The organism is Actinomadura physcomitrii (assembly GCF_008923205.2).
Classification (GTDB): Bacteria; Actinomycetota; Actinomycetes; order Streptosporangiales; family Streptosporangiaceae; genus Spirillospora; species Spirillospora physcomitrii.
Genome location: NZ_WBMS02000044.1, coordinates 22,259 through 79,929 on the forward strand (window position 1 = coordinate 22,259; position 57,671 = coordinate 79,929).

Annotated in this window: 45 protein-coding genes and 1 pseudogene (1 of these 46 cut by a window edge); 23 read left to right on the forward strand and 23 right to left on the reverse strand. The window is 73.8% G+C overall.

The window, feature by feature from the left end; translation table 11 throughout:
- Nucleotides 1–77 precede the first annotated feature (77 nt).
- Both F8568_RS37645 and F8568_RS37650 read right to left on the reverse strand, forming a co-directional pair.
- Complete coding sequence (locus tag F8568_RS37645) at nucleotides 78–2,183, reverse strand: acetate--CoA ligase family protein (RefSeq protein ID WP_151598403.1); 2,106 nt, start codon at nucleotides 2,181–2,183, stop codon at nucleotides 78–80.
- Between the two features lies 1 nt (nucleotide 2,184).
- A complete protein-coding gene (locus F8568_RS37650; RefSeq protein WP_151598404.1) occupies nucleotides 2,185–3,354 on the reverse strand; it encodes an acyl-CoA dehydrogenase family protein in 1,170 nt (389 codons plus the stop codon).
- Between the two features lie 152 nt (nucleotides 3,355–3,506).
- Between F8568_RS37650 and F8568_RS37655 the strand changes: the two genes are divergently transcribed.
- The 3 genes from F8568_RS37655 to F8568_RS37665 all read left to right on the forward strand — a co-directional run bounded on the left by F8568_RS37655 (nucleotide 3,507) and on the right by F8568_RS37665 (nucleotide 5,207).
- Nucleotides 3,507–4,124 carry a TetR/AcrR family transcriptional regulator gene (locus F8568_RS37655; RefSeq protein ID WP_151598405.1) on the forward strand — a complete coding sequence of 206 codons (618 nt, stop codon included), beginning with the start codon at nucleotides 3,507–3,509 and terminating at the stop codon, nucleotides 4,122–4,124.
- A gap of 116 nt (nucleotides 4,125–4,240) precedes the next feature.
- Nucleotides 4,241–4,747 (forward strand): hypothetical protein, encoded by a 507-nt coding sequence (locus tag F8568_RS37660; protein ID WP_151598406.1) that lies wholly within the window; start codon nucleotides 4,241–4,243, stop codon nucleotides 4,745–4,747.
- A gap of 76 nt (nucleotides 4,748–4,823) precedes the next feature.
- Complete coding sequence (locus F8568_RS37665) at nucleotides 4,824–5,207, forward strand: alcohol dehydrogenase catalytic domain-containing protein (RefSeq protein ID WP_151598407.1); 384 nt, start codon at nucleotides 4,824–4,826, stop codon at nucleotides 5,205–5,207.
- A 41-nt stretch (nucleotides 5,208–5,248) separates the two neighbouring features.
- Here the strand turns inward: F8568_RS37665 and F8568_RS37670 are convergent, their stop codons facing one another.
- Nucleotides 5,249–6,496, reverse strand: coding sequence for an extracellular catalytic domain type 1 short-chain-length polyhydroxyalkanoate depolymerase (locus F8568_RS37670; protein ID WP_151598408.1), 1,248 nt, complete (start codon nucleotides 6,494–6,496; stop codon nucleotides 5,249–5,251).
- Between the two features lie 176 nt (nucleotides 6,497–6,672).
- On the opposite strand from F8568_RS37670, the gene F8568_RS37675 reads away from it, so the two are divergent.
- The gene (locus F8568_RS37675) at nucleotides 6,673–7,347 is read left to right on the forward strand and encodes a phosphatase PAP2 family protein (protein WP_160573907.1); all 675 of its coding nucleotides are present in this window, start codon (nucleotides 6,673–6,675) and stop codon (nucleotides 7,345–7,347) included.
- Here F8568_RS37675 and F8568_RS37680 read toward each other — a convergent pair.
- Nucleotides 7,332–7,949, reverse strand: a complete 618-nt coding sequence (locus tag F8568_RS37680) for a TetR/AcrR family transcriptional regulator (RefSeq protein WP_151598410.1) — start codon at nucleotides 7,947–7,949, stop codon at nucleotides 7,332–7,334. The genes F8568_RS37675 and F8568_RS37680 overlap by 16 nt on opposite strands.
- 84 nt (nucleotides 7,950–8,033) lie before the next feature.
- On the opposite strand from F8568_RS37680, the gene F8568_RS37685 reads away from it, so the two are divergent.
- Entirely contained in the window at nucleotides 8,034–8,939 is a 906-nt protein-coding gene (locus F8568_RS37685; RefSeq protein WP_151598411.1) for an oxygenase MpaB family protein, read from the forward strand.
- A 670-nt stretch (nucleotides 8,940–9,609) separates the two neighbouring features.
- On the opposite strand, the pseudogene F8568_RS49005 reads toward F8568_RS37685, so the two are convergent.
- Both F8568_RS49005 and F8568_RS37695 read right to left on the reverse strand, forming a co-directional pair.
- Nucleotides 9,610–10,068, reverse strand: a pseudogene (locus tag F8568_RS49005) (glycosyltransferase); the annotation flags it as partial.
- A 252-nt stretch (nucleotides 10,069–10,320) separates the two neighbouring features.
- A complete protein-coding gene (locus tag F8568_RS37695) occupies nucleotides 10,321–11,754 on the reverse strand; it encodes an LCP family protein (RefSeq protein ID WP_151598412.1) in 1,434 nt (477 codons plus the stop codon).
- Between the two features lie 376 nt (nucleotides 11,755–12,130).
- On the opposite strand from F8568_RS37695, the gene F8568_RS37700 reads away from it, so the two are divergent.
- The 5 genes from F8568_RS37700 to F8568_RS37720 all read left to right on the forward strand — a co-directional run bounded on the left by F8568_RS37700 (nucleotide 12,131) and on the right by F8568_RS37720 (nucleotide 18,443).
- Nucleotides 12,131–14,164, forward strand: coding sequence for a zinc ribbon domain-containing protein (locus F8568_RS37700; RefSeq protein WP_160573908.1), 2,034 nt, complete (start codon nucleotides 12,131–12,133; stop codon nucleotides 14,162–14,164).
- A gap of 12 nt (nucleotides 14,165–14,176) precedes the next feature.
- Complete coding sequence (locus F8568_RS37705) at nucleotides 14,177–15,118, forward strand: DUF6177 family protein (protein WP_236009886.1); 942 nt, start codon at nucleotides 14,177–14,179, stop codon at nucleotides 15,116–15,118.
- 115 nt (nucleotides 15,119–15,233) lie between these two features.
- Nucleotides 15,234–15,956: a VC0807 family protein gene (locus tag F8568_RS37710; protein ID WP_202125798.1), complete on the forward strand. Its 723-nt coding sequence runs from the start codon at nucleotides 15,234–15,236 to the stop codon at nucleotides 15,954–15,956.
- Between the two features lie 27 nt (nucleotides 15,957–15,983).
- On the forward strand, nucleotides 15,984–16,982 hold the full coding sequence (locus F8568_RS37715; protein WP_151598413.1) for a hypothetical protein: 999 nt from the start codon (nucleotides 15,984–15,986) through the stop codon (nucleotides 16,980–16,982).
- 33 nt (nucleotides 16,983–17,015) lie between these two features.
- A complete protein-coding gene (locus F8568_RS37720) occupies nucleotides 17,016–18,443 on the forward strand; it encodes a DUF1266 domain-containing protein (RefSeq protein WP_151598414.1) in 1,428 nt (475 codons plus the stop codon).
- A gap of 76 nt (nucleotides 18,444–18,519) precedes the next feature.
- Here F8568_RS37720 and F8568_RS37725 read toward each other — a convergent pair whose 3' ends face one another.
- On the reverse strand, nucleotides 18,520–18,999 hold the full coding sequence (locus tag F8568_RS37725; RefSeq protein WP_202125799.1) for a hypothetical protein: 480 nt from the start codon (nucleotides 18,997–18,999) through the stop codon (nucleotides 18,520–18,522).
- On the reverse strand, nucleotides 18,996–20,750 hold the full coding sequence (locus F8568_RS37730) for an AAA family ATPase (RefSeq protein WP_151598415.1): 1,755 nt from the start codon (nucleotides 20,748–20,750) through the stop codon (nucleotides 18,996–18,998). Before F8568_RS37730 ends, F8568_RS37725 begins: the two co-directional genes overlap by 4 nt.
- Nucleotides 20,751–20,977: 227 nt before the next feature.
- Between F8568_RS37730 and F8568_RS37735 the strand changes: the two genes are divergently transcribed.
- Complete coding sequence (locus tag F8568_RS37735) at nucleotides 20,978–21,799, forward strand: hypothetical protein (protein WP_160573909.1); 822 nt, start codon at nucleotides 20,978–20,980, stop codon at nucleotides 21,797–21,799.
- A 77-nt stretch (nucleotides 21,800–21,876) separates the two neighbouring features.
- On the opposite strand, the gene F8568_RS47250 is transcribed toward F8568_RS37735, so the two are convergent.
- Nucleotides 21,877–22,152: a hypothetical protein gene (locus F8568_RS47250; protein WP_151598417.1), complete on the reverse strand. Its 276-nt coding sequence runs from the start codon at nucleotides 22,150–22,152 to the stop codon at nucleotides 21,877–21,879.
- A gap of 234 nt (nucleotides 22,153–22,386) precedes the next feature.
- Between F8568_RS47250 and F8568_RS37740 the strand changes: the two genes are divergently transcribed.
- The 8 genes from F8568_RS37740 (at nucleotide 22,387) to F8568_RS37775 (ending at nucleotide 38,578) form a co-directional block, all read left to right on the forward strand.
- On the forward strand, nucleotides 22,387–22,794 hold the full coding sequence (locus tag F8568_RS37740; protein ID WP_151598418.1) for a YbaB/EbfC family nucleoid-associated protein: 408 nt from the start codon (nucleotides 22,387–22,389) through the stop codon (nucleotides 22,792–22,794).
- Nucleotides 22,791–23,093 carry a WXG100 family type VII secretion target gene (locus F8568_RS37745; RefSeq protein ID WP_151547173.1) on the forward strand — a complete coding sequence of 101 codons (303 nt, stop codon included), beginning with the start codon at nucleotides 22,791–22,793 and terminating at the stop codon, nucleotides 23,091–23,093. The genes F8568_RS37740 and F8568_RS37745 overlap by 4 nt, the downstream gene beginning before the upstream one ends.
- A 9-nt stretch (nucleotides 23,094–23,102) precedes the next feature.
- Entirely contained in the window at nucleotides 23,103–33,524 is a 10,422-nt protein-coding gene (locus F8568_RS37750) for a WXG100-like domain-containing protein (protein ID WP_151598419.1), read from the forward strand.
- 63 nt (nucleotides 33,525–33,587) lie between these two features.
- A complete protein-coding gene (locus F8568_RS37755) occupies nucleotides 33,588–34,502 on the forward strand; it encodes a hypothetical protein (protein ID WP_151598420.1) in 915 nt (304 codons plus the stop codon).
- Between the two features lie 80 nt (nucleotides 34,503–34,582).
- Nucleotides 34,583–35,383: a hypothetical protein gene (locus F8568_RS37760; RefSeq protein ID WP_151598421.1), complete on the forward strand. Its 801-nt coding sequence runs from the start codon at nucleotides 34,583–34,585 to the stop codon at nucleotides 35,381–35,383.
- A complete protein-coding gene (locus tag F8568_RS37765) occupies nucleotides 35,380–36,282 on the forward strand; it encodes a glycohydrolase toxin TNT-related protein (protein ID WP_151598422.1) in 903 nt (300 codons plus the stop codon). The genes F8568_RS37760 and F8568_RS37765 overlap by 4 nt, the downstream gene beginning before the upstream one ends.
- Nucleotides 36,279–37,679: a glycohydrolase toxin TNT-related protein gene (locus F8568_RS37770; protein ID WP_151598423.1), complete on the forward strand. Its 1,401-nt coding sequence runs from the start codon at nucleotides 36,279–36,281 to the stop codon at nucleotides 37,677–37,679. Before F8568_RS37765 ends, F8568_RS37770 begins: the two co-directional genes overlap by 4 nt.
- Nucleotides 37,676–38,578 (forward strand): hypothetical protein, encoded by a 903-nt coding sequence (locus tag F8568_RS37775; RefSeq protein ID WP_151598424.1) that lies wholly within the window; start codon nucleotides 37,676–37,678, stop codon nucleotides 38,576–38,578. Before F8568_RS37770 ends, F8568_RS37775 begins: the two co-directional genes overlap by 4 nt.
- Nucleotides 38,579–38,584: 6 nt before the next feature.
- Here the strand turns inward: F8568_RS37775 and F8568_RS37780 are convergent, their stop codons facing one another.
- Complete coding sequence (locus tag F8568_RS37780; RefSeq protein ID WP_160573910.1) at nucleotides 38,585–39,355, reverse strand: DUF2510 domain-containing protein; 771 nt, start codon at nucleotides 39,353–39,355, stop codon at nucleotides 38,585–38,587.
- 479 nt (nucleotides 39,356–39,834) lie between these two features.
- Here F8568_RS37780 and F8568_RS37785 point away from each other — a divergent pair, with 479 nt between their 5' ends.
- Nucleotides 39,835–40,503, forward strand: a complete 669-nt coding sequence (locus F8568_RS37785) for a hypothetical protein (RefSeq protein WP_151598426.1) — start codon at nucleotides 39,835–39,837, stop codon at nucleotides 40,501–40,503.
- 37 nt (nucleotides 40,504–40,540) lie between these two features.
- On the opposite strand, the gene F8568_RS37790 is transcribed toward F8568_RS37785, so the two are convergent.
- From F8568_RS37790 to eccD, 7 genes are all read right to left on the reverse strand, one after another.
- The gene (locus F8568_RS37790) at nucleotides 40,541–41,965 is read right to left on the reverse strand and encodes a S8 family serine peptidase (protein WP_151598427.1); all 1,425 of its coding nucleotides are present in this window, start codon (nucleotides 41,963–41,965) and stop codon (nucleotides 40,541–40,543) included.
- An 83-nt stretch (nucleotides 41,966–42,048) separates the two neighbouring features.
- Nucleotides 42,049–43,227 (reverse strand): hypothetical protein, encoded by a 1,179-nt coding sequence (locus tag F8568_RS37795; RefSeq protein ID WP_160573911.1) that lies wholly within the window; start codon nucleotides 43,225–43,227, stop codon nucleotides 42,049–42,051.
- 26 nt (nucleotides 43,228–43,253) lie between these two features.
- Nucleotides 43,254–43,835, reverse strand: a complete 582-nt coding sequence (locus F8568_RS37800) for a WXG100 family type VII secretion target (protein ID WP_151598428.1) — start codon at nucleotides 43,833–43,835, stop codon at nucleotides 43,254–43,256.
- Between the two features lie 97 nt (nucleotides 43,836–43,932).
- The gene (locus tag F8568_RS37805; protein ID WP_151598429.1) at nucleotides 43,933–44,226 is read right to left on the reverse strand and encodes a WXG100 family type VII secretion target; all 294 of its coding nucleotides are present in this window, start codon (nucleotides 44,224–44,226) and stop codon (nucleotides 43,933–43,935) included.
- A 46-nt stretch (nucleotides 44,227–44,272) separates the two neighbouring features.
- Complete coding sequence (locus F8568_RS37810) at nucleotides 44,273–44,674, reverse strand: WXG100 family type VII secretion target (protein WP_328601200.1); 402 nt, start codon at nucleotides 44,672–44,674, stop codon at nucleotides 44,273–44,275.
- Nucleotides 44,675–44,810: 136 nt separating this feature from the next.
- On the reverse strand, nucleotides 44,811–46,256 hold the full coding sequence (gene eccB, locus F8568_RS37815; RefSeq protein WP_151598431.1) for a type VII secretion protein EccB: 1,446 nt from the start codon (nucleotides 46,254–46,256) through the stop codon (nucleotides 44,811–44,813).
- A gap of 7 nt (nucleotides 46,257–46,263) precedes the next feature.
- Nucleotides 46,264–47,664 (reverse strand): type VII secretion integral membrane protein EccD, encoded by a 1,401-nt coding sequence (gene eccD / locus F8568_RS37820; RefSeq protein WP_151598432.1) that lies wholly within the window; start codon nucleotides 47,662–47,664, stop codon nucleotides 46,264–46,266.
- 177 nt (nucleotides 47,665–47,841) lie between these two features.
- Here eccD and eccCa point away from each other — a divergent pair, with 177 nt between their 5' ends.
- A complete protein-coding gene (gene eccCa, locus F8568_RS37825; protein WP_151598433.1) occupies nucleotides 47,842–51,822 on the forward strand; it encodes a type VII secretion protein EccCa in 3,981 nt (1,326 codons plus the stop codon).
- A gap of 87 nt (nucleotides 51,823–51,909) precedes the next feature.
- Here eccCa and F8568_RS37830 read toward each other — a convergent pair whose 3' ends face one another.
- The 5 genes from F8568_RS37830 to F8568_RS37850 form a co-directional block, all read right to left on the reverse strand.
- Nucleotides 51,910–52,302 carry a hypothetical protein gene (locus F8568_RS37830; RefSeq protein WP_202125800.1) on the reverse strand — a complete coding sequence of 131 codons (393 nt, stop codon included), beginning with the start codon at nucleotides 52,300–52,302 and terminating at the stop codon, nucleotides 51,910–51,912.
- A 158-nt stretch (nucleotides 52,303–52,460) separates the two neighbouring features.
- The gene (locus F8568_RS37835) at nucleotides 52,461–53,663 is read right to left on the reverse strand and encodes an ABC transporter permease (protein ID WP_151598434.1); all 1,203 of its coding nucleotides are present in this window, start codon (nucleotides 53,661–53,663) and stop codon (nucleotides 52,461–52,463) included.
- Complete coding sequence (locus tag F8568_RS37840; protein ID WP_407924508.1) at nucleotides 53,660–54,364, reverse strand: ABC transporter ATP-binding protein; 705 nt, start codon at nucleotides 54,362–54,364, stop codon at nucleotides 53,660–53,662. Before F8568_RS37840 ends, F8568_RS37835 begins: the two co-directional genes overlap by 4 nt.
- A gap of 21 nt (nucleotides 54,365–54,385) precedes the next feature.
- Nucleotides 54,386–55,402 carry an efflux RND transporter periplasmic adaptor subunit gene (locus tag F8568_RS37845; RefSeq protein ID WP_151598435.1) on the reverse strand — a complete coding sequence of 339 codons (1,017 nt, stop codon included), beginning with the start codon at nucleotides 55,400–55,402 and terminating at the stop codon, nucleotides 54,386–54,388.
- Nucleotides 55,403–55,589: 187 nt separating this feature from the next.
- Nucleotides 55,590–55,754: a hypothetical protein gene (locus tag F8568_RS37850; RefSeq protein ID WP_160573912.1), complete on the reverse strand. Its 165-nt coding sequence runs from the start codon at nucleotides 55,752–55,754 to the stop codon at nucleotides 55,590–55,592.
- 114 nt (nucleotides 55,755–55,868) lie between these two features.
- Here F8568_RS37850 and F8568_RS37855 point away from each other — a divergent pair, with 114 nt between their 5' ends.
- Both F8568_RS37855 and F8568_RS37860 read left to right on the forward strand, forming a co-directional pair.
- Nucleotides 55,869–56,492, forward strand: coding sequence for a response regulator transcription factor (locus F8568_RS37855; protein ID WP_151598436.1), 624 nt, complete (start codon nucleotides 55,869–55,871; stop codon nucleotides 56,490–56,492).
- Nucleotides 56,493–56,503: 11 nt separating this feature from the next.
- Entirely contained in the window at nucleotides 56,504–57,301 is a 798-nt protein-coding gene (locus F8568_RS37860) for a HAMP domain-containing protein (protein ID WP_202125801.1), read from the forward strand.
- A gap of 230 nt (nucleotides 57,302–57,531) precedes the next feature.
- Here F8568_RS37860 and F8568_RS37865 read toward each other — a convergent pair whose 3' ends face one another.
- On the reverse strand, nucleotides 57,532–57,671 hold the final stretch of the coding sequence (locus F8568_RS37865) for an HNH endonuclease signature motif containing protein (RefSeq protein ID WP_151598437.1). 1,123 nt of this gene lie beyond the right edge of the window; 140 of the gene's 1,263 nt are visible here — the last part of the coding sequence; the start codon falls outside the window, past its right edge; the stop codon is at nucleotides 57,532–57,534.

Consider the following 57,671-nt stretch of genomic DNA (forward strand, 5'->3'; position numbering starts at 1 on the left):
CCCCCCCCCTGTGTTGTTGTGGGGGGTGTGGGTTTTTCGGCGGCCCCCCAACCCCCCCCCCCGCCACAAGTCGACGGTCAGGTCCAGGTGATGAGGGCGTCGAGGATTTCGACGTCGGTGCCGTCGACGCGGAGCGGGTTGATCTCCAGGGACTCGAGGCGGTCGCCGAGGGACGCGGCGAGCGCGGCGACGCGGGCGACGACGCCGGCGACCGCGTCCAGGTCGGCGGGCTTGGTGCCGCGGGCGCCGTCCAGCAGGGCGGCGCCGCGCAGCTCGCCGAGCGCCTCGCGGACGTCGCGCGCGTCCACCGGCAGCAGCCGCAGCGCCGAGTCGCGCAGCACCTCGACCCACACGCCGCCGAGGCCGACCGCGAGCGTGAGGCCCCAGGCCGGGTCGCGGACGATCCCCGCGAGCAGTTCCACGCCGCCCGACCGCTGCGGCTGGACGAGCGCGCCCGCACCCTCGCGGCCGGCGAGGGCGGCCATCACCTCGCGGTACGCGGCGCGGACGGCGTCCGGGCCGGCGAGCCCGAGGCGGACGCCGCCGATGTCGCTCTTGCGCGCGAGGCCGTCCGCCGCCGCCTTGAGGACGACCGGGTACCCGAACCGGTCCGCCGCCGCGACCGCCGCGTCCTCGCCGCGGGCCGGCTCGGACGGCACGACGGGCAGCCCGGCCCCGGCGAGCAGCGCTGCGGCGCGGTGCTCGGCCCACACGCCGGTCGCCCCGTCCACCGAGAGGGGTTCGCCGGCCGCGGGGCGCCGCGCGAGCGCGCGCTCCCGCTCGGCCGACCAGCGCACGGCCGCGCCGATCGCGTGCATACCGTGCTCGATGCCACCGACGACCTGCGGGAACCCGGTCTTCTCCTGGACGGAGCGTCCGAACTGCGACACGTCGGTGAGCGTGTTACCGACCACCACCACCGGACGCGGCGACGCGGCGATCCGCCGGGCGTGCGCCTCGAAGGTCGCCATCGGCACCGACGGATCGGGCGGCGTGAACCGGGGCAGGTCGGTCAGCAGCATCACCGCGTCGATACCGGGATCGGCGGCGACGACGTCCAGCGCGCGGCCGAGCAGCGTCCGGTCGATGAGCACGTAGCCGGTGACGTCGAGGGGGTTCTGCACGGTCGCGAACGGCGGCAGCAGCTCCGCGAGCGCCTCCGCCGTCGCGGGCGCGAACGCGGGCAGGTCGAGGCCCTCGTCCTCGGCCCGGTCCGCGATGATCTCCGACGCGCCGCCGGACGGGGTGACCACGCCGATCCGCGGCCCCGGCAGCGGCCCGGCCGAGGCCAGCAGCCCGGCGGTGACGATCAGGTCCTCCAGCGACCGGACCCGGATGACGCCGAGCCGCCGGAACGCCGCGTCCACCACGCCGTCGTCGCCGACGAGCGCGCCGGTGTGCGCCCGCGCGGTGCGCGACGCCAGCCGGCTGCGCCCGATCTTCAGCGCGACGACCGGCTTGCCCGCCTCCAGCGCCCGCCGCGCCGCCCGCGCGAACGCGTCCGGGTCCCGCACCGACTCCAGGAACAGCGCGATGACCTTCGTCGCCGGGTCGTCCACCAGGTAGTCGATCACGTCGGGGACGGTGACCAGCGACTCGTTGCCCATCGAGGTCAGCAGGCTGAGCCCGATGTTGCGGGCCTGCGAGAACGCCAGCACGGAGCTGGCCAGCGCGCCGCTCTGCAGCACCACGCCCACCGGCCCGCGCAGCAGCGGCGGCGGGATCGGCAGGCCGTAGGGGGTGATGCCGGCGGCGGCGTTGATGTAGCCGTTGCCGTTCGGGCCGAGGACGGTCAGCCCCGCCTCCCGCGCGAACGCGACGACCTCGGCCTCCAGCCGCGCGCCGTCCTCGCCCGCCTCGCCGAACCCGGCGGTCAGCACGACGTAGTTGCGGATGCCGGCCGCGGCGCCGTCCCGCAGCACCGGCAGCACGGCGGGCGTCGGCACCATCACGTACGCCAGGTCGACCGGCCCGGGCAGCTCCGCCAGACTCGGGTACGCGGGGTGCCCGTGGACGTGCCCGCCGCGCGGGTTGACGAGGTGCACCGGCCCGCCGAACCCGTGCGCCCGCAGGTTCCCGAACGTGCTCACCGACCAGCCGGACTTGTCGCTCGCCCCGACCAGCGCGATCGACTCCGGGTTGAACAGCGCGCGGACCCCGGTCCGCGGAGCGCGAGAGCCCATCTCACTCCCCGACGAGCCCGAGGCGGACGTGGCCCTTGAGCAGGTTCCGGGCGATGGTCCGCCGCTGGATCTCGTCGGTGCCCTCGAAGATCCGCAGCAGCCGCAGCTCCCGGTACCAGCGCTCGATCGGCAGCTCCTTGGTGTACCCCATGCCGCCGTGGATCTGCAGCACCCGGTCCACGACGCGGTTCGCCATCGTCGCGCCGTTCAGCTTGGCGATGGACGAGGCGTGCCGCGCGTCGAGGCCCTCCCGCACCCGCCACGCCGCGTACAGCGTCAGCCATTTGGCCGCCTCGATCTCCACCTGCGAGTCGGCGATCATCCACTGGATGGCCTGGTAGTCGGCGATCGGATGCCCCATGGACACCCGGACCTTGGCGTAGTCGACCGCCATCTGCAGCATCCGCTCCGCCGCGCCGATCGCCCGCGCCGGGATCATGTAGCGGCCCTGCCCGATCCACCGCATCGCCAGCTCGAAGCCCTTGCCGACCTCGCCGAGCACGTTCGCGCCGGGCACCCGGACGTCCTCGAACACCAGCGACGCCGGCCCCCACTCGCCCATGGTCGGGATCGGCTCGGACTTCCAGCCCATGTCCCGGTCGACGAGGAAGCAGGTGACACCGCCGTCCGCGCCGAGCTCGGGGTCGGTGACGGCGAACACCATGACGAAGTCGGCCTCGTTGCCGCCGGTGATGAAGGTCTTCTCGCCGTTGATGACCCAGTCGTCGCCGTCGCGCACGGCGCGGGTGCGGATGCTGCGGGCGTCCGACCCGGCGCCCGGCTCGGTGATGGCGAAGCAGGACCGCCGCTCGCCCTCGATCGTCGGGACGAGGTAGGCGCGCTTCTGCGCCTCGTCGCAGGCGTACAGGATGTTGTCGGCGGTGCCGCCGAAGCTGAACGGCACGAACGTGCGGCCCGTCTCCATCGCGACGATGGCGGACATGAGCGGGCCGAGCGCGGCGCCGCCGTACTCCTCGGGCGTGTTGATCCCCCAGAACCCGGACCTGCGGGCCTTATCGCGCAGTTCCCGCAGCACCCGCGGGTCGAGCCCCGGGCGCCCGGCGCGCTCGTTGCGCAGCACCTCCGGCTCCAGCGGCATGACCTCCTTCTCGACGAAGGCGCGGACGGTGTCGCGGATCTGTCGTTCCTCGGCGCTGAGCGAGAAGTCCATGGACCGGCCCTCCGATCAATCCTAGAATCCATTTCTAGGAATCGGTTCTAGGCTGCGCGCGGGGCCGTCCCGCCGTCAAGACGCCCGGACCGCTTTCTAGAATCGGTTCCACCGACGGCCGGACGGCGGCCGCCGCACCGGACGGGGGACCGATGGCCCGCAAGCCCGGCGGCAGGGGCGGATGGGAATGGAGCCGCACCGCGCAGACGCGCCGCACCATGCTCGAGGCCGCGCGCGAGGTGTTCTGCGCGCACGGGTTCGCCGACGCCGCGATCTCCGAGGTCGTCGAGCGCGCCGGCTCCAGCGTCGGCAGCCTCTACCACCACTTCGGCGGCAAGACCGAGCTGTTCCTCGCGCTCTGGGAGCAGCACGAGGGCGAGCACGAGAAGGCCGCCACCGCGGGCGTCGCCGAGGCCAAGGCCGCCGGCGTCGACGACCCGGTCGAGCTGTTCATCGCGGGCGCCCGCGCGTTTCTCGCCGGCTCCTGGGCGCGCCGCGACCTCGCCCGGCTGTTCATGGACGGCGACGGCCCGCCCGGCTTCGACCTGATGCGCCGCACCCGCCGCCGCGACTGGGTCCGGCAGAACGCCGTGCTGCTCGCGCTCGGCGGCGAGCCCATCGACCGGCTCACCGTCGCCGTCCTCACCACCGTGATCGGCGAGGCCGGCCGCGAGGTCGCGACCAGCGAGGACGAGGCCGGGGCCCAGGAGGTCATCGACGCGGCGATCGAGCTGATCCGCCGCTTCGACCGCGCCGCCGCGACCCCCTGACCGGCGCCGGCCGCAAGGAAAGCGGCGTCGAATTCACCGAGCCGCGGTGGATTCCTTTCCGTGCCTTTGCGAGCCGCGTCTCCCGCCTTTATAGTCGCCGATGTCGGTCGCTCGTCGTGGGCGGAATCGCTGCCGGGCCGGTGGGCTCGAGTGAAGATGAAGGCGGGAAATTCGTGAGGGTATTTCGTGGGGTCGCCGGGAGCCGGCGGCGCGAGGCCGGATCCGTCCTCGCCGCAGGCTCGGCCATGACCGTGATCATGGCCGCGACCATGGGTGCCGCGCTGCCGCCGGGCGCGCCGTCCGTGCCGTCGACGTCCCCGTCCGTCCCGCACGAGAATTACGGGAATGTGGGAGATATTCCGAAATGCCGCCCGGGACATGTCTGTGCGGCCGTCGCTTATGACGGCAAATACCACGTCTTCGACTTCTATCGGTACGGCACCTATCGGCTGAGCAATTGGCGCGGCCGGGGAGCGCTCGTCAACGAGCAGGCCGGCGGCGCCGCGGCGCGGATCTACGACCGGTCCGGCGCAGAGACCGCGTGCGTCGCCGCGGGCACCGCGACGGCCGGCGCGGACTGGAACCGCGCCGCGAAGATCAAGCTGACGACGGTCCGCTGCTGACCCCGTCCGCCGCTGGCCCGTCCCGTGGTCGCGGACGGCGGGTTCAGCGGGCGGGACGCGAGGCATTCTGGGGGACATGCGCGCCGTCACCTACGACTCCTATGCCTCCGACAACTCCCGCCTCACCGCCGGTGAGGCGCCCGACCCCAAGCTCGGTCCGAGCGAGGTGCTGGTCGAGGTGCGGGCGGCGGGCGTCAACCCGGTCGACTGGAAGGTGATGGCCGGCGGGCTCGACGCGATGATGGACGCGGTGTTCCCGGTGATCCCCGGCTGGGACGTCGCCGGGGTCGTCCGCGCGGTCGGGCCGGACACGCCGGAGTTCGCGCCCCTCGCCGCGATGGCCGACCGCGGTGCGCTGCGCGTCGACGTCGCCGGGACGTTCTCCCTCGACGACGTCGGCGCCGCGTTCGACGCGAGCCGGAGCGGCCACACGCGCGGGAAGCTCGTCATCACGCCGTGAACGGGCCGGGCCGCCGCGAGCGGACGGCCCGGCCCGGTTGCTCAGCAGCCGGAATCGGAGATGACGTAGTAGTTCTCGGACGTCTCCTTCAGCGTGTGCGTCACGAAGACGTTGTAGAGGCCCATGTTCTGGTTCGAGCCGTTCGCGTAGGTGTAGCCGCCGCTGGTGTGCGCCCGCCCGGCCGTCACCTGCGCGTAGTTGGTCGCGGTGAAGCACTGGGGCGTCCAGCCGCCCGGATCGCCCGGGTCGCCGGGGTCGGTGCCGGTCGAGCCGTCGAGGCCCCAGAACTTCGCCGTGTAGGACGTGGAGCAGATCGTGTCGAGGAAGTACGCGCCCGTGCTGCCGCACTGGTCGGCGCCCGATCCGGGGTCGACGGCGAGGCCGTGGCCCATTCCCGAGATCGAGTAGACCTCGACGGCGGGTCTGCCGTTCGCGTCGTTGTAGACGCTCTGCGTCGTGCCGCCCGGCAGGCTCCGCGTGCTCGACGGCGTCTGCGAGATGCCCCAGACGTTCGTCCACTGGTCGCGCAGTTCCGTGGCGTTCACCGGATAGACCGTGTAATCGGCTGTGCCCTGCCAGATGGCGACGCGCGGCCACGGACCGGTGTATCCGGGATAGGAGTTGCGGACCTTGGCGCCCCACTGCGCGGGCGTCAGGTTCTGGTCGTTCATCTGGCAGCCGGTGGCGGCGACGAGGCTGGTCGCGCACTGCGCGGGAAGGCCCGAGTCCACCGCGCCGCCGGCGAACACGTCCGGGTAGGCGGCGAGCAGGTCCGCCGTCATCCCGCCGCCGGCGGAAAGGCCGGTGACGAACACCCGGTGCGGGTCCGAACCGTGCTGCTGCTCGGCGTAGGACACCATCTGCACGATCGACGAGGCCTCCGTGCCGCCGCGCGCGTCCTTCGCGGGATCGAACCACTGGAAGCACTTCTGGATGTTGTTGGACGTGGTGGTCTGCGGGAACACCACCGCGAACTTCCACAGATCGGCGTACTGGGGCCAGCCGGAATGGGCGTGGTAGTCGTCGGCGCTCTGCGTGCAGCCGTGCAGGGCCACCACGAGCGGCGCGCCGGACGGCAGTCCCGCCGGCACGTACTCGTACATCTGCAGGTTCCCGGGATTGGACCCGAAACCGGTGACCTGCCGGTAGGTGCCCGTTTCGGCGTGCGCGGGCGCGGCGGTGACGGCCATGCCCGATACGGCGGCGACAAGGACGAAGGCGACGGACGACGCGAACCAGGTCGCGAGGCGCCGCAGGACGCGCGGGGATCGTCGATGCGTGGGATGCATGAGGGGCTCTCCCGGATCGGTGGAACGGGGGTGGAGATCGGGAAGGAGGGGCGCCCATCCGGAAGTCAAGCCGATCCGGGCCGCCCGGGACATGTGCCGGACGCCCATGCCTGCCCGTCCGGGTTATGGCTCCGTACCCCATGCGTCACGAGATGCGAGGCGGGAAGACCGTGGGTATGCGCCGACGGACGTGGGGCTGGTACGCCCTGGCCGTCGCGGTCATGGCGGGCGTCACCGCGGACGTCCTCGCCGACGGCCCGCTCCGGAGGCTCGACTGGACGATCCACGCGTTCTGCGACGCGCACGTCCGGGGCGCGCGGTTCTCGGCCGCCCATGCCCTGACCCAGTTCGGGCAGCGGGGCGTCATCGCGGGGTTCGTCCTCCTGCCGCTGGCGGTCCTCGGTGCGGTCCGCGCGCGGTCGGCGCGTCCCGTGCTGGTGCCGGTCGCGGTGGTGGCTCTGCTGTCGCTGCTGCAGGCGGGCGTGAAGTCGGTGATCCCGCGGACGTACCCGTCCGGGGGCGTCGACGTGCTCTGGAAGCACGGCGACGCCTACCCGTCGGGGCACACGCTGAACGGGTTCCTGCTCGTCTGGGTCGGGCTCGAGCTGCTGGTCGTCGTGGTCCCGGCGCTCGACCGGCGGCTGACGGCGCGCGGCCGGCGCGACTTCGCGCTCGCCACCGGGTTCCTGACCGGGGCGGCGCTGACCGTCGCCGACGAGCACTGGCTGACCGACGTGCTGTTCAGCCTGGCGCTCGGCCCGGTGCTGCTGGCCTGGCTGGTGGCGGCGGAGCCGTTCACCCGGCGGCTGTGGGCGGGCGAGCCGGTGCGGGGCCGCTACCCGCGGATATAGCGGATCACCAGTTCCGCGAGCTCGTCGATCATCCGCTCGCGGGGGATCGGCGGGCGGTCGAGCACGTACCGGATCGACAGCGTGCCGACGGTCTCGGCGAGGATCCACAGCGCCGCGTCCACGTCCAGGTCGTCGCGGAACGCGTCCCGGTTGACCAGCAGGTACACCCGGACGAGGTCGGTCAGCCGGCGCTGCAGCGCGGCGAGCTTGTCGAACGGGCCGAGCCGCGGGATCTGCTCGACGATGACGCGCAGCAGGTCGGCGTGCTCCTCGAACAGCCGCATCTGCACGTCGAGCAGCGCGCGGCCGGCCTCCTGCCACGAGTCGTCCATGGTCGACTCGATCTGCGCGCCGAGCCGGTCGGCGAGGTGGTCGGCGAACCGGTCGATGACGGTGATGACGATGGCGTCCTTGTTCGGGAAGTACTGGTAGAGCGACCCGTTGCTGATCCCGGCGGCACGGGCGATGCGGTTGGTGGACGCGCCGTCGTACCCGCGCTCGGACAGAACGCGAGTGGCGGCGTCCAGGATCCGCTCCACGGTGTGCCGCGACCGGTCCTGGCGCGGCGTCCTGCGCGGTGAAAGGGCTGGTGGGCGGGGCATCGGCGGGGCCTCCCCGAACGCGACTTGTAAGCGACCACTTATTCGCGTTTCACTGTATCCGAGACGCCATCGGGAGGCGAGACCATGACAGTGACCGAGAACGCGCCCGCCGCACGGGCCGTCGCGCGCCCCGAGCCCGTCCCGTTCGAGCCCGGCTCGATCCTGTGGGACACCATGGGGCTCTACACCTCGGCGATCGCCGGCAACAGCGTGTTCATCTTGCAGACCATGCACCCTGCGATCGGCACCGTCGTCGACCGACTGTCGAGCTTCCGCCGCGACCCGCTCGGCCGCGCCGCGCGCAGCTTCGCGTCCGTGCAGACCTGGGTGTACGGCGGGCGCACCGCGATCGAGGAGGGCCGGCGGCTCCGCGAGATGCACAAGCCGCTCAGCGCGGAGGACGAGGACGGCAACCGCCACCACGCGCTGTCGGCGGAGCCGTGGGCGTGGGTGCACCTCACCGGCTTCTACGCGGCCGTCACCGCGTCGAAGTACTTCGCACCCGAGCCGATGGGCGCGGCCGAGCAGCAGCAGGTGTTCGACGAGTTCCTCAACCTCGGCCGCATCCTCCGGGTGCCCGAGCGGATGATGCCCAGGACCATCGACGAGTACTGGGCGTACTTCGACGACATGGTGGAGAACACCCTCGTCCCGCACAAGGTCGCCTTGGAGGTCCTCGACCGGATGGACAAGCTCCCGCCGGGCGTGCCCGCGCCGCTGCGTCCGGTCGCCGCGCCCGTGATCGGGCTCACCGGGAGGCTCCAGCGGTTCATCTCCACCGGCACCCTGCCGCCGGCCGCGCGCGAGAAGCTCGGGCTGTCCTGGAGCAAGGCCGACGAGCGGCGGCTGCGCGCCGTCGGGCAGGTCATCGGCCGCGGCACGCCGCTGCTGCCCGAACGCGTCCGCTACATGCCGATCGCCTACCGCGCCCGCCAGGCCGCCCGCGCCCAGGAGAAGCTCCGCGAGGCCCTCGACACCCGCCCCCTCTGACCAACGTTGAGTTGTGGGGGGGGGGGGGGGGGGTGGGGGGGTTTAAAACAAACCGCCCCCACGCAACCGGGGCCGCAGGGCGGGGGGGGGGGGGCGGGGGGGGGGGGGGGGGCCGGCCCCGCCCCCCCCCCCCCCCCCCCCCCGACGAGGCCTCCGGGAGGGTCATCGCCGGGTCGGAGCCGGGCGCTACCGGGTCGCGGAGGGTCGTGGTGGGGTCGGGCAGGGGCAGGGCCGGCAGCTTCGCCGCCGCGTTCGCGGCGGCGGCCCGGGCCGCCTCGGCCGCCTTCGCCGCGTTGCGGCGCGCGCCGTACGGGGCGACGAACGTCCGGTAGAAGGGCCGCCGGATCGCGGTGGGGACGAGCCGGTAGCCGCCCCGGACGACGACGTTGCGGACGTACTGGCGCCGCGAGATGAAGCCCTCGGAGAGCATCTCGCGCTGCAGCCGCATCTCCGACCGGAGCAGCGCCCGGCCGCCGCGGCGGTGGTAGGCGCCGTCGCCGACGCGGTAGTAGACGAGCGGTTCGGCGACGTTCACCAGCCGGGCGCCGGCGGCGATCATCCGGACGAACAGCCAGTAGTCCTCCATCAGCGGCAGGTCGCCGTAGCCGCCGGCGGCGATGACGGCGCTGCGCCGGTAGACGACCGTCGGATGGTTGAACGGGTCGTGCAGCCGCGAGTAGCGGACGATGTCGCCGGGGTCGCTCGGCGGGATGCGGCGGCCGACGATGTCGGCGGTGTCGCGGCCGAACTCCAGCAGCCCGGCGCCGACCAGGTCGGCGCCCGACCGCACCAGCGGGACCTGCAGCTCGAAGCGGTGCGGCATCGCGATGTCGTCGGCGTCCATCCGGGCGACGATGTCGTGCCGGGCGGCCTGCAGCCCCGCGTCCAGCGCCGGGCCGAGCCCGCGGTTGACCTCCAGCGGCACGAACGTCACCTCGACCGGGCTGCCCGCCACGAGCTCCTTCAGCGCCACCGCGAGCTCCGGCGGGACCGGGCCGTCCTGGACCAGCACCACCTGGTCGGGGCGGAGCGTCTGGTCGTCGACGGCGCTGCGGAAGGCGTCCCGGACGTACTCTTCCCGGTCACCGCCGTAGACGGTCATCAGAAGGGTGAAGGGTTCGGGCTGCATCGGTCCGTTTCCGGGTGGGGCCGTGACGGCCGTCGGAGCGCGAGCCGCGGGGCAGGCGTGGCTCCTCAGGGGGTGGTCGGGCGGGTGGGGGGGCAGGGGTCGGGGGTGGAGGGCGGAGGGAGCCGCCCGTCGTTCATGTGACGCTTTGGTGTGGTTGATGGTTGCGCGCCGCCAAGATACCGGTGTGATCGGACGTCTGCGGATGGAACGTCCCCGTAGCGGCCCGGCGGCGGCCGATGTGGCGTGTTCCGGTCAGGTCTGCGCGCACACGTCGCGGTCGGCGCGGATCTCGCCGGCCACCTTCGGCACCGCCGGTCCGCCGCCGCTCAGCTTGGCGCCGTCCTTACCGATGATCAGGTAGACGTAGCCGGGCTTGGCCTTGGCCCAGGCGGCGGGCGGGTGGCCGGGGACGGCCAGCGCGGCCCGCGCGGCCTGCCGCTCGGCGCCCGCGCCGTAGAGGATCCGGGTCTTGGCCGCCGACTTGACGGTGCCGACCTTGACGACCTTGAAGCCGCGCTCGGTGAGCTGGTCGGCGGTGCGCTGGGCGAGGCCGTGCTCGCTGGTGCCGTTGAACACGCCGATCCTGACCTGGGCGGGCGGGACGGGCTGCACCTTCTGCTGCGCGGGCACCGGGGTCGGGGCGGGCTCGGGCGGGGTGTTGTCCTCGCGGATGGCCTGGAACAGCGGCTCGGCGAGCTGCTGGTTGAACTGGACCCGGTTCTTGTCCTTCGGGTACGCCATCGTCGGCACGGTGACGAACCGGACCTTCCCGGCGCTCATCCCCTTCAGGCCGCTCGCCAGCTTCTCCATCACCGACAGCGTCAGCCCGTCGTCGGCCTTGATCGACTTGGTGGTGGCGGACAGGAACGAGTAGGTGCGGCCCGGGTCGGCGAGCATCCCCTTGTCGGTGGCCTTCTTGACGACCGAGGCCATGAACGCCTGCTGCCGCTTGATCCGGTCGAGGTCGGAGCCGTCGCCGAGGACGTAGCGGGTGCGCACGTAGCCGAGCGCCTCGGCGCCGTGCACGACCTGCTTGCCGGCCTTGAGGTGCAGCTCGGCCTTCGGGTCGTTGATGGGCTTCGGGACGCAGATCTCGACGCCGCCGAGGGCGTCCACGACCTGCTTGAAGCCGGCGAAGTCCACCTCGACGAAGTGGTCGATGTGGATCTTGGTGAGCGACTCGATGGTGCGCCAGGTGCAGGAGGGGCCGGCGTTGGAGAACGCGGCGTTGATCATGCCGAACTGGGCCGGGACGGTGCCGCCGTTCGACTTCTTGCAGCTCGGCATCTGGACCATCGAGTCGCGCGGGAAGCTGATGCCGATCGCGCCGGCGCCGCCGGGCGAGATGTGCAGCAGGATCGTGGTGTCGGACCGCTCGCCCTGCTCGGTGCCGTACTGGGCGTTGGCACCCTGCCGGCTGTCGGACCCCATCAGCAGGATGTTGATGGAGTCGTTGAGCTTGGCGGGCCGGTTCGCGCCGAGCTTGTCCTTGACGTTCTCGCGGTGGATCTGGCCGTCCAGCCGCCGCCAGAACCCGTACGCGGTGAGGCTGGTGCCGACGAGGAGCACCGACATGGCGATCGACGCCCAGCCGAGCACGCGCCAAAGGCGCCCCCGCCGCACCGGCGATTCCGGCGGCGATGGGGCGCTGTAGTACACCGGCGGCGGTGAGGCGGCTCGCTGCATCCGTAACATTTCAGCACAGATTGGACACCGGCCACCCCCGTCACGGAAAACTCGCCCGAGACGGCCCGCCCGTCGCTCCGAGCACGCCCGGACCCGCCCGGTGTGACTGCGGCGTGCAGTACTCGAATGTCTCCTTGACAGCCGCTTGCACGTTCGATTCCTTTAACTTAAAGTAGCCATCATGACACGGCTCGCAATCGCTCATGGGGAACTAGCCCCCACCGTCCCGCGGTGCGGTACGAAGTTCATGAGCGGCACCACCGCGGCCTCCGCAGTGGACGCGGCCGAGGTTTCGGTTGGCGGGCGGCGGTTTCGGGGGAAGGGCAAGGGGCCGGTGTGGCGGCGCCCATCAGATGGGGCACTGACGGTGGTGCGGTTGAGGTTGACGCCGGACCCGGCGGCCCGCCACCGGTTGGAAGCGTTGTTCGAGGCGTCGTGGAAGCTGAAGAAGGCTTTGAAGCGTGATGCGCGGTCGCGTGCGCTGGCGTATCGGGCCGGGCACCGTCGCCGCCGCGATCGCGAGGCGGCCAAGCAGTGGCGGGCGCGGCTGGGTTTGTCGCGGGACGCGCTGGAGCGCACGGCGTACCGGCATCTGGACGCCTCCGGGCATCTGAAGCATCACCTGTCCAAGGCCGTGGCGATGCATCTGGCCAACGAGGTGTGGACCGGTGTGGAGCGGCACCTGTTCCCCGACGCGTCCGGGCGGCGACACGGGCCGCCGCGGGTGGGGCCGTGGTGGGAGTTCACCCGGATCCCGGGCCGTGCCCGCTCGCACACCCGGGCCCGCAAGTGGGAGACGTTCCGGTTGCACGGCACCCTGGCCGGGCACCTGACCCAGTACGCCGCGCCCGGCCTGCCGGACGAACCGGGCGAGCTCACGCCGCAGCGGGCGGCAGCGCTGTCGGCGGGCGTGAGTGTGCTGGCCCAGCCGCGCACCCTGCCCGTGCCGTCTCCGCCTCGCAGCGGGGGTCGGGGTCGAGGGAGTTGGTGGGAGTACGACGGGCCGCTCACGCTGGTCTATGCCGGTGGTCCGGACGGGCGCCGTGGGGAGTTGGTGGTGCCGGTGCGGCTGCCGCAGGGCGCGGGGCAGTGGCCGCATCTGCTGCACACCCTGGCCGACCCGCAGGCGTGGCACAAGGTGGACCTGGTCCGCCGCCGCGACCCCGCCGAGCCCGGCGGATGGGCCTACGAAGCGCACCTGATGGTCCTCGCCCCCGCCTACGTCCCCGCCTCCACCGCCGCACGCCGGGCCGCCGCACCCTCCATGCGCCGGGGCGGGGTGGACGGCAACGTCTCCAACCTCGCGGTGGTGTCGGTCCCGGCCGAACCGGACGCCGCAGCGGCGTCACGTGAGGCAGCGGTCGTGTCGTCCAAGGTGAGCATGTCGCAGGACGAGCGGGCGCGTCTGGCCCGGCGGGAGCGCAAGCGGCGGGGGCGGCAGCGGGCGCTGGAACGCTCACGCCGCGCCTCCAACGCCGCCCAGTACGAGCTCAGCAGGCGCCAGCGCGAACGCCATCAGCGCCGCCAGGCCGCCGGGCTCACGGCCCGGCAGGTTCCGGTACCGGGCGGGCCGCGGGTGGCGCGCGCGGACGGCCGCCCGCGCCGCTCGCACCGCCGCGACACCCTTTCCACCAGTTATCTGCGGTTGCGGGCCCGGCAGACGGCCGCCGACCAGCGCACCGCCCAATCCCGCACGTCTCGTGCACGGGACATCGCGGGCCAGATCGTCGCCGTGCACGGCCCGCACCTGGTCATCGAGGACTGCGACATCACCACCTGGTTCCGGCTGTGGGGCCCGGCCTGCGGCCGGTTCACGCCCGGCATGCTCATCAGCGCCTTGGAGCAGGAGTGCCGCGCCGCCGGTGGCCGGTTGCTGCGCGCCTCCACCCGCACCACCGCGCTGTCGCAGCACTGCCCCTGCGGGCGACGCGTCCCCAAGCACCTGGGCGTGCGTACCCATCACTGCCGGATCGAGGACGGCGGCTGCGGGCTGACCGGCGACCGGGACCTGGTCGCCGCCGCCCTCGCCGCCTTCACCCACCTGCACGATCCCGGCGACCCGTCCACCGCACGCGTGGACTACACGACCTCCCGCCGCGTCCTGTGCGCGGGCGGGCCTGGGCTGCCTGGAGCCCTGACCGAGTCAACCGCACCCATCCCCATCAACGGCGCGTCCAACGCCGAGGTGGGAAACGCGGCAGCCACCCACCATCCCCGTCCCCGCCACAAGCTGCAGCGGGGACGGAAGCGGGCGGCCTCTGCTCGGCGAACCCGGACCAGTACGGTGCCGACCCCGGATGAACCGCCCCCACCCACCACAGGCGGGGCACCGGTCACGCCGGACAGACACCGACCACGAACCCGGCTGTCCAACAAAACCCCACCACAGGACTTGTTGAACAGGCCTTAGACTCCGGTGAAGATGAGCATCGTAGACGCGCTGACCGACCAGGCCATGGTCGTGCTGCAGGACCGCCCGGTCGTCGCGCTGAGCGCCTGGCTGAACCGGGCCCTCGGCGAATGCGCCGCCACCGGCCGCACCCTGCAGCTGGTCACGCCGCTCGGCTCCCGGCTGACGCTGCCGCTGCGCAGCGCCGCGTCCGGCGCCGAGCTGCAGTGGGTCGTCCGCAACGACGACGGCTACTACGAGGGCCTCACCGGCCGCCCGCTGAAGTGGGGCGGCGCGAAGTTCGTGCCGGTCCCGGAGGCGCGCGACTACGCGGCCGGGTTCACCACCCGCCCGACCGCCCCGATCGGCTCGCAGCTCACCCTCGTCTACCGGATCCGGCACGGCGCCGACGGGCACCTCGGCGGGCCGGTCGAGCGGCTCCTGCAGCTGACCACCGGCAAGCTCCCGGCCGGGCTCGGGCCCGCCGAGCCGCTGGAGCACCCCTGGCGGCCCGACCGGCTCACCGAGTACGCCCGCGGCCGGTCCACCGCGCGGCTGCTCGTCGGCGGGGACGGCCCGCGCCCCGCGCAGGCGATCTGCGACTTCACCGCGACCGAGGGCGGCGGCGTCGCCGAGGTCAGCACCGTCACCGTCGGCTACGGCCCGGAGGACCCGCCGCCCCTGCAGCACCTCGGGTCGCTGGTCGGGGCGCTCGCCGCCGACCAGCCCGTCGCGTCGCTGTTCGTGCAGCTCACCCCCGGCCGCGCCGACCTCACCACCGAGCCGCGCTGGACGGGCGCGCCCGCCCCGGTCGCGCTGGCCGTCGCGGGCACCGTCGGCGGCCCGAACGGCATCCCGGGGCAGCAGGTCGGGCCGCCGCGCCAGCCGCTGACGATGTTCCCGCTGGGCGACGGCCGCTCCCAGGACGGCTGGCAGCGCCACAGCCTCCTCATGCAGCACCTCCAGTCCGCCTGACCCTCCCGGACCGGTGACATTTGTCCCGGCCAGGCGTGGACGGACGGCTCTGCCGGGCCCGCCCCGGTTCCCGCGAAGCTGGGATCACCGCAAGCGAGGACCGCAGGAGGGCCCGATGAAGATCCAGCCGACCGACGCCGAGCAGCAGGCCGGCACCGCGACACGGCGGCAGGCCGCGAAGGTGCTCGGGCCGCTGGCCGTGGACGTGGCCGTCCCGCTCGCCGTCTACTACCTCGCCCACAAGGCGTTCGGCCTGGACCTGGTGGCGTCGCTCGCGCTGAGCAGCGTCGTCCCGGCCGTGCGGACCGTCGTGGGCGCCGTCCGCGACCGGGCGGTCAACGGGCTCGCCGCGCTGATGCTGGCGGTGAACGCCGTGGGCATCGCGCTCAGCTTCGTCAGCGGCGACCCCCGCCTGATGATCGCCAAGGACTCCGGGATCAGCAGCGTGATCGGGCTGTCGATCCTGGTGTCGGCGTTCGGCGCGCGGCCGCTGATGAGCGCCGGCCTGAAGCCGTTCCTGACCAGGGGCGACGCGGCCCGGGAGGCGGCCTGGGACCGGCTGAGCGCCGGCCGCGGCCGGTTCTGCGGGCTGGAGCGCCGGTTCAGCGCGGTGTGGGGCGTCGCGCTGCTCGCCGAGTGCGTCGCGCGGATCGTCGGCGCCTACACCGTCCCCGCCGAGACGATGGCCTGGCTCGGAACCGTGATGCTCATCGCCGCGCTCGGCGTCGGCGCCGTGGCCAGCGGCAGCGCGACCGAGCCGATGAAGGAGCTGCTGGACGCCGAGGTGCGCGCGGACTGCGAGGGCGAGCGGCCCGTCCCGGCGCCCGCCGCGGCCTGACCACCCCGGACGGAGAGAGGAAAGGCCATGCGAGCGCGAGGCGTCAACTACGACACCGGCTTCTTCCCCGGCGGCCGGGACAGCAATCCCGGCTTCGACCGGGCCCGCGCGCGGCGCGACATGCGCGCCATCGCCGGCGACCTGCACTGCACCGCCGTCCGGATCAGCGGGGGCGACCCGGACCGGCTCGGCGCCGCCGCCGAGGAGGCGGCCGCCGCCGGCCTGGAGGTCTGGTTCGCGCCGTTCCCCTGCGAGCTGCCGCCGGACGAGATGGCCGCGCTGTTCGACGAGTGCGCGGGCCGGGCCGAGACGGTCCGGCGCGGCGGCGCGGAGGTCGTCCTCGTGACCGGCTGCGAGGTCAGCCTGTTCGCGCAGGGGTTCGTTCCCGGCGACGACGTGTACGCCCGGATCCAGGCGATCCTGTCCGGCGACCCGGCGGTGTACGCCGCGATGGGCGACGTCCCCGGCCGCGTCAACGCGTTCTTCGCCGAGACGGTCGCGGCGGCCCGCACCCGGTTCGGCGGCCGGGTCACCTACGCGTCCGGGCCCTGGGAGGACCTGGACTGGGGTCCGTTCGACCTGGTGTCCGTCGACGGCTACCGGTCCATCGAGAACGCGGCGCACTACCGCGAATGGCTGCGCGGCCACTTCCGGCACGGCAAGCCCGTCGCGATCACCGAGTTCGGCTGCTGCACCTACGCGGGCGCCGGCGACCGCGGCGGCACCGGCTGGATGATCGTCGACCGGGACGCCGAACCGCCCCGGCTGGACGGCGCCTACGTCCGCGACGAGCAGGAACAGGTCCGCTACATGCGCGAGCTGCTGGACGTCTTCGAGACCGAGGGCGTCGACGGCGCGTTCTGGTTCACCTTCGCCGGGTTCGGCCTCCCGCACGACCCGCACGACCCGGCCCACGACCTCGACATGGCCTCCTACGGGGTGGTCGCGGTGGCCCCGGACGGAACGTGGCGTCCGAAAGCGGCCTTCCACGCCCTGGCCGCCGCATATGGCGCACAGAGCCGATGATCTACCCGTAAGGGATGGGGTAGCGTCCCCCTCATGGAACCGGACGGCCAGCTCGGCGCGCTCGAGCGGGCCGTCGAGGGGACGCTCGCCGAGGGCGCGCTGGAGTTCGACGGCGACGAGGCCGTCCTGCGGATCGAGGGCTCGCTCGTCCTGACCACCGGATGGTTCCTGTCCTGCGCCGCCGCCGGCGTCGTGCTGCTGCTGTTCGGCGCCGTGCTGTCGCTGACCGGGCTGCGGTCCGCCGCGACGTGGGCGCTCGCCCCAGGCGCCGTGATGGTCGCGCTCGTGCTGGCGTTCCTGCTGGCGCTGCGGTTCACGCCGCTGCCCGCGCTCTGGCCCGAGCTGGAGCTGCGGTTCACCGAGCAGGCGATGGTGCACCGGCGGACCCGCGTCCCGTTCGACGACCTGCGCCCCGAGCACCTGGTGTGGAAGAACGGCCGGTTCTTCCGCCGGCTGTACGTCCGGCACCCGTCGCTGCGCAAGCAGCTCGCCGGGTTCTTCGACAGCGAGGAGCGGCAGGCCGAGGAGTTCCAGCGCCGGCTCTGGGAGCTGATCTCCGCGCCGGACCTGCCCGGCGTCCTCACCCACGGCAGCGACCTCACCCCGGTGCAGCGCTGGATCATCGGCGCGGGCGCCCCCTACGCCGCGATCAACGGGTTCCGGCTCGACCGGCTCGGCACCGCGCCCGGCGAGTCCGCGGCGGCGGCCGACCGGCGCACCGCACAGGAGCTGCTGCGCGAACCGTGGGGCGCCTACGACCTGGAGCAGCTGCTCGCCGCGGTGAACTGGCTCGTCCAGGAGGGGCACCGCGCCGACTTCACCATGGACGCCGAGCTCGCCGCCCGCCCGCCCGAGGCCCGGGACCGCTACGCCGCGCTGCTCCGCGAGATCGACGCCCTCATCGCCGCAGACCGGCTGGAGCCGCCGTTCGTGGAGCGGCTCATCGAGCTGGTCCGCGTCCGGTACGGGGACGCGGGCGCCGCGTACGCCAAGCTCGTCCCGCCGCTGCTGCGCGACGAGCCCGGCGCGGACGCCAGCGAGGAGGGCGCGGAGCTGGCCCAGTTCCTGCACCGGCTGTTCAACGACCGCGGCCACGCCGCCGAGGAGCTGCACCGGCTGGAGGCGCTCGCCGACCCGGACCTGCGCGCCGACGTCGGCCGGTTCCTCATCTGGGACTACGCGCGCGCGTTGATGCTGTACCGGTGGGGCCACATGGTCGGCTGGCTCACCGAGGAGTACTGCTGGGAGCGGATGCTGCCGCTCGCCCTGGACGTCCAGCGCCGCTACACGTCCTGGCACGACATGGCGACCTGCTACCTGCAGGGGCGGCTGCTGTGGTCGGGCGGCGGCGGGCGGGCGCAGGCGGAGTACGACCGGCTCGTCGAGCACCTCGCCGGGGAGCGGCGCAGCCCGTGGAACCTCGTCCCGTGGGACCTCGACCTCACCCGCGACTGGGCCTGACCCGGCCTGGGCCCGGCGGGCGAGCGCGGACGGCGCGGGCGAGCGCGGTCGGCGCGGCGACGCCGGGCGGGCGGCGTCAGCCGCCGATGACCCCACCCTGGTAGGCGGCGCCGTCCGGCGCGTTCTGCGGGCTCCCGGGGACCTCCGCCGCCGCGCCGCCGCCCTCGCCGGACGCCTTCCAGCTCTGCGCCGGGGCGTCGCTCTCCCCGTCCGGGTACACCGTCCCGCCGAGCCAGTGCACCAGCGAGTCGGCGAACGTGCGGGCGACGCGCGGCGCGTCCGGCAGGTCGGCGACCGCGCGGATGTCCACCCACCAGACCGGCGCGACGACCCGGGCCGCGAACTCCGCGCCCAGCAGCCGGCCGATCTCGCCCTGCACCGACACCTGCACCGCGTCCTCGATCGCGACGAGCAGCCGGCCCTCCGCGTCGTACAGCAGGGTCGGCTCCGGCTCGCCGCCGCGCAGCTCCAGCGGCTCGCCCATCGCGATCATGCCGTCGGCGACGGCGTGCACGTCCGGGCGGCGGCGCACCAGCGCGACCAGATCGCTGCTCATCGGGCCACCCCCGCGCCGAGCGAACGGGCGAACACCTCGTGCACCACCTGGATCCCCGCCATCCGCGCGGCGGCCGACACGCGGCCGAGGTCGAGCGAGCTGCCGGTGGCCAGATGCCGGTCGTAGGGCACCGCCACCACGGGCAGCCCCCACGCGGCGAGCATCTGGTGGGCGCGCTGCAGGTCCGCGCCGACCTGCGGGGCGTGCGACACCATCGCGATCACGGTGCGGCGCAGCACGTCCTGCTGGTCGTTGGAGACGAACCACTCCAGCGCCCCGCGCGCGCTCAGCGCCCCGTCGACCGTCCCGGGCGTCACCAGCACCAGGCCGTGCGAACCGGCGATGACGCCGCGGTTGACCTCGGTGAGAATGCCGGCGCCGCAGTCGACGACCGTCGCCGCGACGTACCGGCTCACCGCGCTCAGCGCCGTCTCGAACGTCTCCAGCGTGAACTCTCCCGCGATGCGGCCGCCGCGCGTGGACGACAGCACCCACAGCCCGTCCGGCGTGCGGGTGAGGAACCGCGCCGCCTCCTCGAACGACTGCGGCTTCTGCCCGGCGAGGTCGAACAGCGACAGCTGCGAGCGGACGCCGAGCCGCAGCGGCAGCGACCCCAGCTCGGCGTCGGCGTCGGCGGCCAGCACCCGGTCGGTGCGGTGCCGGGCCAGCTCCGTCGCGACCAGCGCCGCCATCGTCGTCTTGCCGGCGCCGCCGCGCACGCTCGCCACCGCGATCTGCCGGGAGCTGGCCACGGACCGCTGCATCAGCTCGCTGAACGCGGCCAGCAGCCGGGCCTCGCGGGCGCCGCCGCCGACCGCCTTCAGCACGCCGCGCCCGACCCGGCGGGCCAGCGCGTCGCCGTGCTGGTTGCGGCGGACGAGGTCGGCGGGCGGGATCTGCTGGCCGGGCGCCGCCTGCCCGGCGCCGGCGGGCTGCCCCGGCATCACCGGCTGGGCCGCCTGCTGTGCCGCAGCGGCCGCCTGGTCGGGCCAGGCGGCCTGCTGCCCGGTCCGCTGCCCCGGCTGCGCCTGCTGGGCCGCCTGGTCGCCGGCGGGCTGGACCGCGCCGAGGACCGGGTTGACCGCGGCCTCCCAGTCGAAGTCGGAGTGGACGAGCGGGTCGGCCTGCTGCTGCGCCTCGGCCGGAACGTCCGCGCCCTGCTGGGCGAACGGGTCGGCCTGCTGCTGGGTCTGGGCCGCCGCCTGCTGAGCCGCGGCCTGCGGCTGGGCGGCGGCCTGCTGCTCCTGGAGCGCCTGCTGCTGGGCGGCCTGGGCGGCCTGGGCGGCCTGCTGCGCCGTGGGCTGCTGCGCCGTGGGCTGGTGCGCCGCCTGCTGCTGGACCTGCGGGGACGGTACCGGATCGGGCGCCGCGGGCGCAGGCGCCGGAGGCTCGGGCAGCAGCGGGGCCGGCGCGTCCTGGACGTCCTGCGACACCTGCGCGACCTGCGGGAACGGCGGAGCCTCGGGGACGGGCGCCGGGACGTCCGGTTGGGCGGGCGGCACCGGCTGGACCGGCGGCACGGGCTGGGCAGGCTGAGCGGGTGCGGCCTGCGGCTCCGGCGGGCCGGCGGCCTGGGCCACCTGCGGCGGGACGGACGCGGCGGGCGCCCGTTCCTGGGCAGGCCGGGGCGGCGCATCGGCGCCCCACGTGCCCTGTGCGGGGCCGGACGGGGTCGCGTCGAGGACCTGCAGTCCGCGCCGGGACGCGCCGATTTCGCGCAGTACCGCCTGCTGCCAGCTGGAGTCGGACACCTGCCTCCCCTCTCCCCGCCAAGACTACGAGACACGCGTCGCCCCACGCACCGCCGCGGGCCGGGCGCCCCCTTCCGGCGGGCCCCCAAGGCACCGTGCACACCGGCCTCACCGGCGCAGACAGCCCCAGACCGGCAATCCGCCCTGAAATCACCATGACCCGCCCGCTAGTCTTGCCGGACCTCGATCGGCACCCCGCCATGTGACACACCGCCCGGAGCGACACCATGAACCCCCCTCAATGGCCCGGTCAGCCCGGCGGGCCGGGCTACCCGCCGGCACCGCCCGGCCCGCCGCCCGGTCCGCCGCTGCCCGGTCCCCCGGGCCCGCCGATGGGCTTTCCTCCGCCGCCCCAGCGCGGCGGCGGGGGCGCGCTCGTACCCCTGCTGATCATCGGCGTGGTCGCCGTGCTCGGCATCGTGGGCGTCGGCGCGTTCTTCATCCTGCGCGACGACGACAAGCCGGACCGGACCGTCGTCATGCCGAGCCTGACCCACCTGAACCCGTCCTCGGGGAGCACCTACTCGCCCCTGCCGACGCCGACGACGTCCCTCGGCGGCGGGACCGGCGACCCGTCCACCGTCCTGTCCCGGACGATCCGGACGGCGAAGGGCCACACCTTCACCCAGGCGGGCGTCCGGACCGAGTCGTGCACCACCCGCGCCAACGCCAAGCTGCTGACCGTGCTGCGCACGCACCCGTGCGTCGGGCTGATGCACTCGGCCGTCTACGCCAACCCGACCAAGACCATCATCACCTCGGTGTCGATCATGACGCTGGGCAGCTCGTCCGCGGCGATCACCGTCAAGGGCGCCACCGACCAGAGCGGCTGGCCGAAGCTGCTCACCCCGTCGGACGCCAGCGGGCTCCCGCAGCCGCGGGCGAACCCGGCGTACTGGACGCGGACCTGGTCGCAGGGCCGCAACGTGATCTACGCGCAGTCGTACTGGAAGAGCGGCGGCCCGACCGGCGGCCGGACCGGCAGCGTCTTCGCGACGGCCGGCGAGCTGGGCGTCGAGGTCACCAACACGCTGCTGTTCTCGAACTGATGGAACGTGCCGTGCGCGAGCGGGACGGGCGGCGGGCCGCCCGTCCCGCCGGCGCGCGACCGCCCGCGGACGCGCGGTCAGCCGTCCTGGCGCTGCGCCTCGCGCTTGCGGGCCTGCGCCCGCTCGTAGGACGCGAGCGCGCGCTCGCCCCCCGGCCGCATCTCGAACCGAATCCCCCGGTCGCCCTCGAACGGCTCCCGGTGGTCGAAGCCGCCGGTGTAGATCTCGGCGGGCACCCGCTCGGGGAAGGCGTCGCAGTACGGGATCCAGGTGTCCAGCGACGTCTCCGCGCCGGGGTTGGCCCGCTGCTGGAGACGCGCGCACGCGTCACAGATGCTCGGTCTCCTGCGCATGGTCCGGCCGTCCTCTCCCATTCCCGGTCGCCCTGGCGGCGCCGCCCGCGCGCGCCGCGGGCGGCCTCGCCGCAGTGTTCCACACCCGCGGTAACACACCGGCGACCTGTCACGATCACCGAGAAGCGGGTTGCGACATGAGCGACGAAATCATCATAATGATCGCTCTCTGTGTGTCTGTGATCGTGCGCGGTCGCGGGCTCGTTCAGCTCCCGACGAACAGAGGGGTCCCCCGTGCGCGCTGAATGGCAGGCGCATATCGACGAACTCCTGCAGACCTACCAGGAGAAGCGCCGGCAGATCCAGGAGATGCAGTCCCGGCTGGAGACCATCGAGGCGTCCGCCGAGGCCGCCGACGGGATGGTCCGCGTCAAGGTCGACCGGCAGGGCCGGCTGACCTCGCTGGAGTTCGATCCGCGGGTCTCCCGCAAGCTCGGCAGCGAGGAGCTCGCCGAGGCCGTCATGGAGGCGTCCAAGAAGGCGCAGAACGACGTCGCCGACCAGATGCGCGCCGCGATGCAGGGCCTCACGCCCGAGGGCGCGTCCGGCGAGGGCGGCGGGTTCGACCTCGCCAAGCTGCTGCCCGAGCGGCCCGACGACATCGAGGCGGTCCGCACCCGCCTCGGCATCCAGCCGAAATGACGTTCGACGGGTACGAGGTCGACACCGAGGACCTCAAACGCGCGGGCGGCGGCTTCGAGACCAACGCCAACACCCTGCAGCAGATCTTCGACACGCTGAACTCGGCGCTGCAGGCCGAGGGCAAGTGCTGGGGCGCCGACGAGACCGGCCAGCAGTTCGAAGAGGGCTACGGCGAGCCCAGCAAGAACGTCCTGGAGGCCTTCCCCAAGCTCAAGAAGGGGCTGGACGGCATCAAGAAGGGCGTCGACGAGATGGCCAAGGAATACAAGAAGGCCGAAGACGCCTCGAGGCTGAAGTGAGCTGATCCCGTGGGTCTGGAAATCCCCGCCGAGGTCCAGTGGCTGTCGTGGATCGTCGGTTCCGACTGGCCCGAGGGCGACGAGACCGCGATGCGGCGCTGCGCGGACGCCTGGCGGCAGGCCGCCACCTCGATCAACGACCTCGTCGGCGACGTCACCGGCAGCGTCAACGACGTGCGCGGCACCCTCGACGCGGAGGCCGCCGAGAAGTTCCAGAAGAACGTCGAGCAGTGGATCACCACCGATCCGCGGCTGCTGCCGAGCATGGCGGACGCCTGCAACAAGCTCGCCGACGTCATGGACAACGGCGCCCTGGACATCGAGTACGCGAAGTACATGTTCATCGCGCTGCTGATCGTCACCGCGATCGAGATCGCGATGCTGATCGCGGCGGCGTTCGAGACGTTCGGCGCGTCCACCGCGGGGATCCCGGCCGTGGAGGGCGCGGCGCAGGTCACGGCCCGCACCATCTTCAAAGAGCTGATGGAGAAGCTCGGGGAGAAGTTCCTCGGCGCGGTCCTGAAGGGCGCCGCGTTCGGCGCGCTGCAGGGCGGCGGGCTCGACCTGATCGTCCAGGGCGTGCAGATCGCCCAGGGCAACCGGAAGGGCGTCGACTGGGCCAAGACGGGCCAGGCCACCCTGGACGGCGCGATCGGCGGCGCGATCTCCGGCGGCATCGGCTTCGGCGCGGGCAAGATCCCCGGCGTCGGCGACGCGGCGGCGACCCCGCTCGGCAACATGTTCAAGGGCATGGCGCGCGACGGCGTGTCCGAGGCGGTCAGCGGCGTGGCCGGCACGGTCGCCACGTCCGCGATCCACGGCGACCCGCTGAGCTGGGACGCCATCGCGAAGGGCGCCACGTCGGGCGCGTTCGGCGGCGCGGTCGGCGGCGGCAAGAGCGGGCTGAAGGAGTTCGACGGCGGGATCCCCGGCGGCGACCCCGCGCCGCCGAGCGTCGACCCCACCCCGTCCACCACGCACGCCCCGTCGACCGGCGGCGGTTCCGGCGAGGGCGGCTCGGGCGGGGGCGGGTCCGACGGCGGCGGCTCCGGCGGAGGCGGCGGTTCGCATGCCACCGGCGGTGGCGGCGGCTCCTCCGGCGGCGGCTCCGGCGGTGGTGGCGGCTCGCACGGCGGCGGAGGCGGCGGCGGTTCTTCCGACGGCGGTGGTTCCGGCGGAGGCGGCGGCAACCGCATCTCCACCCTGCTCGGCGACACCGGCGGTGGGGGGAACCACAATGTGAGCCTCGCCTCGGCGGCCCCGGAAGGCGGCGGTGGAGGCGGCGGCGGTTCGTCCTCCTCCGGCGGCGGCCTCGGCGGCAGCCCCGGCGCCTTCAGCGGCGGATCCCCATCCGGCTCGGACGGCGGCGCCCCGGGCTCCTCCTCGTCCGGCGGCGGGCCGAGCGGCGCGGTCCCCATGGGCGGCGGCACGGCGCCCGGCGGCGCGCCCGCGGCCGGCGGCGGCGTCCCCGGCGGTGCGTCCCCGAGCGCGGGCGGCGGCTCGGGCACCGCGGGTTCCGGCGGCTCGGGCTCCGGCTCCGGCGGCTCGGGCTCCGGCTCCGGCGGTTCGGGCAGCGGCAGCGCGGGCGGTTCGAGCGGTGCGGGCGGTTCGAGCGGTGCGGGCGGTTCGAGCGGTGGCCCCGCCGGCGCCCGGCCTGGAGGCGGCGCGGCCGGCGGCACCCCGGGTTCCCCGGGCGGTGGCGGCCCGTCCACCGGGTCCGGCTCGTCCGGCGGTGGCTCCGGCCGGGGCCGCGACGAAGCACCGTCCGGTGGTTCGACCCCGTCCCGCGCCGGCGGCGACGGCCCGGGCATCCCGGGCGACACGCACACGTCCCCCGGTGAAGAGCACACCTCGCCGTCCGGCGGTACTGAGCCTTCGACCGGCGAGCCCACCGCCCCGTCGCCCGCCGAGCACGCCACGCCCCCGGACGGCGAGCACCGGCCCGCGGCGGACGGCGAGGCACCGACCCGCGGCGACACCACGCCCCCGGAGACCGAGCACACCACGCCGGCCCCGGGCGGCGACCCCACCCCGGAATCGGGCGGCGAGCACACCCGGACCCCGGGCGACGAAGCACCGTCCGGCGGCCGGACCGCGCCGTCCGCAGGCGGCGAGCCCACTCCCACGCCAGGCGGCGAGGCACCGTCCGGCGGCCGCACCGAGGCCCCGGCAGGCGGCCCCGTTCCGGATGGCGGCACCGCCACGCCTCCGGCGAGCGGGAGCACCACGACCCCGACCGGCGGCAGCGGCAGGACGACCGCCGAGGGCGGCGGCACGACGCCGTCCGGCGGCGCCTCCACACCCTCCGGCGACCACGGCACCGCCCCGACCGGCGGCGGCTCCGGCACGACCGGCGGATCCACGCCCTCGGGCGGCGGCTCCACGGCGACCGGCGGCGGCTCCGACCCGTCGCCGGACGGCGGAGCGCCGACCGGCGGCGACCCGTCCGTGCCCGAAGGCGGCGAGGTTCCGCCCACCAGCACGGCCGGGACGTCCGACGCGCAGGACGGCGGCCACTCGACCGCCGACCTGCCCGACGCGATGGACGCGCCCGACCACGGCGGGTCCGACGCGTCCGGCGGCCAGCCCGGCTTCGTCGCGGGCGTGCCGATGCCGATGGGCGCGATGGGCGGCATGGGCGGCGGCTCCGCCGCGCGCGGCGGCGGCGCGTCCGGCGGGACCGGGGGCTCGCGGGTCCGCACGAGCACGCCGTCGTCGGGCTCGGGGCGTCCGGAGTCCACGTCGCGCTCGCCGCAGGAGTCGGGACGCGTTCCGAAACCGTCGCGGCCGGGTGACGGCGACGGCCGTGCGCCGGGCGAGAGCGGCGCGCAGCCGCCGCTCGAGACGCCGGCCGGCCCGGGCATGGAGAACGCACAGCCGCCGCGCGAGCAGGCTCCTCCCGCAGGGGAGAACGGCCGTCCGCCGGCCGATCACACGCCGTCCGAGGCGGAGAACGCGCAGCCCGCGCCCGACACGCCGTCCGGCGACGAGGGCGCGCGGCCGGCGCCCGAGCGTCCGCTCACCGACGACAACACCCCCCGCGACCCCGCCGAGCACCCCATCCGCAACCTCGACGACCAAGGCGTCGTCCGGCCCGACGGCCCGCCGGCCGACGCGGGGCGCGAGCGGACACCGTCCGGCGACGAGGGCGGGGAGCCGGCGCCCGAGCGTCCCGTCACCGACGGCGACCCCGGCGAGCGGCCCATCCAGGACGTCGACGACCAGGGCGTCGTGCGCGGTGACGCGCCCGACGAGGGCGGTCCCTCCCAGGAGAACGACGCCCCGTCCCCGCGCACCGCCGAGCCCTCGGACGGGTCCGGCACGCCGGAAGAGCACCCCGAGCAGGCCGGGACGCCGGGCGAGCACGAGCAGCCGGAGGCGTCCGCCCCGCACGACGCCCAGGCCGACGACGGCACCGGCGACCACGACACCGGCGACACGTCCGGCGACGACGCATCCGGCGACCATGACGGCGGCGACACCGCCCACGACCTCGGGGACGCCGAGCGCGAGGCGCGCGAGATCCTGTCGCAGTTCGGCGACGACGCGCCGGCGGTCGACTTCACGTCCCACCCGATCGACCCGGCGTCCGCCGCCGAGATCAACCGGGCCATCGGACGGCTCGCCGCCGACTACCCCGGCACGATGCAGCGGCTCAACCGGATCGAGTCGATCCAGATGCCGCCCAACGAGGCCGACACCCTCGCCTACGCCCGGCCGGGCGGCCCCGACCAGGGCATCTACATCAACGAGGACGCGTTCGGCGACAACGCGGCGCGCAGCGCGGAGGGCGCCGACGAGGAGGCGGACGGCTTCACCGTCCCCGGCGGCGGGTCGACCGAGGGCGTGTTCACGCACGAGTTCGGGCACCAGCTCGGGCAGCGGCTCCTCAACGACCCGGTGCTGCGGGGCGAGCTGAACCAGGCGATCTCCGACGCGCTCGGCGTCCCCTACGACGCCACGCAGCCGCACGACCCCGCCATGAAGTCCCGCATCGAGAACGCGCTGTCGCAGTACGGGGCGACCAACCCGCACGAGCTGATGGCGGAGGCGTTCACCGAGCACCGCCTCGCCGAGAACCCGCGCGCGCTCGCCCGCGCCGTCGGCGACGTGATGGACCGCCACTTCCGCGGCGAGTCGCCCGGCGGCGCACCGTCCGCCCAGAACGGCTCCACCCCGCGCAACAGCGCGCCCCACGACGGCACGCCCCACGACGGCACGCCGGGCACCGACCGGGGCGCGCCCCGCCGCGAGGACGGCCAGATGCGTCCCGACGACGGCCGTCCGCGCACGAACGAGACCGAACCGGGCCAAGGCGAGACCCCGCCGCGCCACGACAGCGGGCGGCTCCCCTCCGACGACGGCCGTCCGCACGAGAGCGGGCCCGGCCGCGGCGAGGAACCCGCGCGCCCCGACGCCGGCGAGCACCGCCCGGCCGCGGGCGAGACCGAACCGCGCCCCGACGAGGGACGCCCGCGCTCCAACGAGACCGAACCCCGCCCCGACGAGGGCCGTCCCCGCACGAACGACACCGAACCGGGCCGCGGCGAGGCCCCGCCGCGCCACGACAGCGGCGAGCTCACGCCCGGTGAGCGCCGTCCCGGCGGCGAGACCGAGCCGCACCCCGGCGAGCGGGCGCGCGGCGAGGACGGCCCGCGGTTCCGGCGGTCCCGGCCCGGCGAGGACGGGTCCGACCCCACCGGCGGCGACGGCTCGACCCCGCCGCCCGACCAGCCGTCCGGCGGTGCGGCCGACGAGCCGAGCGGCCCCCGCATGCCGCACCAGCAGGCCGAATGGGACCCGCCGCGCGACGCCCCCGACAGGTCGATCGACCTGAATCCCGGCCAGCGGGTCGTGGACGCGGGCCCCCTGCAGCCGAACTCCCGCTACACCGTCCACGAGGTCGGCCCCGACGGCCGCAGGACCCCGCGCAGCATCGCCTACACCAACGGCGACCGCGAGGTCACCCACATCACGAACTACACCTCCGACGAGCCCGGCGCCCACGTCGTCCCGCCGAACGACAACGTCGACGTCACGCGCCCGGAGCCGGGCGTCACGCACCGGATCGACCTCGGCTTTGCGAACCCGCACATCTTCACCGGGGAGGAGAACGCCCACGGGCAGGGCTCGGCCCCGTCCGCCGTCCGGTTCGACCCGCCCGCCGACGCCACGCCGATCGAGTGGCCCGTCAGGTACGACCCGAACGCGAGCGGCCCCTTCACCAACCAGCCGGATCTGCCCAGGAACGCGCGCATCGAGGTCAGGGGCCCGGACGGCAAGCTGCACGGCGTGTTCTGGACGGACGGCGAACGCAACGTCACGCACGTCCGGACCTGGTACGGCGACAAGACCCGCGGCTTCAACCCCGAACTCGGCGACACACCGGCCAACGCCGCCGCGCACCACGTACCCAAGCCGAACACCCACTACCTGATCGAGCCGCACGACCGGTTCGAGGTGAGCAACCCCAGCCGCCTCGACCCGCCCGACGCCGCCCGCCACGGCGACTACACCGACAACGGCGTCGAACCGGGCACGTTCGCGTACCACACGGACGAGCACGGCCAGGCGGACACGGCGAGCGGCCGCCCCGAGTACGGCGCGGGCCACAAGCAGCGCAACGAGCCGGTGCAGACGGACGTCGGCCACATCGGCGGCGGCAGCCCCCCGTCGGCGTCGACCAACCATCCGGGCGAGTACCCGGGCGGGTCCTTCGACGGCGGCCACATCTTCCCGCACCAGGGACGCGGCCCCGGCGAACGGATCAACTACTTCCCGCAGGAGAGCAGGACCAACCGCGGGAACAGGGGCGCCGACTTCGAGCCGAGCGAGAGCTGGGCCCGCTCGTTCGAGGCGCACCTGCGCGCCCAGGACCGGGCCGGGCACACGATCGACCGGATCGACTTCTTCCCCGAGCCGAACGGGGGCCGGATCACGCCGGAGGTCATCCACGTCCGCTGGACGGAGACCGTCCCGAGCCCGGTCCCGGGCGGCGAGCCGACCGTCTACACGCACTACCGGAGCTACCACAACCTGCCGCCGAACCTCCGCGGCGGCGGCGCTCCGGGCGGTTCCACTCCCCCGGCGGGCGGCGGCTCCCAGCCGCCGGCGCATCCCGCCGGGTCGGACGCGCCGCAGCCCCGCATGCGCGGCCCCCGTCCCGAACCGGGCGACCAGCGCGTCGCCGGCCCCGAACCGTCCCCGAGCCCCGAACCGTCGAGCGGCCAGCCGCGCACGGCCGAGCCGTCGAGCACCGAACCGCGCACAGGCGAGCCATCCAGCGCCGAACCGCGCACCACGGAACCGTCCAGCGCCGAACCGCGCACGGCCGAACCTCGCGGCACCGAGCCGCGCACAGGCGAGCCCTCGGGCACGGAGCCGCGTACTGCCGAGCCGTCCGGCGCCGAGCCGCGGCCGCACGACGGCGAGCCGCGTGCGGCGGAGCCTTCCGGTGGCGAGCCGGGCGGTGCCGCGGCGCGGGCGGGTGAGCCGTCCGGCCGCGAGCCGGGTGCGGGCGAGACGCCGGAGCCCGGGCGGGAAGGCGCTCGCGGGACGCAGGAGCGGCCCGGTTCCGAGGCCGCGGTGACGCCGGAGGCCTCGCGTCCGGACGCTCGAACCCATTACGGCTGGTACGAGTCGGAGTCGCCGAGCACGGCGCCCAGGCCCGAGGCGGGTTCCGGGGATCCGGGGCGGCCGTCCACGGTCGGCTCACCGGGGCCGCATCGGACGGAGGGCACCGCGGGCTCCGCGGGCCGGTCGCCGGAGACGGCGCGCCCTGGGGAGGCTCCCCGGGGCGAGAGCACGGTCCCGCCCGGCGGCGAACGGGTTCGCCCGGCGGAGAGCACCCCCGGCACGGACGCCGCTCCGAGGACGGCGGACGCCCGTCCGGAGACCGAGAACGCGCCGTCCCCGAGCGAGGCGGGACGCGGCGACGGACCGGTGCGGCTGGAGGGCGAGGCGCCCCGCGCCGAGTCCGGACCGCAGCCGCGGTCGCGGGCGGCGGAGCCGGAGGGCGAGCGGCCCCGCACGGCCGATCCGGAGCTGATGCGCCGGATCCAGGAGAACGAGCAGCTCCGCCAGGTCGTCGACCAGGCGCGCGACACGGTGGTCAACGACCGGGGCGACCGGCTCGGCGACCTGCTGGACGACGACCTGCGCAACCGGCTGCCGGACCATCCGGAGCTGGCGCGGATCATCGAGGGGAACGGGCCGCCGCCGCTGACCCGGGCCGAGCAGGCGCTCCACGACTCGCTGCTGGCGCGGCCGCGGACGCTGCACAGCCTGCTGTCGCACCCCGAGGCCGTCCACATCCTGGAGGACTCGGTCCGGGAGGTGAACGAGCGGGGCGCGGACGCGGTGCTCGCCGACGGGCCCGCGCGGCCCGTCCCGACGCCGCTGGAGGACTGGCAGACGCGGATCAGCGACCGGGTCATCGGCGAGATCGGCACGTCGAAGTCGCCGGCCCAGCCCGGGTTCGACCGGGAGGCGCTGGCGGCGGAGCAGGCGCGGGCCGGCGAGGGCCGTCCGCTGCCGAAGGACAGCCCGCTGGTCAACGACTACCTCGACGAGCTGTACCGGGCGGCCGAGGAGCAGCGGGGCACGCTGCACGGCATCCTGCGCGACCTGGCGAACGAGCCGGAGGACGCGAAGATGCGGCCGGGCCCCAAGGACCGGGTGCGCGCCCTCGACAAGATCATCAGCGAGAACGACGGCGACGCGTCCAAGCTGAACGACCTGCTGGGCGGCAAGGTCCAGTTCGACAACGTCGCGGACCTGTACCGCGCGCTCGACCGGGTCCAGGACGTGACGCGGCGGCACGGCGTCGACGTGGTGTCGATCAAGGACCGGCTGCGCAGCCCGCAGCCGAGCGGCTACCGCGACATCCGGATGACGGTCCGGATGCCGAACGGGCACATCGGCGAGCTGCGCCTGCACCTGCGGTCGTTCGACGCCGTCGCCGATCACGAGCACTCGCTGTACGAGGTCTCGCGGGACCTGCCGAACGTCGCCGACGAGCAGGCGGCGCGCGGTGTCCGCGAGCCCGGGCTGACGAACGAGGAGCAGGCCGTCGTGGAGGCGGTCAACCGGCGCCTCAACGAGCAGTTCAAGGACGCCCTGGACCAGGCGCTGCCGCCGCATCTGCGCACCACGGCCGAGGAGGGGCCGCCGGAGCCGCAGCAGCGCGAGGCCGAGCCGCAGCACGCGCCGTCCGAGGCGGAGGGCGCCCATGAGGGCGAGCAGACCCACGAGGGCGAGCACGAGGCCGCGCACCGGGGAGAGACCGAGATCCCGGCCGATCTGCCGCCGCACCTGCACGAGGTGTTCCGCGGCAGCGACGAGACCCCGGCGGGCCGGTCGTTCCACGACCCCTCGGACCCGGCGATGCGCGACCTGGCGCGGCGGGTCCCGGCGGACCCGCACCGGTTCGTGGTGGACGGGCACGGCGACGCGGAAGGGCTGCGGCTCCCCGGCGGGCGCCGGCTCGGCGTGGACGACCTCGCCGACCTGATCCGCAACGACCCGAACTGGAACGGCCGCGAGGTGCTGCTGCTGTCCTGCCACACCGGCGACGGCGAGTTCGCCGCCCGGCTGGCGGAGCGGCTCGGCGTCCCGGTCGTGGCGCCGCACGGGCTGGCCTGGTCGGACGGCGACGGGAACGTGTACGCCTCGTCCGGCCACACCGACGCGGGCGGGCAGGTCCGGCCGGGCCTGCCGCCGGACGGCTCGTGGACCGCGCACCACCCCGACGGCTCCACCGCGCCCGCCGGCGAGGGCGGCTACGCCCCCGGCCACCGGGGCGGGGACGACGGGCATCCGCGCGGCGACGCGGAGGCCCGCGGGCTGCGGGACTGGTTCCGGCGCCGCCGGGATCCCGAACCGCCCGCCGGCGGCAACGGCTGGAACGGCGGCCCGCCGCACACCGGGCACACCGGGCACGCCGATCCGCGCCGTCCGGCGCCCGGCTACGGCGCCCCGCACACCCCGTACAACCCGGCGGCCCACTCCGGCGCGACACCGACGGCGCATCCAGGCGTCCACGCAGGCGCGAACCCGGGCGTCCACCCGGGCGCCACCCCTGCCGCCCACCCCGGCGCGACACCGGCCGCGCACCCGGGCGTCCACGCGGGTGCGAACCCCGGCGTCCATCCGGGCGTCCGCGCCGGAGCCGACCCGGCCGCGCACCCCGGTGCCGCTCCCGGCGGTGCCCCCGGTGTCCGGCCTGGCGCGAACCCGGGCGCGGGTCCGGGCGGGCGGCCCGGCGCCCATCCGGGGACGGGTCCGGGCGGCCGTCCGCCCGCCGGTTCCGGCGTGCCGCCGAACACGCGTCCCGCCGCGCACCCGGGAACCGCGCCCGGTGCCCGTCCCGGCACGACACCGGCCGCCCACCCCGGCACGCATCCGGGGACGCACCCCGGCACGCATCCGGGCGCGCACCCGGGGACGCATCCCGGCTCGCACGACCCCGCCGCCGGGCACCCGGCGGCGCACCGGCCGGACGAGCACGCGCCGGCGCATCCCGGCGGGCCGCACCACCCGGAGATCGGGCACGTCGACTCCGACACCGTCCGCCGGTTCGACAGCGACCACGACGGCGAGCTGTACGGCGAGACCCGGCTGGCGCACGTGTTCCAGCAGCTCCCGCCGCATCTCCAGCAGGCCGTCCACTGGTACACGGTGCAGTCCATGCCGAACCCGCACCTGCGGCCGGGCGCGGACGTCGGCCGGTACCTGAACCAGATGCGGCTGGAGGAGAACTACGCGCAGCACCTGATGTACCTGAACGGCGGCCGGATGCCGGTCGACTCGAGCGCGCTGAACGCCATGTGGCGCCGCCCGGACCTGACGGACTACCAGCGGCAGATCGTCCAGTACGTCCTGTCACATGAGAGCCCCGAGCTGCGGCTGCAGGAGATCTGGCGGCAGCACGAGGACCATGAGCGGCTGAGCCGGTACTTCGGCGGGGACCCGACGCCGGAGGCGTTCTGGCGGCGGGTCGCCGAGCTGGACCAGGCGCTGCACCAGCCGCTGCTGGAGCCGGTGGAGACGGTCCGGGGGCTGCACGACGTGTCGTTCCTGCTCGCCCCGGACGGCACGCCGCTCGGCAACCGCGATCCCCGGATGCTGATCGGTATGACACAGACGGAGCCGGGCTACATGTCGACCTCGCTCGGGGTGAACCCGGCGGTGGTTGACAACAACCCGTTCGAGTTCCGGATGCGGATGCGGCTGCCGGAGGGCGCGCACGGCCTCTGGATGGGCACCCGCAGCGCCTATCCGGACCAGCGGGAGCTGATCCTGCCCCGCGGCACCCGATATCGCATCACGAACGTCGTCCATACTGGATTCACCTGGTCGAAGACCAGGGACGGCGGCTGGGTCCAGCGGCCCACGTTCGACATCTGGGCGGACGCGTATCCGCCCCGCTGACGTCCGCCGCAGGGGACGCGGCGCACAACGGGACGCCATGCAGATTCGGAAGGGACAGATGCCATGAGCACCCCGCCTCACCCGGGCGGTAACAGCGGGTATCCGGGCATGCCCTGGCCTCCCGACCCTTCGCAGCCGCTGCCGTCCCCGGGCGGCGCCCACGACCCGCTCGACCTGCCGCCCGCGCCGGCGCTGCCGGGCGCGCCGGTCCCGCCGCGGGAGAGCTACGAGCGCTTCACCCGGCAGCGGGTGCTGTACCTGCCGGTCATGGCGGGCGGTGACCTCCTCGGCTACCTGTGGGCCGCCGAGAGCAACACCAAGGCGTGCGGGTTCATCCGCAACCTGGCGTTCTTCGAGCGCAGCCTGGACGCGTCGGTGCTGTGGAACCGGCGGCTGGACCAGTCCTACGACGAGGGCCTGCCCGCGCAGGACGCGGTCCGCCGGTGGCGCGGCGTCCCCGAGGACCCGCAGGGCGGCGCGATCCCGGCGGACGCGCAGGAGCAGTGGGCGCCGGGGGTGAACGAGCTCGGCGCGTCCCTGAACCCGGACGCTCCGCGCTCGCCCGGCCCGCTCATCCAGGACGGCCTGTTCCCGGACGGGACGCCCGCGGACCGGTCGAAGGGCTGGGGGCCGCTGATCAGCGCCCCGATGCCGGCGTATCCGGAGGAGACGGCCGGGCCGGTCGTGCACCTGCCGGTGGTGCTGGGCGGGAACCTCGTCGGGTACGTGTGGGCGGCGGTGTCCGGCGACGCGGCCGGCTACCTGCGGCGCGTCCCGGCCGGCCGGGCCGGGGAGATCGCGACCGGGCTGTGGAAGGCCCGGCTGTCGGACGCGTTCGAGGCGGGCGTGCACGCCGTGCAGGCGATCCGGGCGTTCCGGGGGCTGCCGGAGGACCACCTGTCCGGCACCGTCCCGGCGGACGCGGCCGAGCAGCAGGCCGCGGCCCTGGCCGACCTGCGGCGGCTGGCCGAGCAGTAGCCTCCGGCGCCGACCTGCGGCGACGCCGCCCTTATCCTCGGACCGTATCCCCCTGTTCGTCGTAACGGAGATCGACTGCAATGAGCCCGGCGAGGAAGACACATCCGCGCTACTTCACCTACAACGAGCGGCCGGTCGTCTTCGTGGAGCCGCCGGGCGGCGGGCTCGACTGCGTCGCCTGCACGCCCCGCAGGGGCGACTTCGTGCGGGAGATGCGCTACTTCAGCGAGATCAACTTCAACCGGGACGCCGACATCGAGGAGATGCCGTTCGAGGACTTCGTCCCGGCGGTGGAGATGTTCCGGGCGCGCAACGGGCTCGGCGAGGGCGCGGTGAAGGCCCTGTACGAGACCATGGACGGGCTGGAGAAGACCGCCGAGCAGGAGCGGCGCCCGCTGAGCGCCGAGGAGCGGGCGCTGATTCGGTCGATCAGCAAGCGGACCCACCCGCTGTTCGAGGAGTACCTGAGCGGGCGCGGCCTGGCCGGGACGCCGCCGCCGGTGCCCGCCGCGCTGCGGATCGCGCGGGTCTTCGACGAGGTCGGCGCCGACGGCACCCCCCGCTACGACCGGCCGCCCGTCCCCGAGCACGAGGTCGAGGCGCTGCTGCGCTACCTGCGGGAGGCGCCGATCGTGCTCGCCGCGCGCGGCTACGACAACGACCTGCTCGATCCGGCGCACCCCGACGATGTACCGCTGACGTACCACACCGACGGCACGTGGATCTGGCCCGGCGCCGTCCACTACTACCTGCGGGTGCACGGCGTCCCGCCGGAGCCGCGCCTGGTCGGGTACGCCTCCGCGGAGAACTTCCGGGTACCGGAGGTGGACGAGCAGACCCGCGCCGAGGCCGTCGCGACGATCAACCGGCCGGCCGGATGACCGGCGCCCCGCAGGACGAGCACGAGCTGACGGCCGCGCTGGCGCCCGAGAGCCCGATCCTGTTCCACCGGGCCCGCCGCCTGCTCGCCGACTGGACCCGCGACGCCGCCGCCCGCTTCCGGGTCGGGCGCCTGGAGGCGGGCTGCTGGTCGGTGCTGCGCGCCGGGGACGGCTGGCGATCCGTCCGGACGGACGGCGACGACCGTTCCGCCATCGGCGAGGACCACGAGACGGCCCGCGCCGCCGTCGCGCACGCGGTCGGCGGCCTGCTCACCGAGGCCGGCACCGGACTCAACCCGAAGGTCTTCCAGATGGCGGGGATCATCCGCCCCGCGCCGGACGACCTCACCGACCGGGGCCCGTGGTATTTCACCGAGGCCGGCGAGCGGCTGCGGGACGCGTCCGAGGACGCGCCCCGTCCCGGCCCCGAGGTGCCGTGCGTCCCGCTGGAGCGCCTGATCGGCCGCGAACCCGGCTACTTCGCGCTCCGCCGCGAGCCCGCGCCCGAGCGCGGCGGGTTCGTGACCGTCCACCGGGTGTTCGAGCTGGCCGTTCGCGACCAGCTGCCGGACGGCCCCGGCGACCCCGCCGAGACGCTTGCGGAGGGCACCGTCCTCGACGGCTACGGCGGAACCGACCAGGTGTTCCTGTACGAGCCCGGCACGCCGTTCCACAAGCGCGGCCTGCAGGGCATGCCCGAGATGTACGAGCACCGCTTCTACGAGGTCCGGCGGCCGCTGCGCGTCCACCCGGCCTTCCCGCTCGAGTACACGATCGTCCCGCGCGGGCGGTCGACGGGCGCGGGCCGCGGCTTCTACCTCGTCGACTCCATAGCCGACCTCCTGCGGGACGGCCGCCTGGCCGAGACCACGGGACCGCGCGGGGAGGCCGCACGATGACCCCGGAAGAGGAGAAGGCGCACCTGCAGGGCCTGATCGACGAGGTCGTGCGGCTGCTCGGCGGCGGCTGGCGCGACGCGCGCCTCACCTATCGCGCCGTCGGCGGGCACGAGGTCGTCCAGCTCACCGGCCACGAGGACGGCTCCGCGCCCGGCGCCGTCGCCCGCGCGGCGCGGCTCGTCCCGGGCAGCGCGATCCCCGCGCTGCTGCGCCGCCACCGGGAGATGACCTACCACCCCGATTACGGCGCCTGGCTGTCCCTCGCCTACTCCCTCTGGAACCGCCCGGACGGCCTGGAATGGGGCGTCGAGGCCGACCAGCCCGACGAGTTCGCCTGGGCGGACGAGATCGCCCCGGCCGACGCCGCCGCCGAACTCGCCCGGTTCCCCCGTCCCGACGCGTACGTCCCCGGCTGGCTGGGCCGCCTGAGCGCCCTGCACGCCGCCGGCGAGGCGTTCTCCCCGGACACCCTCCGCACCGCCCCGCAGGACGATCTGGCCGCACAACTCCCAGCCCTGTTCGGACGCGCCCGCGAGAGGCTCGCCGCCTACGTCCCGGGCGTCGACCGCCTCCGCGTCGGGACCGTCGCCGACGGCTGCTGGACGATCGCCCGCACCGACGGCGCCTGGCTCGCCATCGGCCCCGACGCGTCCGTCCGGCCCTTCGACGACCCCCGCGCCGCCACCGTCCACGCCATGGCCGGCGTGATGGCCGACGCGGGCCTGGAGATCAACAGCCAGGTGCTGCAGACCGCCGGGATCATCACCAGGCAGCGCTCCGCCCGCAAGAAGCAGGACGCCTGGAACCTTGCCGCCGACCCCGATGACTCACCGGTCACCCGCACCTACGCCTCACCGCGCCCCACCTCCCCGGGCCCGTTCATCGCGCTCGAGGGCATGGCCAACCGGCCCGGCGGATACTTCGTCTGCTTCCCCGGCCCGGCCCCCGAGCACGGCCCGTACGTGTCCGTCCACGAGGTCTGCCGCCGGCTCGCCGCGATCGGGCTGCCCGTCCCGGCGCCCGAACCGCCCCCCGAGCCCGAACCGGCCCCCGAGCCGCTCGGCGAGACCCTCCCGGCGGGCAAGGAGGTCGACACCTACCACGACCCCGCCGACCGGTTCGTCTTCGAGATCGGCACGCCCTGGCTGCGCCGCGGCCACAACACCCTGCGCGGCCTCACCTACCGGGTGTACCGCGTCCAGAAGCCGCTCCGCGCCCGCCCCGTCCTGTTCGAGGCCGGCCCGATCGGCTCGGACGCGCCCCCGGAGGAGACCGGCATGGGCTATACCCTGGTCGACCCGATCGCCGACCTCGTCGCGTCCGGCCACCTCGTCGAGATCACCGGGCCCGGCGGCGAGCCCGGCCCCACCGTCCACCGGCCAGAGGAGCAGCCATGACCCAGCCCACCGGTCCGGCCCCCGGCAGCGGCCCCCTCCCCTACGACCAGGCCCGCTACCAGGAACTCACCCGCGGCATCGCCGTGCTGCTGGCGCAGGCCGCCCCCGCCGGCTGGCGCCGGATCGACCTGCGGATCATGATGACGGTCGCCGTGTCCGACGCCGCGCTGACCGTCGCGATGGAGGACGGCACCACCCGTCCCACCGAGTTGCCCCGCGACATCCTCGACATGGCCGCCGAACTCCGCTCCATCATGTACCGGCAGGACCGCGGCACCTGGCTCAGCATGCGCGTCATGCTCGACCCGCCCGGCTCCTACTACACGAGCTTCAACAACGACTACGACCCGCACTGGGACCCCGACATCCCGGACGACGCCTACGCCCAGGACCTCGCCGCCTTCCCCCGCGCCGACGAGAGCGTCCCCGGCTGGCTGCGCGCCCGCACCGTCCGCCCCGCGCTGCCGCCCGAGCCCGTCCGGCCCCTCGGCCCCGTCGAGCAGAAGGACCTCCTCGAGGACCTCACCTCACTGCTCGTCGACGCGCTCCCCGCCGGCTGGCAGCAGGCCGACGTCTACCACAACGCCCTCGGCTCCCACGCCGAATCCCTCGCGCAGCTCCTCATGTGCAACACCCACATGCCCAGCCTGTGGACGCCGCCGCCCGCCGCCGGCGACCTGTTCGACCGGCTCCGCCGCGGCATGTACGCCGACGGCCTCGGCACCTGGTTCACCGCCCGCTTCGTGCTGACGTTCCCGTTCTCCTACCAGATCGAATACACCCGCGACACCGAACCGCGCTGGAAGACCGCCCCCGCGCCGTCCGCCTACGCCGAGGACCTCGAACTGTTCCCCCGCGAACCCGCCAACACCCCGGCCTGGCTCCACCCCCGCGGCTGACCCCCGTCAGCGCTTGAGGGCGTCGAAGATCCGCGGGAGCAGCATCACGTTCTGGTTCTGCTGCGGCACCCTCAGGATCGGCTTGCCCGCGCCCCGCGCGTGGACGAAGTACCAGCCCTTGTCGAACGTGACGCCCTCGATACCCTCCCAGCCGCGCGACACGTTCCCGCCGACGAACCCGTTCCGGTTGATCCGCACCTTGCCGACGTCCACCGTCTGCCCCGCCTCGACCGCCGCGAGGAACTGCCGCAGCAGCCGCGGCTCCACGTACGTCCTGGACAGGTCGACCAGGAACTGCCAGTCCGACGGCGGCGTGTTCGCCCGCAGCCCCGTCTCCTCGAACGCGATCCCGGGCGCCTCGTTGACGGGGAAGAACCCGATCTCGAAATGGTAGTCCGTCGACGTGTGGACGCTGCCGATGTTGAACGGCCCCCGCATCCGCGACTGCACCGCCGTGTACCCGACGAACTCGGCCTTCGCCAGCTCGATCGTCGTCCCGTCCCACGTGATCGAGTGCGCGTCCGCATGCAGCTCGACCCCGTACCGCGTCTTGTGCAGCACCGGCCCGCCCTGCCCCTGCTGCACACCCGCCTGCTGAACAGGCTGCGCCTGCTGAACAGGCTGCGGCGGGACCTGCTGGACCGGCTGCGGCATGGACTGCTGCGGCTGTACCTGCTGAGCGGGCGTCGCGTTGACGTGGTCGGTCCACTTCGTCCCGTCCCACCACCGGTGCCCACCCCCACCGTACGGGTCCGCGTACCACCCGGCCTGAGTCACGATCCACACCTCCCGACAACGCCACCAACCGCCCCGAACATATCCGCTCCCGCCCCCTGCGAGCCGCCGCCCGCGGGAAAGGGCGCGGCCGGCCGAACCGCGGTCACGAGACCGCGCCTCCGGCCGGTCGGCGCGGCCGTCCCGAGGAACCGGCGAGCGTCTCCGATGCGCGGGAACGGGCGTTCGGTTCGGTGTTAACCTCGCGGCGTATCGGATGACCCGCTCGTTGTGGTTTGGGGGCTTGGGGGTTGGCTGAGGGTTCGCGGCCGGAGTTCGTTGCTCCCGATCAGGAGCTGGACGGGTCGTACCGGGAGGCTCAGGAGGCCGATGGCGGGGGCGAGGCCGCGGCTGAGGACGCCACGCCGGAGCCGTCCGAGGAGGGCTCAGAGCCTCTCTCAGCCCCTGAGGGGACGGCGCGGAGGTCTGCCCTTGGGTGGTTGAAGGCTCGGCCGCGAGCAGCGATCGCAGGGGCGGCTGCGGTGGTCGTCGTGGGCGGTGGTGCGGTGCTCTGGGGGACGTCGGGGGCCGATGAGAAGCCCCCGCCTCGGATCCACTTCGCGGCGCTGCCGGAGGCGTGTCAGGCGCCGTCCGCGGCCGTCCTGTCGAAGTACATGCCGGCGGCGGAGAAGCCGACGCCGGACACCGGTGGGGCGTCCGGCGACCAGCGGTACGCGTCCTGCGAATGGCGCGAGCCGCTCAGCGCGCAGAAGGGCAAGACGCTGATCTCGCGGCATCTGCGGGTGGCGATGCGGTTGTTCGTGGGTGCCTCTGGGCTCGCCGATGCGAAGTCCGACTACCAGTCGGCCTGGCGGACGTCGGCACAGGGGACGGTCACCGACAGCGTCGGATCGATCCACAACGAGGCGCCGGTCCTCACGCGGGGGCTCGGCGACGACGCCTTTCTGCATCACAGCGTGACGACGACCGCGCTCGGACGCAGCGGCACCTCGAGAATGGTCGTCCGGACGGAGAACGCCGTCATCACCGTCGACTTCGACGGCGCCACCTATCCGCTCGACCATGACGGGGTCGCGGTTCAGAAGAAGGCCGTCCCGCTGGACGAATCGGTGACGCGCGAGGCCGCCCAAGCCGTCGCACGCGACGTCACCACGGCCTTGTCGTCCTGCAAGACCTGCGTGCGCCGCTGACCCGGGCCGGCCACCGACCGGCCCGGGTCAGCAACGATCACTCGGGAGGCGGCGCCAGGTTCGGGTTGGGCGGTCCCTGCGGCGCGGGGGGCGCCATGTTCGGCCCGCTCTGCGGCGGCGCCAGGTTCGGGTTCGGCCGGCCCTGCGGGGGCGCCTGGAACTGCTGGCCGCCGCCCTGCGGGGGCAGCGGCTGGCCGCCGGTGTTGCCGCCGAAGGACGGAGGCGTGCCCGGCTGCCCCATCGGCTGCGGCCCGTTCGGGAAGGGCGCGTAAGACGCACCGGCCGCCCCGCTCGGCTTCCGGCGCCGCATCACGATGAACAGCCCGGCACCGACCAGCACGACGACGACCACGATCCCGCCGATGATCAGCGGTCCGTTCGAGCCGCCGGAATCACTGCTGTCGCTCTTCGTCGCGGGCGCGGCCTGGTTGCCGCCACCCCCCGTGGACCCCTTGACGACGGCCTTGTCGAGCCGGTCGTAGACCGGGTTCTTCGCGTTCTGCGGAACGTCGTTCTTCAACGCCCGCGGAATGCTGATGACGCCGAAGCCGAGCTGGTCGTCCTTGCCCGGCGTCCCGAAGTCCTTCGCCGTGTTGGTCAGCACCTGGACGGCCCGGCGCGCCGTCATCTGCGGGTACTTGCTGCGGAGGAGAGCGACCGCCCCGGACGTCAGTGCGGTCGCCTGGCTCGTCCCCTCGCCGTTGTTGTAGACGTGCCCTGTCTTGCCCATACCGCCGACGCCGGCGCCCGGTGCGGCGACCGTGACGTAGTCCTGCCGCTGGGTGTGCTCCCACGGTTTGCCCTGGTGGTCGACCGCACCGACGGTGAGCACACCGGGACAGGAGCCGGGAATCTCCACATCGTTGCCGGAGTCGCCCGAGTTGCCGGAGGCGGCGACGACCACGACGTTCTTCTTGTCCGCGTACTTGAGCGCCTCGACCATCTTCGGCGGGCAGTGGTTCGGGTAGACCGCGGACGACGCGCCCTGCGAGAAATTGATCACCTTGGCACCATGGTCCGCCGCGTAGCGGATCACGGCGGACGTCGCATCCGGGGAAAGGCCCGGTTCGTGCATCGGCAGGATCTTCGCTTCGGGAGCGATGCCGTAGAACCCCGTCTGCGTGCCGCGGGACGCGATGAGGCTGGCCATGGCCGTGCCGTGCCCCTCGTTGGGGTCTTCGTCCTGCGTCGCGTCACCGGCTGTGGGCTGCCCTGACGCGTTGAAGGCCTTGCCAGGCACAACGGCGCTCTTCAGGTCGGGCAGCGAGGCGTTGACCCCGGTGTCGACCACCGCGACGGTCACGCCGGCGCCCTTGCTCTGCGGCCACACGTCCGTCCTGATCCCCCAGGAGTCGAACCACCACTCCTTCTGCTCGATGGGTCCCGCATGGGCCGCGGTCACCGGCCCGAGAGCCAGGCCCATCGCGGCCGCCGTCGCCGCCGCTTGGATCAGCCGTCGCATTGTCCTATCCCATCCAGATGCGGAAAGGGCGGACGGAGGTCAGGCCCCCGTCCGCCCTGTTCATGTCGTCGGTACCGCGGCGATCAGCCGATCACCGGAGGTGCGGTGTCATCGTCGGCGCCCCAGACGTCGTCGTCCTCGGACAGCCAGGTCGTGCGCTCGCGCTCCTCTTCCTTGCCGTTGCCGTGGCCTCCGTGGCCCATGGGCATGCCGCCCATGCGGCCGGCGCCGGCGCGTCCGGCCGCACCGGCCGCTCCGCCCGCGCCGAGGCCACCGCCCGCGGCGCCGAGGCCGCCCGGGGTCGTGCCGAAGCCGCCGAGGCCGCCGCCCGCGCCGGCGCCGCCGCCGAGGCCGCCCGGGTCGGCGCCGAAGCCGCCACCGCCGCCTCCACCGAGGCCGGTGGACGGAAGACCTCCGCCGCCACCGCCGCCGGGGAAGCTGGACAGGTCGCTGCCGAGGCCGCCGGGGTCGCTGCCGAGGCTGCCGCCACCGCCGCCGAGGCCGCCGGGGTCGCTGCCGAAGCCGCCGCTGCCGGCACCGCCGCCGCCCGGAAGGTGCGGACCGCCGTCGGCCGCGGGCGCGAACGGGTTGGAGCCGCCGGCGCCGCCGGAGCCGAACTTGCCGAGGCCGCCGGGGTCGCTGCCGAAGCCGCCGCCAGCACCGCCGGCGCCTCCGCCGGGCAGGCCGCCGCCTCCGCCGCCGAAGCCGCCACCGCCTCCGGAGCCGGGGCCACCGGGGTAGGTCGGCTTGTCGCTGAGCCCACCGTGGTCCTCGGGAAGGTCTTTGGTGATCTGGGCCGGGTGGGCGTTGAAGGCCTCGCCGGTGCGGTTCAGGAACCGCTGCATCAGTTCCCGGCCGCCCTTGTCGTCCCCGCTGGTGTGGATCCAGCCATCGCTGGCGTCCTTACCGGCCTGCTTGTACCAGTCGAGGATCTGGGTGCCGTACCAGTGGTAGGTCGAGGCGTTCGTGTGGCTGCTGTTCGAGAGCTCGATCGAGGTCTTGTGGACCTGCTGGAGCTGCGCGACGGCCTTCTTGGCCTCGTCGCCCTTCCAGTGCTTGACGAGCGTCTGGGCGAACCCGCGAAGCGCGGTGCTCATCTCCGCGAGAGCGTCCGCCGCGTCGGAGTAGGCGGTGCCGGCGTCCTTGACCGGCTCCGAGTTGATGCTCGACAGCTTCTTCTTGACGTCGTCGAGACTCATCCCGTCGGCAGTCGGCTTGGACCACGACTGGGAGCCGCGGATGACGTAGTACTCCTGGCCCATGGCTCTACCTCCCTCCGTTCGGCGGGTTACTTGAAGTTGGCGTTGCCGCCGGAATTGATGCCGTTGACCTGCTGCTGGCTCTTGCCGTGGGCGGCCTCGTAGTTGTCCGCGGTCGCCTTCAGCTTCTCGATCACGCCGTTGTAGGCGTCGGTGATGTTCTTGATGTACGTGCCGAAGCCGTCGCGCGACTGGTTCGCCAGGTCGACGAAGCTCTCGCTGCCCGGGACGCCGCCGAGGTTGCCGGTGGTGATGGCGATCTTCTGGACCTTGCCGAGGCGCTGCTGCCAGCCGGTGAACTCGCTGTGCATCTTGCTGGCCAGGTCGCGCAGTTCCTTGGGGTCGACCTCGTATCCGTCGTCGGCCTCGATGCCCCACTTCTCGTCGTCGGGCTGCGAGCCGCGCGGGACGGCGTTGGAGGGATCCGTCGGGCTCTTGGCCGGGATACCGTACTGGTAGTAGAGCCGCCGCTGCTCGGACTCGGGAAGGTCGTTCCACTCCTGCTGGGTCATCCCGTGCTGGGTGTGGACCTGCGTGTACTCACCGGCACCAGTCGTGTAGGTGTAGTCGACCTTCGCGAGCGCTTCGGGCGGCAGGTTGTACTTGCTCATAGCTCATCCTCCTGGCGAATGGCCTCCGGACCCCCCTGGCGCGCCTACGTCGTGCGGCCCGGAGGGGGCGGCACGACGTAGGCGGTCCAGCGGTCGTTCAGCCCCAGATGCCCTGGTTGCGGCGCTCCGCAGCGCTGTAGTTGCTGTGCGCCTCGCCGATGACGACACCGAGCTGGTTGAGGACCTGGCCCATGTGGGCGGCGGCGGCGTCCCACGTGCGCTTGGCCTCCCAGTAGGCGCCCTGGGCGTCGCCCTCCCACTGGGAGAGGTGCTGCTCGAGGCTCTTCTCCAGGTCGTGGAGCTCGTCGGTCAGGGCGCGGTAGGCCAGCGAGAAGTCGGCCTGCGCCTGCTGCATGGTGCCGAAGTTTGCCTTGGTGTAACTGTCGCTCACGTCACGAGTCCTTCGCGTTCAGGGGGTCGGCGGGTGGAGGGACGGATCAGGTGCCGCCGTTGAGCAGCTGGTTGATCTTGTTGACCGCGTCGGTCTGCTCCTGCTCGGTCGACTCGTACGTGATCTTCGTGTGGGTCAGCTTCTGGTGCATGCCGTCGAGGGCGGTGCGCACCTTGTTCATCTCGGTCTGGAACTCGTTGAAGACCCGGTCGAACGACACCGCGGCGTTGCCGGCCCAGCCGGACATGAGCGAGGACTTGTGGCCCTCGAGCTGGCTCTGCAGGCCCTTGACGATGTTCGCGGAGTCCTCGATCCGCGTCGCCGCCTGCTGCATTGCGTTTCTGTCGACTGCGGACTGTCCACCCACAGTGTCACCTCCGTTTGCGAGTCTGTGGCGCCGCGCCGCGGGAGCCGCAGAGAGCCGGCGCACGGCCTGCCCGGGGAGCACTCCTGAGGCACGAAATGTCAGCGATCATAGGTCGTTCGTCCCGCCTATGTCGACGTGAATGATGATCTAGTGGTTCATGGCGGGATCGGAATATCCGACGTGATCTACGTCACACGGGTTTCGGACGGTCCCTTCGTCAGCCTCCGGCGGTCGGAATGGGCTTTCGGGCCTGTGTCGGGTCCAGCGCCGGGCCCTGCGGGATGAGATGCACCACGCTGGACGGTACCGGAGCGGCCTTCTTGGCGTCGTAGCCGAGCTTCTTCGCCACGTCCGCCGACGGCAGCGCGAACCGGATCCCCTGGTCGTTGACCAGCGACAGCGACCCCGAGCCCTCGGTGGTGGTGGACGAGTCGCCGCCGCCCGGCACCAGGCTCATCAGCGCGGCGCCGCCCGGCGGCAGCACCATCTGGTCCACCGTGCTGGACCCGCCGGCCGACCCCGACCCGAGCACCCCCGCGGACGGCGCGGGCAGCGACCCGCCGACCGTCAGGTGCGAGGTCGGCGACCCGACCGGGAACACCGAGCACAGCGGGGTGGACGGGTCCCACTTGACGAACTTCGGCAGCGTCGGCGGCAGGTTCTGGTCCAGCAGCCGGGTCTTCGAGGTGATCTGCTGCGCGGACGACACGTCGGTGTCGACCGGCCGGACGCTCGCGCCCGGGTAGGCCTGGCTCTCCTTCGGGTCCAGCAGCAGCAGCTGCGCCTGCGTCGCGTTGATCTGCGACAGACCGTCCTGGAGCATCACGTACCAGAGCGTCTGCCCGCTCGCGCCGGTCTGCGCCTTGAACACCTGGCCGACCCTCGCCTGCCCGCCGCCCGGCCCGGCCACCGCCGTGCCGCGCCCGGGGACGTTCGGGGCGCCGAAGCCGCCGGCGGACGGGATGGCGTTCAGCCACTTCGGCGGGACCTCGGCGGCTTCGGGGCCGTTCGTCAGGACCGACACCTGGTTCGGCGGCAGCGACAGCTGCATCCGGTGGTCCTTCCAGATGACCCACCCGACGCCGCCGGACTGCACCACCAGCGCCTCGCCGTCGCCGAGCCCGCGCCCGCCGACGTCGCGGCCGGCGGCGAGCGCGGTGAGCTGCTGCGGCACGCCGTTGGCGGCCTGCGTCTCGCGGACGCACACCGACCACGGGCCGCGGATGAGCTGGTCGCTGCCCGGCAGCGAGTCCGGCGCGCCCTGGATGCCGATCATCGCGCCGCGCTCGAACCCGTTCAGCGACTTGCGCGACACCGACCGGCGGCTGACCTTGTCGGAGTTCAGCGCCAGCATCGCGGAGGCGTAGTTGGCGACCGGGAACATCTTCTTGGTGTTGGCGTCGTAGATGTACTTGGTGCCGGTCTCCTTCTCGATGATCAAGACGCCCGGCTGGTCCAGCCCCTTCGCGCCGCCCGGCGACAGCACGCCCCAGATCCCGAACACCGCGACGACCAGCAGCCCGACCATCACGCCGCCGAACGCGGCGGCCGACAGCCGCCGCATCGGCGACTCGGCGACGTCGGGCTCGCCCTGCAGCAGCGCGAGCCCGACGCGCTGCGTCATCAGCCGGTGCGCCTGGTAGAGATCCCGCCGGCTCTGCATCAGCGCCTCACCCGGCCAGCCCGCGGACGCGGGAGTAGACGTCCAGCACCGCGAGCGCCAGCGGGATCAGCGAGATCATCACCAGGACGTCGAGGATGTCGCCCCAGCGGCCCCAGAACGGGGTCGGCTTGTGCGTCGGCAGCCACATCGTCACGCCGACCACGATGCCGACGAGCACCAGCAGCGGGACGAGGGCGGCGGCGAGCGCGACGAGCTGGCTGCCGTGCAGCGCGACTCCGATCACGGTCAGCACCAGGCCGAACAGCCCGACGACCAGCATCCAGGCGCGCTGCGACACGCCGCGGAAGACGCGGGCGCGCAGCAGCAGCGACACCGACATCACCGCGCTCGTCGCGGGCCCCGCCCAGCCGTCCGCGCCGAACAGGAACAGCATCGCGCCCGCGGCGACGAGCGCGATCGACGCGATGAGGCCGGTGGAGAAGCGGTCCGCGGCGGCGGTCCGGGCGAGCACCATCCGGCCGTCGACGGTCTCGGTGTCGCTGCGCAGCTCCTCGGCGCTGGCCGGGACGGGCGGCAGCGGCACCCGCGCCAGCTTGAACGACAGCGACGGGACCGCCGCGATGAACATCATCACCACGACGGCGGCGACGGCGGCGATCCCCGCGGCGGGCAGGTCGTCGAACGCGAACCCGACGCCGGAGCCGACCGCGCCGACGAACCCGGCGAACGCGACGCCGAGGAACACCGGCAGCCCGTCCGCGACGCCGAACGCGGCGATGATCGCGGCGAGCGCGGTCACCCCGAACCCGGCGAGCAGGTGCGGCGCGCCGAGGTCGAGGAGCTCAGTGCCCTTGCGCGCGGGCGCGAGCGCGCCGGCGAGGAACGCGTACGGCAGCGCCGCGTAGCCGAGGACGACGCCGGCGCCGGAGTCGGCGACCGCCCGCGACAGCGCGATCGCGACGATGAGGGTCAGCAGCGCGATGAGGCCGGCGGCGGCCGCCGGGATGATCCACGGCGGGCCGGACAGCGCGATGACGACCGCGCCGACGACCAGCGCGATCCCGGCGGCGCCGAGCCCGAACGAGCGGGTCGTCGTCGGCCGCCAGCGGTCGGAGCGCTCCCGGATGCCGGTCGCGATGACGTCGGCGACGTCGTCGAACGACATCTCCGGCAGCTGCGCCATCCGCGGCCGGAAGTAGAGGATCTCCCCGTCCCGGACGCCGAGCGCGCTCGTCGTCTGCGCGGGGTCGAAGGGGTTGCCGTCCAGCCGCTGCAGCACCCACCCGGAGTGCGCGAGACCGGCATCGGCCATGTTCTCCCCGGCGGCCCGGAGCAGGGTCGGCAGCATGTGCGCGAGCGGCACGTCGGCGGGCAGGGACACGTCGATGCGCCGCCGCGGCGCGACGATGGTGACCCTGCACAGTTCGGTTGTGGCGGGGGAATTCAAGGGAGCTCCCGTCCTCCAGGTCAGATCGCGGGCTGGATCCGATCGACGCGCAGCTTAGGATGTGACGTCCGATTACGCTAAATCAACACCCAACCCCACCCAACCCGCGGGTCGGTCGTGCTCCCCCTCGTCGTCCGGCCGCCCTCGGGACGCGTGACCCGCGGAGGGAACCCCCAGGTGAGCACGATCCTCGTCAAGCGCAAGGAGCGCCGGAAACCGCCCCCTGCCCCGAAGGGCGAACTGCTCCTCGAGTCGCCCCCGGAGATCCCGGAGATGCAGAGCGGCGGCATGCAGGCGGTGCTCACCTACCTGCCGATGGCCGTCATGCCGGTGATGATGGGCCTGATGTTCGTCGGCGGCGGCACCAAGTCGCCGATGATGATGATCAGCAGCGGCGGCATGGCGCTGGCCATGGGCGGCATGATGATCGGGCAGCTGAGCCGCGGCTCCGGGGAGCGCAAGTTCAAGCTGAACGGCGCCCGCCGCGACTACTTCCGCTACCTCAGCCAGGTGCGGCGCCGGGTGCGGCGCGCCGCCGAGCAGCAGCGCGAGTCGCTGGAGTGGAACAGCCCCGCCCCCGACTCGCTGTGGTCGCTGGTGATGAGCGCCCGGATCTGGGAGCGCCGCCCCGCCGACCCCGACTTCGGCAACGTGCGGATCGGCGCCGGCCCGCAGAAGCTCGCCGTGCAGCTGATCCCGCCGGAGACCAAGCCCATCGAGGACCTGGAGCCGATGACGGCGGGCGCGCTGCGCCGGTTCGTCCGCGCGCACTCCACCGTCCCGAACCTGCCGGTCGCGGTGTCGCTGCCGTCGTTCGCGCGGATCCTGCCGATGGGCGACATCGACGCGGTCCGCGGCATGGTCCGCGCGATGATCGCGCAGCTGACGGCGTTCCACTCGCCCGACGACATGCGGGTCAGCGTGTGCGCGTCGCCCGACGCGATGCCGCACTGGGACTGGGTGAAGTGGCTGCCGCACTCGATGCACCCCACGGTGACGGACGCGGCGGGCCCCGTCCGGCTGATGGCGGGCAGCCTGTCGGAGCTGGAGCGGATGTTCGGCACCGAGGTGAAGGACCGCGCCCGCTTCACCCCCGGCCTCTCCCAGAACGACCTGCCGTACCACGTCGTCATCGTGGACGGCGGCGCCGTCACCCCCGACTCGCAGATCGGCTCGGACGGCATCGAGGGCGTCTGCGTGATCGACCTGTCCGGGCACGTCGCGCCGACCTCCGACAACACGATGCTGCGGCTGCGGGTCGCCGCCGAAAAGATGGCGATGCTGCGCCGCGACCGCACCGGCAAGGACGTCGCCAGCTCCCTCGGCCGGCCCGACCAGTACAGCTACGTCCAGGCGGACGGCCTCGCGCGGCAGCTCGCGCCGCTGCGGGCCAGCGCCGCCGCCGGCGCCGAGCTGGACGCGCTGTCGGCCGCGACGACGCTGACGACGCTGCTCGGCGTCCCCGACCCGGCCCGGATCGACCCGCGGCAGGCGTGGCAGCCGCGCGCCCCGCGCAACCGGCTGCGCGTCCCGATCGGCCTGGACGCCGAGGGCCGCCCCATCGAGCTCGACATCAAGGAGGCCGCGCAGGGCGGGTACGGCCCGCACGGCCTGTGCATCGGCGCGACCGGTTCCGGCAAGTCGGAGCTGCTGCGCACCCTCGTCCTCGGCCTGGCGATGACGCACTCCTCGGAGGTGCTGAACTTCGTCCTCGTCGACTTCAAGGGCGGCGCGACGTTCCTCGGCATGGACGGCCTCCAGCACGTCTCCGCCATCATCACCAACCTGGAGGACGAGCTCCCCCTCGTCGACCGCATGTACGACGCGCTGCACGGCGAGATGGTGCGGCGCCAGGAGTGGCTACGGCAGGCCGGCAACTACGCCTCGCTGCGCGACTACGAGAAGGCCCGCGAGCAGGGCGCCGCGCTCAAGCCGATGCCGACCCTGTTCGTCGTGCTGGACGAGTTCTCCGAGCTGCTGTCCGCCAAGCCCGACTTCGCCGAGCTGTTCGTGATGATCGGACGGCTCGGCCGGTCCCTCGGCGTCCACCTGCTGCTCGCGTCGCAGCGCCTGGAGGAGGGCAAGCTCCGCGGCCTCGACACCCACCTGTCGTACCGGATCGGCCTGCGCACGTTCTCGGCGATGGAGTCGCGGGTCGTCCTCGGCTCCCCGGACGCCTACGAGCTGCCGCAGGCGCCCGGCAACGGCTACCTGAAGATCGGCACCGAGTCGCTGACCCGGTTCCGCGCCGCGTACGTGTCCGGCGCGTACCGTCCCGAGGAGGAGGGCGCGGCGCAGAACGGGCAGCAGGGGCCGCGGCAGCTCGCCCAGATCGTCCCGTTCACCCCCGCCTACGTGCAGCCGCGGATGCAGGAGCAGCCGCAGCAGCAGCGGCAGGCCAAGGACGACGACGGCCCGCAGATCAGCCTGTTCGACCTCGTCGTCAAGCAGCTCGCGGGGCACGGCCCGCCGCCGCACCAGATCTGGCTGCCGCCGCTGGAGGACCCGTCCACCCTGGACCAGGTCCTGCCGAACCTGCAGCACACCCCCGAGTTCGGCTTCACCACCGCCGGCTGGGACGGCCGCGGCCAGCTGCACGCGTTCGCCGGCATCGTCGACAGGCCGTTCGACCAGCGCCGCGACCCGATGTGGCTGGACCTGTCCGGCGCCGCCGGGCACGTCGGCGTCGCGGGCGCCCCGCAGGCCGGCAAGTCGACGCTGCTGCGCACCCTCATCACCTCCCTCGCGCTCATGCACACCCCGCAGGAGGTGCAGTTCTACTGCCTGGACTTCGGCGGCGGCTCGCTCGCCCCGCTCGCCGACCTCCCGCACGTCGGCGGCGTCGCCAGCCGCCTCGACCCCGACCGGGTCCGCCGCACCGTCGCCGAGGTGTCCGGGCTGCTGGAGGCCCGCGAGCGGTTCTTCACCGAGCGCGGCATCGACTCCATCGCCACCTACCGGCGGCTGCGCGCCACCGGCCAGATCCCCGGCGACGGCTTCGGCGACGTGTTCCTCGTCGTCGACAACTGGCTGACCGTCCGGCAGGAGTTCGAGGCGGTCGAGGCCACCATCACCGACCTCGCCGCCCGCGGCCTCGGCTACGGCATCCACGTCGTCGCCGCCACCAACAAGTGGTCGGAGTTCCGCCTCACCATCCGCGACCTGTTCGGCACGAAGCTGGAGCTCAAGCTCGGCGACCCGTACGAGTCGGAGATGGACCGCAAGCTCGCCGCGAACGTCCCCGAGGGCCGGCCCGGCCGCGGCATCACCCGCGAGGGCCTGCACTTCCTCGCCGCGCTGCCGCGCGCCGACGGCCGCCCCTCCTCCGAGGACCTCGCCGACGGCGTCAAGCAGCTCGTCCAGACCGTCCAGGCCGGCTGGCAGGGCCGCCCGCCCGCGCCGCAGGTGCGGATGCTGCCGGACGTGCTGCCGCTCACCTCGCTGCCGCAGGTGACCGAGACCGGCAAGCGCATCCCGATCGGCATCGACGAGGACACCCTGTCGCCCGTCCTGCTGGACTTCGAGAACGACCCGCACTTCGTCGTCGTCGGCGACAACGAGTGCGGCAAGTCGAACCTGCTGCGCGTCATCGTCGACGCCGTCAAGGCGCGCTACACCCCCGACGAGGCCCGCATCATCATGCTCGACTACCGCCGCGCCCTCCTCGACTCGGCGGAGAGCGACCAGGTCATCGGGTACGCGGCGTCCTCGACCGCGGCGGCGGGGCTGATGAAGGACGTCAACGGCGCCCTCGTCAACCGGCTCCCCCCGTCCGACCTGACGCCCGAGCAGCTGCGGAACCGGTCCTGGTGGAGCGGGTCGGAGCTGTTCCTCATCGTGGACGACTACGACCTCGTCGCCACCCCGTCGGGCAACCCGCTCGCGCAGGTCGCCGAGCTGCTGCCGCAGGCCCGCGACATCGGCATGCACCTGATCCTCGCCCGCACCATGGGCGGCGCCGGACGCGCCATGTTCGACCCGGTCATGCAGCGGCTGAAGGACATGGCCAGCCCGGCGCTGATCATGTCCGGCAACAAGGACGAGGGCAACCTGTTCGACGTGCGCCCCGGGCCCCTGCCCGTCGGCCGCGGCACCCACTCCGACCGCCGCGCCGGCAAGCGCCTCATCCAGACCGCCTTCCACGGTCCCGTCCAGTAACGACCGAATGCGAAGAGCCCTGGCCCCCGCCCGGGGCTCTTCGCGTTCCGCGGCGCCGAGGTCCGGGGCCCGGCGAGCCGGGCCGCCTCAGCCGCCCGTCCCGCCGCCGGCGATGGCCTGCGTCTCCTGCCCGGCCATCTCCTGCAGCGGGACGCCGTCGATGTTGCTGAGGATGACGCCGACCGAGCCGGTGTAGGGGTAGATGGACCAGAGGGCGCCGACACCGGGGTTGGCCCCGCCGCGGCTCTGCACCCATTGCCCGTTGACGATGCGGACCACCGGCCCGTAGGCGCCGAACGACGTCGCGCTGTGGGGGTCGTTGGGGGCGGTGAACACCTCGGCCCAGGGCCGGTCCAGGAGGGTGCCGTCGAGGCGCCGCCGGGCCGGGCGTCCGGCGGGATCGCGTCGGCGTGCCCGGGTGCGGCGCCCGCCACCTGCATGCCGGCCGTCACCGCGCCGGCGGCCGCCAGCCCGCCCCACCCGAGCAGCCGCCGCCGGCCGATACCGCGTGCGGAGTTCTCGTCCATGATCATTACCCTTCTGGTCGGCGAGCCGGATCACCGTCCGGCTCGGAACGTTCCGGTCAGCGGACGGTCACAGCCCGACAGCACTGACCTATTGCGGTGCAAGTCAGGAGGTCACAGCGTGCGCAGGGCCTCGGTGGGGGAAAGGCGGGCGGCCCTGAGGGCGGGCAGCAGGCCGGCGATCGCCCCGATGGCGATCGCGGCGCCGATGCCGCCGGCCCACGCCTCGGCCGGGACGACCACCGCCCAGCCCTTGCCGCCGGCGTAGACGGCGGTGGTCAGCGCTCCGGCCGCGACCCCGGTCACCCCGCCGAGCAGCGCCAGCATGACCGCCTCGGACAGGAACTGGGTGCGGATGTGCCCGCGGGTCGCGCCGAGCGCCCGGCGCAGCCCGATCTCCGACCGCCGCTCCAGCACCGAGATGATCATGATGTTGGCGACCCCGACCGCGCCCACGACCAGCGCCACCACGCCGAGACCGAGGAACAGGCTGTTGAAGGCGCCCTTGGCGGCGGCGCGCGCGGTGAGCGCGTCGGACGGCCGGCTGACGTCGACGTCGCCGGGCGACTCGGGGTTGGCGGTCCGCGCGAGGACGTCCCGCACCGAGTCGACCTTGTCGGTCCGCGCCCGCACGTACACGGTGGTCGGAGGGCCCGCCACCGCCTCGCCCCGCTCGATCGCGGCGTAGCCGAGGTAGTGCTCGGCGGCCGGGTAGCCGATCAGAACACTGGTGTCGATGTCGGTCGACAGCGTCGCGGGCTTCAGGATGCCGGCGACGTAGAACCACTGGTTCTTCAGCCAGATCCGCTCGCCCGGATGGACGCGGTCGATCCCGAGGCGCCGCGCGGCCAGCGCGCCGAGCACGGTGACCGGCTGCCGCTCGGTCGCCGCGTTGAGCCAGCGGCCCTGCGCCACGCCGGTGCCGAGCACGCCGGGAAGGTCGAGGCTGGCGGCCCGGACCTTCAGGGCGTTGGTGTTGACCGCCGGGATCAGCGGGCTGCGGTACACGTTGGCGTCGTCGATCGCGGCGACGTGCGCCACCTGCTCGACGTCGGGCAGGTGGGAGATCCGCTGCGGCGCGGCGGTCGGGAGCTGCGCAGCCCCGCCGGTGAGCGATTCGCCGGTGTTGGCGGTGAGCAGGTTGGTGCCGAGCCGGTCGATCTGGGCCAGGAGCCCGGCCTGCGAGGACGCGGACAGGCCGAGCACCGCCACGATCGCCGCGGTGCCGATCGCGATGCCGAGCGCGGACAGGGCGGCCCGCAGGCGGCGGGACCGGATCCCGATCCCGGCCACGCGCAGCTGGTCGGACAGCCTCATACGCCCTCCAGCGGGCGCGCCGCGCTGTCGTCGACGATCCGCCCGTCCAGGACGTGCAGCCGGCGGGGGAACCGGGCGGCGAGATCGCCGTCGTGCGTGATCACCAGGATCGTCGCGCCGCCCGCGTTGAGCTCGCGCAGCAGCTCGATGATCGACGCGCCCGTCCCGCTGTCGAGGTTGCCGGTCGGCTCGTCGGCCAGCACGATGGCCGGCCGGCCGACCAGGGCGCGGGCGATCGCGACGCGCTGCCGCTGCCCGCCGGACAGCTCGCTCGGACGAGAGCCCGCCCGGTCCCGCAGCCCGACCCGGCCGAGCGCCTCGGCGGCGCGCTCGCGCCGCTCGGCGGGCGCCGCGCCGCCGTACGGCAGGCCGTCGGCGACGTTCTCCAGGACGGTGGTGCGCTCGGTCAGGAAGAACTGCTGGAAGACGAAGCCGATGCTGCGCGCCCGGATCTCGGCGAGCCGCCGGTCGCTGAGCGCCGCGACGTCCTGCCCGTCGATCCGTACCGTGCCGCTGCTGGGCCGGTCGAGCGTGCCGAGGATGTGCAGCAGGGTGGACTTGCCGGAGCCCGACGGGCCGACGATGGCGACCAGCTCCCCGCTCCGCACGGTGAAGCTCACACCGCGCAGCGCGTGGACGGGAGGCCGCGTGCCGTAGGTCTTGGTGACCCGTTCCAGCTCGAGGACGTTCGTCGCGATCACGTCGACGGCACCACCACTCGGTCATGAACCGTCAGGGCACCGGAGACCTGCACCCGCCCGTTGGCGTTGTCGAACAGCCCGAGCGTGACCGGCACGATCCGGCTCCGGCCGCCGTTCCCCGCGACGGCCTCGACGGCGTATCCCCCGGCCGAGGAGCGCGGTCACCGGCACGATGAGGGCGTGCCCGACGCCGCCGGTGGTGATCTCCACCTGGACCGGGGCCTGGTCCAGGCTTCCGGCGTCCTTCGGCTTCTTGAGCGTGATGTGGACCGGGAGGGTGGACGTCGCGACCGTGCCGATCCGGCTCACCACGCCGGCCGTGGTCCGGTTGTCGGGCAGCGTGATCTGCACGGGGTCGCCCTTGTGGACCTCGGACTGCTGGGCGGGGTCGAGCTTCACCGTCACCTCGCGCCGGTTCGACGACGCCTCCATGATCGAATGGCCCGGGACGGCGTTCGTGCCGTTCTTGGCCGTCACCTTGCCGATCCGCAGCGGGCCGGGCAGGAACACCGCCTGCCCGAGGTCCAGCCGGCCGGTCACGTCGGCGCCGCGGTCGTTTTGGAGCTTCTCCAGGGTCGCCATGGTGGGCAGCCCGAAGTGGCGCGAGCCGGGATCGAGCACGGACCGGTCGGCGTAACCCTCGTCCACCAGGGTCTTGTTCAGCGCCTGGACGTCCTTGCCGTCGTCGCCCGCGGCCAGGTCCCGGTAGGCGGGCGTGCTTCCGCAGATCAGCAGCATCGGCTTCTGGTCGACCTTGTACAGGGTCTCGCCGCAGTCGACCTGGGCGCCCGCCGCCGGCATCCAGGTGTAGGTCCCCTTCGCCCGGTCGACCACCAGGTAGGGGTTCCCGTCGGCGCCCCCTGCGTACGACAGCGTCCCGCTCTGGTCGACCTGCGAGGACAGCGGGCCCTCCTGGACCGCCAGCGAGGTCCCGCCGCCGGCGCCCGTCGCGGACGTGCCGTCGCCGGGCGAACCCGTGACGGCCAGGGCCGCACCGCCGCCCACGGCCACGAGCGCGACACCGACCCCGATCACCATGCGACGCCCGCGCCACCACCGCCGCACCGGCACCCGAGGAGAACCACCGACGTCCGCCGGTGCTCCGATCTCAGCCCTTGCCATGCCCGGAACCTCCCACCGACACGTTGCGGCAGGCGTTCAGCGCCTTCTTGAACTGCGGCGAGTTGACATCGATCTTGTCCTTGGGCACACGGAGCCGGCCGTCCTACGGATCGGGAAAGTTCGGGACGCCGTTCTTGCGAATGCACTGCGCGTACTTCACCGCCTGCTCCACGGCGGGGTTCGCCTCCGAGCCGGCGTCGGAACCGCCGGAACCGCCGCATCCCGCGATGGCGAACGCGACGACCAGCAACATGAAAGCCCTGTTCATCGTTCTCCTTCAGGAACGTTCTCGCAGGGCCAAGTTCTAGGGAAAGGACGGTCACATGACGGTGCGAGAGGCTGTGACCCGGGTGTGACCGGGCATCGGGCAGGCTGACCGGCGATGAGAGTGCTGGTGGCAGAGGACCACGCGGAGCTGGCGGACTCGGTGGCGCGGGTCCTGAACCGCGAGGGGATGGCGGTGGACGTCGCCCTGGACGGCCGGGCGGCGCTCGACCGCACGGCGCTGACCGACTACGACGTGGTCGTGCTGGACCGCGACCTGCCCGTGGTGCACGGCGACGACGTCTGCCGCGCCCTGGCGGCCGGACCGCACCGCCGGACCCGGGTCCTGATGCTCACCGCGTCCGGCACGATCGCCGACCGGGTCGAGGGGCCCAGCCTCGGCGCCGACGACTACCTGCCCAAACCGTTCGCCTACGCCGAGCTCGTCGCCCGGATCCGTGCCCTCGGACGGCGGGCGCAGCCGGCGCTGCCGCCGATCCTGGAGCACGGCGACCTGCGGCTCGACCCGGCCCAGCGCGTCGCGACCCGCGCCGGGCTGCGGCTGGCGCTCAGCCCGAAGGAGCTGGCGGTGCTGGAGTACCTGCTCGCCGCGGGAGGACGCGTCGTGTCCGCCGAGGAACTGCTGGAACGGGTGTGGGACGAGGCCATCAACCGCCTTCGCGCCAAGCTCGGCCCCCCACCGGTGATCGAGACCGTCCCGCAGAGCGGCTCCCGCATATGAGGACGGTCCGGATGCGCCTCACGCTGCTGTACGGGGCGCTGTTCACCCTCTCCGGCGCGGCCCTGCTGGCGATCACGTTCCTGCTCGTCCGCAGGAACACCGTCTTCAAGGTGCGGGTGCCGTGCGCCGGCCGGGCCGAGGACTGCCCGGAGCCGCTCGACACGCCCTTCGGCACGAGGGATCTCGGCCGCGCGCTGGCGCAGCAGCAGGACGCGCTGCTGCACGGGTTCCTCGTCCAGTCCGGAATCGCGCTGGCGATCATGCTGGTGGTCTCCCTGGCGTTCGGCTGGCTCGTCGCGGGGCGGGTCCTGCGCCCGCTGCGCACGATGACCGCCACCGTGCAGCGCATCTCGGCGCGCAACGTGCACGAGCGGCTGGCCTTCGCCGGCCCCCGCGACGAACTGAAGGACCTCGCCGACACCGTGGACGGCCTGCTCGGCCGCCTGGACACCGCGCTCGAACTGCGCACCCCCCTCACCCTCGAACGCGCGCTGCTGGAGGAGACCCTCACCGACCGCCGCCCGACCCTCGAGGCGTTCCGCGCGACCTTCGAGCGGATCGTCGCGATCAGCGACCAGCATGCGCGGCTGCTGGAGTCCCTGCTCACACTGGCGACCAGCGAGCGAGGCCTGGAGAGCCGCGTCCCGGTGGACCTGCCCGCGCTCACCGAGCAGGTGCTGGCGGCCCGGCCGCGGACCTCCGCCGAGGGCCCCCGCCTGGAACCCCGGATCGCACCCGCCGCGACCGCGGGCGACCCGGCGCTGGTCGAGCGCCTGGTGGCGAACCTCGCGACGGGCACCACGGGCTAGGCCTGTCCATCGCGCACGCGATCGCCCTCGCACACGGCGGAACCCTCAACGCGCAGCCGCGCCCCGGCGGCGGCCTCATCGTCCGCGCCGCGTTCCCGGCCGACCGAACGCAGCGCGGGATGGCCCGTAACGAACCCCAGGTCCACCGACTCGGCCGACGTAGCTGATCAAGGACCCGATCGGCGTACCCCGCGTCGCATTCCGGTCACCAAATCCTTGCAGGCGGGTGGTCATGCGGCCCAGTCGAGGGCGTCGTCCGGCGGGCCAGTCCCGCCTGGCGGGCCGGTCGCCCCTCGGGCGTCGGCCGGTGGCAGCAGCCGGTAGACATACCGCCCGTCCGGATCCTTGGTGATCTGGATCTGATCAGGAC

Excerpts from the sequence above, each read along its gene's own strand:
- F8568_RS37860 (WP_202125801.1), top strand. The coding sequence starts at position 56,504 with ATGCGCCTCACGCTGCTGTACGGGGCGCTGTTCACCCTCTCCGGCGCG.
- F8568_RS37650 (WP_151598404.1), bottom strand. The coding sequence starts at position 3,354 with ATGGACTTCTCGCTCAGCGCCGAGGAACGACAGATCCGCGACACCGTC.
- F8568_RS37735 (WP_160573909.1), top strand. The coding sequence starts at position 20,978 with ATGAACCCCCCTCAATGGCCCGGTCAGCCCGGCGGGCCGGGCTACCCG.
- F8568_RS37800 (WP_151598428.1), bottom strand. The coding sequence starts at position 43,835 with ATGAGCAAGTACAACCTGCCGCCCGAAGCGCTCGCGAAGGTCGACTAC.
- F8568_RS37665 (WP_151598407.1), top strand. The coding sequence starts at position 4,824 with ATGCGCGCCGTCACCTACGACTCCTATGCCTCCGACAACTCCCGCCTC.
- F8568_RS37685 (WP_151598411.1), top strand. The coding sequence starts at position 8,034 with ATGACAGTGACCGAGAACGCGCCCGCCGCACGGGCCGTCGCGCGCCCC.
- F8568_RS37760 (WP_151598421.1), top strand. The coding sequence starts at position 34,583 with ATGAGCCCGGCGAGGAAGACACATCCGCGCTACTTCACCTACAACGAG.
- F8568_RS37795 (WP_160573911.1), bottom strand. The coding sequence starts at position 43,227 with ATGGGCCAGGAGTACTACGTCATCCGCGGCTCCCAGTCGTGGTCCAAG.
- F8568_RS37845 (WP_151598435.1), bottom strand. The coding sequence starts at position 55,402 with ATGGTGATCGGGGTCGGTGTCGCGCTCGTGGCCGTGGGCGGCGGTGCG.
- F8568_RS37655 (WP_151598405.1), top strand. The coding sequence starts at position 3,507 with ATGGCCCGCAAGCCCGGCGGCAGGGGCGGATGGGAATGGAGCCGCACC.
- F8568_RS47250 (WP_151598417.1), bottom strand. The coding sequence starts at position 22,152 with ATGCGCAGGAGACCGAGCATCTGTGACGCGTGCGCGCGTCTCCAGCAG.
- F8568_RS37755 (WP_151598420.1), top strand. The coding sequence starts at position 33,588 with ATGAGCACCCCGCCTCACCCGGGCGGTAACAGCGGGTATCCGGGCATG.
- F8568_RS37745 (WP_151547173.1), top strand. The coding sequence starts at position 22,791 with ATGACGTTCGACGGGTACGAGGTCGACACCGAGGACCTCAAACGCGCG.
- F8568_RS37720 (WP_151598414.1), top strand. The coding sequence starts at position 17,016 with ATGGAACCGGACGGCCAGCTCGGCGCGCTCGAGCGGGCCGTCGAGGGG.
- F8568_RS37705 (WP_236009886.1), top strand. The coding sequence starts at position 14,177 with ATGAGCATCGTAGACGCGCTGACCGACCAGGCCATGGTCGTGCTGCAG.
- F8568_RS37645 (WP_151598403.1), bottom strand. The coding sequence starts at position 2,183 with ATGGGCTCTCGCGCTCCGCGGACCGGGGTCCGCGCGCTGTTCAACCCG.
- F8568_RS37680 (WP_151598410.1), bottom strand. The coding sequence starts at position 7,949 with ATGCCCCGCCCACCAGCCCTTTCACCGCGCAGGACGCCGCGCCAGGAC.
- F8568_RS37835 (WP_151598434.1), bottom strand. The coding sequence starts at position 53,663 with ATGAGGCTGTCCGACCAGCTGCGCGTGGCCGGGATCGGGATCCGGTCC.
- F8568_RS37850 (WP_160573912.1), bottom strand. The coding sequence starts at position 55,754 with ATGAACAGGGCTTTCATGTTGCTGGTCGTCGCGTTCGCCATCGCGGGA.
- F8568_RS37675 (WP_160573907.1), top strand. The coding sequence starts at position 6,673 with ATGCGCCGACGGACGTGGGGCTGGTACGCCCTGGCCGTCGCGGTCATG.
- F8568_RS37770 (WP_151598423.1), top strand. The coding sequence starts at position 36,279 with ATGACCCCGGAAGAGGAGAAGGCGCACCTGCAGGGCCTGATCGACGAG.
- F8568_RS37695 (WP_151598412.1), bottom strand. The coding sequence starts at position 11,754 with ATGCAGCGAGCCGCCTCACCGCCGCCGGTGTACTACAGCGCCCCATCG.
- eccB (WP_151598431.1), bottom strand. The coding sequence starts at position 46,256 with ATGCAGAGCCGGCGGGATCTCTACCAGGCGCACCGGCTGATGACGCAG.
- F8568_RS37775 (WP_151598424.1), top strand. The coding sequence starts at position 37,676 with ATGACCCAGCCCACCGGTCCGGCCCCCGGCAGCGGCCCCCTCCCCTAC.
- F8568_RS37710 (WP_202125798.1), top strand. The coding sequence starts at position 15,234 with ATGAAGATCCAGCCGACCGACGCCGAGCAGCAGGCCGGCACCGCGACA.
- F8568_RS37765 (WP_151598422.1), top strand. The coding sequence starts at position 35,380 with ATGACCGGCGCCCCGCAGGACGAGCACGAGCTGACGGCCGCGCTGGCG.
- F8568_RS37670 (WP_151598408.1), bottom strand. The coding sequence starts at position 6,496 with ATGCATCCCACGCATCGACGATCCCCGCGCGTCCTGCGGCGCCTCGCG.
- F8568_RS37725 (WP_202125799.1), bottom strand. The coding sequence starts at position 18,999 with ATGAGCAGCGATCTGGTCGCGCTGGTGCGCCGCCGCCCGGACGTGCAC.
- F8568_RS37715 (WP_151598413.1), top strand. The coding sequence starts at position 15,984 with ATGCGAGCGCGAGGCGTCAACTACGACACCGGCTTCTTCCCCGGCGGC.
- F8568_RS37855 (WP_151598436.1), top strand. The coding sequence starts at position 55,869 with ATGAGAGTGCTGGTGGCAGAGGACCACGCGGAGCTGGCGGACTCGGTG.
- F8568_RS37790 (WP_151598427.1), bottom strand. The coding sequence starts at position 41,965 with ATGCGACGGCTGATCCAAGCGGCGGCGACGGCGGCCGCGATGGGCCTG.